49 protein-coding genes and 1 pseudogene (2 of these 50 running past the window's edge) are annotated in these 57,671 nt (G+C 69.2%); 37 read left to right on the top strand and 13 right to left on the bottom strand.

The annotated features are described in order from the left end of the window. Both FVE25_RS40455 and FVE25_RS40450 read left to right on the top strand, forming a co-directional pair. Positions 1 to 38, top strand: partial view of a phage baseplate protein gene (locus tag FVE25_RS40455; protein ID WP_157252783.1) — the 3' end only. 1,177 nt of this gene lie to the left of the window's left edge; 38 of the gene's 1,215 nt are visible here — the last part of the coding sequence; its start codon lies off the left edge, out of view; it ends in the stop codon at positions 36 to 38. Positions 39 to 43: 5 nt separating this feature from the next. Then, complete coding sequence (locus tag FVE25_RS40450) at positions 44 to 472, top strand: hypothetical protein (RefSeq protein WP_157252782.1); 429 nt, start codon at positions 44 to 46, stop codon at positions 470 to 472. A gap of 325 nt (positions 473 to 797) precedes the next feature. Here the strand turns inward: FVE25_RS40450 and FVE25_RS40445 are convergent, their stop codons facing one another. Continuing rightward, positions 798 to 1,709, bottom strand: a complete 912-nt coding sequence (locus FVE25_RS40445) for a GlxA family transcriptional regulator (protein WP_157252781.1) — start codon at positions 1,707 to 1,709, stop codon at positions 798 to 800. Positions 1,710 to 2,392: 683 nt separating this feature from the next. Here FVE25_RS40445 and FVE25_RS40440 point away from each other — a divergent pair. After that, positions 2,393 to 2,548: a hypothetical protein gene (locus FVE25_RS40440; protein WP_157252780.1), complete on the top strand. Its 156-nt coding sequence runs from the start codon at positions 2,393 to 2,395 to the stop codon at positions 2,546 to 2,548. A gap of 248 nt (positions 2,549 to 2,796) precedes the next feature. Beyond that, positions 2,797 to 3,108 carry a transposase gene (locus tag FVE25_RS40435; RefSeq protein WP_219825860.1) on the top strand — a complete coding sequence of 104 codons (312 nt, stop codon included), beginning with the start codon at positions 2,797 to 2,799 and terminating at the stop codon, positions 3,106 to 3,108. A gap of 287 nt (positions 3,109 to 3,395) precedes the next feature. On the opposite strand, the gene FVE25_RS40430 is transcribed toward FVE25_RS40435, so the two are convergent. After that, positions 3,396 to 4,373 carry a hypothetical protein gene (locus tag FVE25_RS40430; RefSeq protein WP_157252779.1) on the bottom strand — a complete coding sequence of 326 codons (978 nt, stop codon included), beginning with the start codon at positions 4,371 to 4,373 and terminating at the stop codon, positions 3,396 to 3,398. Between the two features lie 560 nt (positions 4,374 to 4,933). Here FVE25_RS40430 and FVE25_RS40420 point away from each other — a divergent pair. Then, on the top strand, positions 4,934 to 5,983 hold the full coding sequence (locus FVE25_RS40420) for a GntR family transcriptional regulator (RefSeq protein ID WP_157252778.1): 1,050 nt from the start codon (positions 4,934 to 4,936) through the stop codon (positions 5,981 to 5,983). A 49-nt stretch (positions 5,984 to 6,032) separates the two neighbouring features. Beyond that, complete coding sequence (locus FVE25_RS40415) at positions 6,033 to 6,947, top strand: IS982 family transposase (protein WP_157252777.1); 915 nt, start codon at positions 6,033 to 6,035, stop codon at positions 6,945 to 6,947. A gap of 572 nt (positions 6,948 to 7,519) precedes the next feature. Here the strand turns inward: FVE25_RS40415 and FVE25_RS40410 are convergent. Together FVE25_RS40410 and FVE25_RS40405 are read right to left on the bottom strand one after the other, a co-directional pair. Next, on the bottom strand, positions 7,520 to 10,333 hold the full coding sequence (locus tag FVE25_RS40410) for a tetratricopeptide repeat protein (protein WP_219825859.1): 2,814 nt from the start codon (positions 10,331 to 10,333) through the stop codon (positions 7,520 to 7,522). A gap of 336 nt (positions 10,334 to 10,669) precedes the next feature. Then, on the bottom strand, positions 10,670 to 14,416 hold the full coding sequence (locus FVE25_RS40405) for an AAA family ATPase (protein WP_157252776.1): 3,747 nt from the start codon (positions 14,414 to 14,416) through the stop codon (positions 10,670 to 10,672). Between the two features lie 464 nt (positions 14,417 to 14,880). Here FVE25_RS40405 and FVE25_RS40400 point away from each other — a divergent pair, with 464 nt between their 5' ends. From FVE25_RS40400 to FVE25_RS54595, 4 genes are all read left to right on the top strand, one after another. Beyond that, positions 14,881 to 15,387, top strand: coding sequence for an RICIN domain-containing protein (locus FVE25_RS40400; protein ID WP_157252775.1), 507 nt, complete (start codon positions 14,881 to 14,883; stop codon positions 15,385 to 15,387). A 114-nt stretch (positions 15,388 to 15,501) separates the two neighbouring features. Continuing rightward, on the top strand, positions 15,502 to 15,933 hold the full coding sequence (locus FVE25_RS40395; protein WP_157252774.1) for a hypothetical protein: 432 nt from the start codon (positions 15,502 to 15,504) through the stop codon (positions 15,931 to 15,933). A 395-nt stretch (positions 15,934 to 16,328) separates the two neighbouring features. Then, complete coding sequence (locus FVE25_RS40390) at positions 16,329 to 16,745, top strand: hypothetical protein (protein ID WP_157252773.1); 417 nt, start codon at positions 16,329 to 16,331, stop codon at positions 16,743 to 16,745. A gap of 135 nt (positions 16,746 to 16,880) precedes the next feature. After that, complete coding sequence (locus FVE25_RS54595) at positions 16,881 to 17,018, top strand: hypothetical protein (RefSeq protein WP_219825858.1); 138 nt, start codon at positions 16,881 to 16,883, stop codon at positions 17,016 to 17,018. A gap of 470 nt (positions 17,019 to 17,488) precedes the next feature. Here the strand turns inward: FVE25_RS54595 and FVE25_RS54590 are convergent, their stop codons facing one another. Both FVE25_RS54590 and FVE25_RS54585 read right to left on the bottom strand, forming a co-directional pair. Further along, on the bottom strand, positions 17,489 to 17,686 hold the full coding sequence (locus FVE25_RS54590) for a hypothetical protein (protein WP_219825857.1): 198 nt from the start codon (positions 17,684 to 17,686) through the stop codon (positions 17,489 to 17,491). Positions 17,687 to 17,689: 3 nt separating this feature from the next. Further along, on the bottom strand, positions 17,690 to 17,932 hold the full coding sequence (locus tag FVE25_RS54585; protein WP_219825856.1) for a hypothetical protein: 243 nt from the start codon (positions 17,930 to 17,932) through the stop codon (positions 17,690 to 17,692). Positions 17,933 to 18,600: 668 nt separating this feature from the next. Between FVE25_RS54585 and FVE25_RS40375 the strand changes: the two genes are divergently transcribed. The 3 genes from FVE25_RS40375 to FVE25_RS40365 all read left to right on the top strand — a co-directional run bounded on the left by FVE25_RS40375 (position 18,601) and on the right by FVE25_RS40365 (position 20,497). Beyond that, positions 18,601 to 19,089 carry a hypothetical protein gene (locus FVE25_RS40375; RefSeq protein ID WP_157252772.1) on the top strand — a complete coding sequence of 163 codons (489 nt, stop codon included), beginning with the start codon at positions 18,601 to 18,603 and terminating at the stop codon, positions 19,087 to 19,089. Positions 19,090 to 19,906: 817 nt separating this feature from the next. Then, positions 19,907 to 20,254, top strand: coding sequence for a hypothetical protein (locus tag FVE25_RS40370; RefSeq protein ID WP_157252771.1), 348 nt, complete (start codon positions 19,907 to 19,909; stop codon positions 20,252 to 20,254). 93 nt (positions 20,255 to 20,347) lie between these two features. Next, positions 20,348 to 20,497, top strand: a complete 150-nt coding sequence (locus FVE25_RS40365) for a hypothetical protein (RefSeq protein WP_157252770.1) — start codon at positions 20,348 to 20,350, stop codon at positions 20,495 to 20,497. Positions 20,498 to 20,735: 238 nt separating this feature from the next. Here the strand turns inward: FVE25_RS40365 and FVE25_RS40360 are convergent, their stop codons facing one another. Further along, positions 20,736 to 20,924, bottom strand: coding sequence for a hypothetical protein (locus FVE25_RS40360; RefSeq protein WP_157252769.1), 189 nt, complete (start codon positions 20,922 to 20,924; stop codon positions 20,736 to 20,738). Between the two features lie 151 nt (positions 20,925 to 21,075). Between FVE25_RS40360 and FVE25_RS40355 the strand changes: the two genes are divergently transcribed. Both FVE25_RS40355 and FVE25_RS40350 read left to right on the top strand, forming a co-directional pair. Continuing rightward, on the top strand, positions 21,076 to 21,492 hold the full coding sequence (locus tag FVE25_RS40355) for a hypothetical protein (RefSeq protein ID WP_157252768.1): 417 nt from the start codon (positions 21,076 to 21,078) through the stop codon (positions 21,490 to 21,492). A gap of 848 nt (positions 21,493 to 22,340) precedes the next feature. Further along, on the top strand, positions 22,341 to 23,447 hold the full coding sequence (locus FVE25_RS40350) for a hypothetical protein (RefSeq protein WP_157252767.1): 1,107 nt from the start codon (positions 22,341 to 22,343) through the stop codon (positions 23,445 to 23,447). A 155-nt stretch (positions 23,448 to 23,602) separates the two neighbouring features. Here FVE25_RS40350 and FVE25_RS57135 read toward each other — a convergent pair whose 3' ends face one another. Beyond that, the gene (locus FVE25_RS57135) at positions 23,603 to 23,770 is read right to left on the bottom strand and encodes a lamin tail domain-containing protein (protein ID WP_425489523.1); all 168 of its coding nucleotides are present in this window, start codon (positions 23,768 to 23,770) and stop codon (positions 23,603 to 23,605) included. A 375-nt stretch (positions 23,771 to 24,145) separates the two neighbouring features. Between FVE25_RS57135 and FVE25_RS40340 the strand changes: the two genes are divergently transcribed. The 10 genes from FVE25_RS40340 (at position 24,146) to FVE25_RS54575 (ending at position 37,515) form a co-directional block, all read left to right on the top strand. After that, positions 24,146 to 24,442: a hypothetical protein gene (locus FVE25_RS40340; protein ID WP_157252766.1), complete on the top strand. Its 297-nt coding sequence runs from the start codon at positions 24,146 to 24,148 to the stop codon at positions 24,440 to 24,442. Positions 24,443 to 28,035: 3,593 nt separating this feature from the next. Continuing rightward, positions 28,036 to 28,176, top strand: a complete 141-nt coding sequence (locus FVE25_RS40335) for a hypothetical protein (protein WP_157252765.1) — start codon at positions 28,036 to 28,038, stop codon at positions 28,174 to 28,176. Positions 28,177 to 28,805: 629 nt separating this feature from the next. Next, on the top strand, positions 28,806 to 30,083 hold the full coding sequence (locus tag FVE25_RS40330; RefSeq protein WP_219825855.1) for a YcaO-like family protein: 1,278 nt from the start codon (positions 28,806 to 28,808) through the stop codon (positions 30,081 to 30,083). Then, positions 30,062 to 30,661 carry a TOMM precursor leader peptide-binding protein gene (locus tag FVE25_RS40325; protein WP_157252764.1) on the top strand — a complete coding sequence of 200 codons (600 nt, stop codon included), beginning with the start codon at positions 30,062 to 30,064 and terminating at the stop codon, positions 30,659 to 30,661. Before FVE25_RS40330 ends, FVE25_RS40325 begins: the two co-directional genes overlap by 22 nt. After that, complete coding sequence (locus FVE25_RS40320) at positions 30,654 to 32,213, top strand: hypothetical protein (RefSeq protein WP_157252763.1); 1,560 nt, start codon at positions 30,654 to 30,656, stop codon at positions 32,211 to 32,213. Before FVE25_RS40325 ends, FVE25_RS40320 begins: the two co-directional genes overlap by 8 nt. Beyond that, a complete protein-coding gene (locus tag FVE25_RS54060) occupies positions 32,204 to 32,779 on the top strand; it encodes a hypothetical protein (protein ID WP_181019878.1) in 576 nt (191 codons plus the stop codon). Before FVE25_RS40320 ends, FVE25_RS54060 begins: the two co-directional genes overlap by 10 nt. Continuing rightward, positions 32,779 to 34,488 carry an ABC transporter ATP-binding protein gene (locus FVE25_RS40315; RefSeq protein WP_181019877.1) on the top strand — a complete coding sequence of 570 codons (1,710 nt, stop codon included), beginning with the start codon at positions 32,779 to 32,781 and terminating at the stop codon, positions 34,486 to 34,488. The genes FVE25_RS54060 and FVE25_RS40315 overlap by 1 nt, the downstream gene beginning before the upstream one ends. Further along, on the top strand, positions 34,467 to 35,273 hold the full coding sequence (locus FVE25_RS40310; protein WP_157252761.1) for an MbnB/TglH/ChrH family RiPP precursor modification enzyme: 807 nt from the start codon (positions 34,467 to 34,469) through the stop codon (positions 35,271 to 35,273). The genes FVE25_RS40315 and FVE25_RS40310 overlap by 22 nt, the downstream gene beginning before the upstream one ends. Beyond that, positions 35,270 to 35,941 carry a hypothetical protein gene (locus FVE25_RS40305; protein WP_157252760.1) on the top strand — a complete coding sequence of 224 codons (672 nt, stop codon included), beginning with the start codon at positions 35,270 to 35,272 and terminating at the stop codon, positions 35,939 to 35,941. The genes FVE25_RS40310 and FVE25_RS40305 overlap by 4 nt, the downstream gene beginning before the upstream one ends. After that, positions 35,920 to 37,515, top strand: coding sequence for an FAD/NAD(P)-binding protein (locus tag FVE25_RS54575; protein WP_157252759.1), 1,596 nt, complete (start codon positions 35,920 to 35,922; stop codon positions 37,513 to 37,515). The genes FVE25_RS40305 and FVE25_RS54575 overlap by 22 nt, the downstream gene beginning before the upstream one ends. 15 nt (positions 37,516 to 37,530) lie before the next feature. On the opposite strand, the pseudogene FVE25_RS55660 reads toward FVE25_RS54575, so the two are convergent. Then, a pseudogene (locus FVE25_RS55660) lies at positions 37,531 to 38,154 on the bottom strand (AfsR/SARP family transcriptional regulator); the annotation flags it as partial. A gap of 226 nt (positions 38,155 to 38,380) precedes the next feature. Between FVE25_RS55660 and FVE25_RS40290 the strand changes: the two are divergent. The 8 genes from FVE25_RS40290 to FVE25_RS40260 all read left to right on the top strand — a co-directional run bounded on the left by FVE25_RS40290 (position 38,381) and on the right by FVE25_RS40260 (position 48,731). Then, a complete protein-coding gene (locus FVE25_RS40290; protein ID WP_219825854.1) occupies positions 38,381 to 41,122 on the top strand; it encodes an AfsR/SARP family transcriptional regulator in 2,742 nt (913 codons plus the stop codon). Between the two features lie 375 nt (positions 41,123 to 41,497). After that, on the top strand, positions 41,498 to 43,870 hold the full coding sequence (locus tag FVE25_RS40285; RefSeq protein WP_157252757.1) for an ATP-binding protein: 2,373 nt from the start codon (positions 41,498 to 41,500) through the stop codon (positions 43,868 to 43,870). Positions 43,871 to 44,002: 132 nt separating this feature from the next. After that, positions 44,003 to 44,500: a hypothetical protein gene (locus FVE25_RS40280; RefSeq protein ID WP_157252756.1), complete on the top strand. Its 498-nt coding sequence runs from the start codon at positions 44,003 to 44,005 to the stop codon at positions 44,498 to 44,500. A 124-nt stretch (positions 44,501 to 44,624) separates the two neighbouring features. Next, positions 44,625 to 46,118, top strand: a complete 1,494-nt coding sequence (locus FVE25_RS40275; protein ID WP_246268189.1) for a serine hydrolase domain-containing protein — start codon at positions 44,625 to 44,627, stop codon at positions 46,116 to 46,118. Between the two features lie 45 nt (positions 46,119 to 46,163). Further along, complete coding sequence (locus tag FVE25_RS54570; RefSeq protein ID WP_219825853.1) at positions 46,164 to 46,595, top strand: serine hydrolase; 432 nt, start codon at positions 46,164 to 46,166, stop codon at positions 46,593 to 46,595. Continuing rightward, positions 46,561 to 46,794, top strand: coding sequence for a serine hydrolase (locus tag FVE25_RS56540; RefSeq protein ID WP_219825852.1), 234 nt, complete (start codon positions 46,561 to 46,563; stop codon positions 46,792 to 46,794). The genes FVE25_RS54570 and FVE25_RS56540 overlap by 35 nt, the downstream gene beginning before the upstream one ends. A gap of 239 nt (positions 46,795 to 47,033) precedes the next feature. Beyond that, positions 47,034 to 48,335 (top strand): FAD-binding oxidoreductase, encoded by a 1,302-nt coding sequence (locus tag FVE25_RS40265; protein ID WP_157252755.1) that lies wholly within the window; start codon positions 47,034 to 47,036, stop codon positions 48,333 to 48,335. 15 nt (positions 48,336 to 48,350) lie between these two features. After that, positions 48,351 to 48,731 carry a VOC family protein gene (locus FVE25_RS40260; RefSeq protein ID WP_157252754.1) on the top strand — a complete coding sequence of 127 codons (381 nt, stop codon included), beginning with the start codon at positions 48,351 to 48,353 and terminating at the stop codon, positions 48,729 to 48,731. A 66-nt stretch (positions 48,732 to 48,797) separates the two neighbouring features. Here the strand turns inward: FVE25_RS40260 and FVE25_RS40255 are convergent, their stop codons facing one another. After that, complete coding sequence (locus FVE25_RS40255) at positions 48,798 to 51,470, bottom strand: AfsR/SARP family transcriptional regulator (RefSeq protein WP_157252753.1); 2,673 nt, start codon at positions 51,468 to 51,470, stop codon at positions 48,798 to 48,800. A 241-nt stretch (positions 51,471 to 51,711) separates the two neighbouring features. On the opposite strand from FVE25_RS40255, the gene FVE25_RS40250 reads away from it, so the two are divergent. Then, positions 51,712 to 51,942 (top strand): hypothetical protein, encoded by a 231-nt coding sequence (locus FVE25_RS40250; RefSeq protein WP_157252752.1) that lies wholly within the window; start codon positions 51,712 to 51,714, stop codon positions 51,940 to 51,942. Between the two features lie 101 nt (positions 51,943 to 52,043). On the opposite strand, the gene FVE25_RS40245 is transcribed toward FVE25_RS40250, so the two are convergent. After that, entirely contained in the window at positions 52,044 to 52,541 is a 498-nt protein-coding gene (locus tag FVE25_RS40245) for an SRPBCC family protein (protein WP_219825851.1), read from the bottom strand. A gap of 260 nt (positions 52,542 to 52,801) precedes the next feature. Next, entirely contained in the window at positions 52,802 to 53,962 is a 1,161-nt protein-coding gene (locus FVE25_RS40240; protein WP_157252750.1) for an acyl-CoA dehydrogenase family protein, read from the bottom strand. 103 nt (positions 53,963 to 54,065) lie between these two features. On the opposite strand from FVE25_RS40240, the gene FVE25_RS40235 reads away from it, so the two are divergent. The 3 genes from FVE25_RS40235 to FVE25_RS40225 are packed head-to-tail and all read left to right on the top strand — an operon-like array spanning position 54,066 to position 57,141. After that, the gene (locus tag FVE25_RS40235; RefSeq protein WP_157252749.1) at positions 54,066 to 55,268 is read left to right on the top strand and encodes a CaiB/BaiF CoA transferase family protein; all 1,203 of its coding nucleotides are present in this window, start codon (positions 54,066 to 54,068) and stop codon (positions 55,266 to 55,268) included. After that, a complete protein-coding gene (locus FVE25_RS40230) occupies positions 55,265 to 56,122 on the top strand; it encodes an HpcH/HpaI aldolase/citrate lyase family protein (protein ID WP_157252748.1) in 858 nt (285 codons plus the stop codon). The genes FVE25_RS40235 and FVE25_RS40230 overlap by 4 nt, the downstream gene beginning before the upstream one ends. After that, on the top strand, positions 56,119 to 57,141 hold the full coding sequence (locus tag FVE25_RS40225) for a MaoC family dehydratase (protein ID WP_157252747.1): 1,023 nt from the start codon (positions 56,119 to 56,121) through the stop codon (positions 57,139 to 57,141). Before FVE25_RS40230 ends, FVE25_RS40225 begins: the two co-directional genes overlap by 4 nt. On the opposite strand, the gene FVE25_RS54560 is transcribed toward FVE25_RS40225, so the two are convergent. After that, positions 57,132 to 57,671 carry the 3' portion of an Lrp/AsnC family transcriptional regulator gene (locus tag FVE25_RS54560; protein ID WP_219825850.1) on the bottom strand. Its footprint extends 495 nt past the window's final position, so the window shows 540 of its 1,035 coding nt (coding positions 496–1,035); the start codon falls outside the window, past its right edge; its stop codon occupies positions 57,132 to 57,134. The genes FVE25_RS40225 and FVE25_RS54560 overlap by 10 nt on opposite strands.

Genomic DNA, 57,671 nt, shown 5'->3' with positions numbered 1-57,671 from the left:
GGATCGACCTCGACAGCTTCACCGCCGCCTGGAAGTGACCCTCATGCGATCTCCCACCCGCCGCACTCTGCTCACCGCGGCCGCCGCCCTTCCCGCCGTCGCCCTCGCTCCTGGGGTCTCTGACGCCGAGGTCGTGTCCGCGTGGAAACCCATCACGCTCACCGGCGCCGCCAATGCCTTCGCCGACGCCCCGCCCCAGGCGCGGGTGGTACGCGTCGCTGGCACCGACTTCCTGCAGCTACGCGGCGGCGCCCACGTCTCCTACACCGCCGACAGCCCGCTGGGCACGCTGCCCAGCGGGCTGCGCGTGCCCAAACTGACCCGCGGACTGTGCCCGCGCAACAACCACAACGGGCTGAGCGTGTGCCGCGTAGAGGCCGACGTCAGGGGCGTCCTCATCGTGCTCGGCGGCACCACAGCCAGCAAGATCACCTGGGTCCGGCTCGACGGCTTCTCCTCCGTCCTGTCCTGATCATCGGCACTGGGCGGATACGGCCGAAGTCCCGCCAGGGCTATCAAGGGCATCGTGCGGAGATCCGCACCGGCGCCGATCGAGGCCCTCCGCTCGGATGCCGCGAGCCCTGAAGCAGGGCGTTGCAGCAGGCAACGGCGGGCGCCGGCTACACACCGGGATCGGGTGGTTGCGGCGGACCCGGCCGGACATCGCCTGGCTGCCATCCACGACATGGCCGCGCTGGACTGCGACCTCACATGGCGCGGCGAGGCGGAACCGACATGATCCGGGCCTTCGCCAGGCCGTCCGCCATCTCTGACGAACGACCTGGGCGCCTCCCGATTCAGGGATGATCCGGAGCCCCGGCCCGCGCCCGCAGCCTGCGCAGCATCCTGGCATCCGCGAAGCCGGCCTCCCGGGCGGCGACCTCGGCGGTGGCGCCCCGGCGCAGGAGGTGTTCGGCACGTTCCAGGCGCAGCGCGCTCTGGTAGGCCAAGGGGGTGAGCCCGGTCGCCCGGCGAAACAGCCGGGTCACGGTCCGTTCACTGCAGCCTGCCGCCTTGGCCAGCAGGCTCAGCGGGAGCCGCTCGGTGAAGCGGGACTCGATCAGGTCCTGGATGCGGTGCACCGTCTCGTCCATATGGGAGCGCAGGCGCAGCATCGGGCTGATCTGCGGCGCCGTACCGTCACGGCGGGTGTGGACGAGCATGGTGCGGGCCACCTGGCCCGCCGCGTACGGCCCGTGCCGCATGCTCAGCAGGTGCAGGGCCAGGTCAATGCCGCTGGCCTTGCCTGCCGACGTGATGACCCTGTCGTCCTCGACGTACAGCGAGTCCTTGACCACCTCCGACTTGGGGTAAAGGCGCGCGAACTCGTCCTGGACGCAGTGGTGGACCGCGCAGCGGCGGCCGTCCAGCAGCCCGGCACGGCCGAGCGCGTCGGCGCCCGCGCACACGCCGGCGACCGTGCCGCCCGCGGCGTGGTGGTCACGCAGGCGGCGCAGGGTCTGCTCGCCCGGCGGGCGGGTCGGGCCGCGCCAGCCCGGTACGATGACCAGGTCGTCCGGCGCCAGCCGCGGCCAGGCGGTGGCTGCCGGCAGCGTCAGACCCTGCACGGTGGCGACCTGGCTGGTCTCGGCGACATAGGCGATGGTGTACGCGTACCCGAGGTCGTTCGCGGTGGAGAAGACCTGGGCGGGACCGGCCACCTCGAGAAGGTGCACCTGCGGGATCAGCAGGAAGAGGACGTGGGACATGGCCGGGTTCTGCTCCTGATTCGGGGTGAGCTGGTTCGGCCGCGAGGGCCGTTCATGGCTTCCACCATCGCCGGCGGCCCTGATCCCGGGCGGTTGCCGTGCTGACACGGCCGCTGACACGACACAGCATCAGCTTTGATCCCCGTGGTCGTTTGGCGCGTTCGGCAACGCCCGTCGTCGGATACCTTGCCATTTCTGGCCGATCCGGTCAGACCCGCGCCCGCAACGGCTCGTGTCGCACACCACTGCAGTGGCCCGCCGCACGTCCGCTGGACGGGCGTTGTCGGCTCCAGACAAGGCCCATTGCGGTCCGCCGCCAGCTGAGAGGGCGTTCGTTCTTTCATGGCTGGAGTTCCGGCACGTGATCGACATCCCGCTCTGGCCGGCGACTCCTCGCGGCCCAGCCACCGGTGAACCGCCCGGCCTGACGCTGTACGCGGCGGACATCGCGGCCACGGGTGCGGTGGTGGTGTGCCCCGGCGGCGGTTACGCCCGCTTGGCCGAGCATGAGAGTACGGACGTGGCCCGCTGGCTGGTCACGCTGGGCCTCGACGCCTACGTGCTCCGCTACCGAGTGGCCGAAGGCGAACCGAGACGCGAGCCGCTGCACCCGGCCCCCTTGAACGACCTGCGCCAGGCGGTGCGCGTCGTCCGGGAACGCGGCGCTCACGCGGATCGCCGTCATGGGGTTCTCCGCCGGCGGCCATCGCGCCGCCACCCTCGCCACCTCCAAAGACGGCATCGACCACGAGGAGCGCCCGTATGCCGTGGTGCTCGGCTACCCGGTCATCGACCTCACCGAGGAGCAGGCGACAGCCCTGAGGAGATCCGCGATCTGATCGTCTGGTTGGCACGGGAGAATCCACGATGGGGGCATCGGCGCATCCGGGGCGAGCTACGTGGTCTTGGGTTGTGGGTGGGAGAGGGGACGGTTCGCCGGGTGCTGGCGGCGGGGCTCGGGCCCGGGCCGCGTCGGGTTTCACCGATCTGGCGCCAGTTCCTGCTCTGTCAAGCCTCCGGCATGCCGGCGTGTGACTTTCTCCACGTCGATACGGTGTTCCTCAAGCGCCTGTAGGTGTTGTTTGTCATGGAGATCGAAACGCGTCGTGTGCACATTTTCGGTGTCACGGCTGATCCGACCGGTGTCTGGACGGCGCAGCAGGCGCGCAATCTGCTGATGGACCTGGGCGAGCGAGCCGACGGGTTCAAGTTCCTGATCCGCGCCAGGGACGGCAAATGCGGCGGAGGATGTGACGGTGTGCTCGCCGGGGCGGACGTGCGCATGCTCAAGATTCCGCGCTCGCCACGGGCTGACGCGTTCGCCGAGCGGTTCGTCGGCACGCTCCGGCGCGAATGCCTCGATCACCTTCTGGTCCATGGCGAGCGGCACCTGCGATAGGTCCTGGCTGAGTATGAGCGCCACTACAACCAGCACCGGCCGCATCAGGCGTTGTCGCTACGGCCATCCATGCATGATCCGGCCGAGGTTGTCGATCTCACGGCTCGAATACAGCGACGGCCGGCCGTCAGCGGTCTGATCAACGAGTACCGCAGAGCCGCATAGTCGAGCGAAGCTACAGGCCAGGCGTGTGATGCCGGCATTGGCACCGCACAAGCGTCAAAGCGTCCTGTGGCCGAGGCGGATTCCCCCGGTGGTGCGGCCCGCCCGCACCTTCTCGCGGCAGGTCAGCGCCGCCGGCTTCCGGCCCGGCCGCTTGGCTTTCTTCCCGTCCTGGCCAAGATGGTGAGTCGTTCCCGGCGGGCGCTGGTGATGCGCCGGAGTCCGTGCCAGCCGAGGGCTACCGTCGTGATCGCGGCAAACGTCAGGGAGAGCAGCTGGTGGGTGCCGGGTGTGAAGATCTTGCGGGGGTCTCCGCTGTCCAGCGCGTCGACCTGGTCGCCGGCTTGCAGGTGCTCGGCGTCGGTGCCGTAGAGCCAGGCCTCGCTTTTGCTCACCGCCCCGTCGTGTGAGCGGAAGGTGCCGTCCCAGCGACAGGTGGTGCCGTAACAGGTGAGTTCAGCCGCGGTGAACGTCCCGGACAGGCCGATGCCCTGAGCGGCGCGGATCTCCGGCGGCAGCGCCAGGGTGAGGAACACCGTGCTCGTCACCGTCGTTGCGATGATCAGCCAGCCGACCACGTCGTCGAAGGTTCCGCCCAGCCAGAGCAGACGGCTCCTGACCGGCCGGCGGGCCAGGGCCGCCGCATTCCGCCTGCCGGCCGCGTGGCTCTGGTGACGGGCGACCCAGTCCTGCAGATGCTGCTGAGCCTGCAGGTGGTGCGCCTGGGTGCGGCTGAGGGCGGTCACGATGGTGACGAAGGCGATGACCGGCGTCGTGCGCGGCCGGCCGCTTGCATCCAGCCGCAGCAGACGGCCCTCGAGCAGGTCGCCGACGTCGGCCACATCCTCGATCGTGATGGTGCGGTTGCGCAGCCATCCCCGCACCGTGACGGTCGCGGGCGTGCAGATGATCGCCATCCGGTAGCCGCGCACGGCCAGGCACAGCGCGGCCAGCGCGGCCATGGCGATCAGCGCGAGGGCGAGCGGATCGGGGACGATCAGATCGTCGGCGAAGACTGTGGTGGCCCCCAGGACGATGTAGGGCGCGCAGAGACCGGCGAAGGCATTCCCGCAGCGGATGATCAGATCAGGGCGTAAGTGCATGGAGGCTTCCTATCCGATCGTGAGCGCGGAAGAGTGTTGACGACGTGGTCCCAGCTTGAACGCTTACTGCACACGCTAGAAGAAGCGGCTTGCGTCGCGCTGCCGTGGACCTGTCCTCCCTGCACGTCGCCATCCCCGATCCATGGGCTCCTTCTTCCACTGCCGAAACCCGATGGCCAGGACGGGGATGCTTGTCGGCCGATTGGGGGTCACCGGCGCCCAGGGTGCGGTGTTCGACGCGACCCGCTGCTCGAGCTAGCCGGCGGGTTTGAGGCCGACATCGTGCCGGTCGAGAGGCGTGCGCGAGCACCTGCTCCTGGTCCGTCATCGTTTCGTGCGCGACGAGGTGATGTGCGGCGAAGGTGCCATTCGGCGACCAGCAGGCATGCCATCCAGCCAGTCGGGCCGGTGGCCGCGCTGGCGGCCTTCGTCAGCGCGTCGAGGCTACCTGCGAATGTGGTGTCGAGCTCGGGTAGGAGCGCGAGGACCCATGCGAGCCCGATGACGCGCGTTACGAGGATCGACATCGTGAGCGCGAAGCCGCGGACCATCCATTCGCGGTGCTCGCTGTAGCGCCGTTGCCGTGCACGCCGATAGCCGATGAACCTGGCGATGACGACGGCGCAGCCATGCCGCCATCAGCCACTCGCGCCGACCCGCTCTACCTTCAGATCGCTGCGCAGATCCGCGCCCGTATCGTGGACGGTGAACTACGGCCCGGCGATCAGGTACCCACGACCCGGCGCATCATGGCGGACTGGAAGGTCGCCATGGCCACCGCGACCAAGGTGCTGACCCGCCTTCGCGAGGATGGCTGGGTGCACGTCGTACCAGGCAAAGGCACAGTGGTCAGCCCCCACACGACGGCACCCGTCAAACCCGCCGGCCCGAGAGCCGCGGCGATCACCCGCCATACGCCGGCGCCCGTCAAGCCCGCCGGCCCCATAGGCCGCGGTGACACCGCCGACGAGGTGCTCACCCCATCCCGGATCGTGGTCACAGCAGTACGCATCGCCGACGGCGAAGGACTGGCCGCGGTGACGATGCGTCGCGTAGCGACCGAACTGGGCACCGCAGCAATGTCCATCTATCGGCATGTGCCGAACAAAGCCGATCTTGTACGTCAGATGGTCGATGCGGTCTTCTCCGAATGCGTACTGCCCGAACCCGGCCCGGCCGCTTGGTACGAGCGCCTCGAGATCGTCGCCCGGGCATATTGGCAGATCTACAAGCGCCACCCCTGGGCGACCGCACCCGCCATCTCCTCGCCCACCCAGCCCCGCCTGATCCCCAGCGCCATGGACCATCTCGAGTGGGAGCTACGCGGCATGGCCCACCTGGGATTGGACCACGTGACACTGCTGAGAGCCGTGATCTGCCTGCACTGCTACGTCGGCGGCATCGCCCTGGGCGGCGCACTCGCCAAAGAGTCCGAGCTCGATACCGGCATCAGCCCCGAACAGCAGCAACAGTCAGACGTCACGGCGACCACCGGCCTGTTCACTTCGACGCGATTCCCCATCATCGCAGAGCTCCACTTGCCCGATGGCAGCCTGACGGACCTGGACGCGCTGTTCGAGTTCGGCCTCCAACGGCACCTAGATGGTTGAGTCCAAGGCGTAGCTGCGCAGTTAGGGCGAGGGTGTCGATGATCGATGTGTGACGAAAGACCTCAACACCCTCGCAACCGCACTGTATGTGAAAGTCGATGATCTGCTGAAGGCCTCGCCCGGGCTGGCTCCGTGGCGGCCGAAGGCGGGTATCGCGCCCACGCTCAGTGATGCCGAACTGGTGACCTTGGCGGTCATGGCGGTGCTGCTGGGGTTTGTGTCCGAACGGCGCCGGCTGCGTTATGCCCACGCCGAGCTGGGCGGCATGTTTCCCTATCTGCCCGGGCAGTCGGGGTATGGCAAACGGCTGCGGAAGGCCTCGGGGCTGGTCCTTCATGTGATCAGGGTGCTTGCCGTCGATACCTCGTTGTGGAGTGATGAGGTGTGGGTGGCCGATTCCACGCCGGTGGAGTGCGGTCGTTCGCGGGAGACCGCCCGGCGCAGTGACCTGGCCGGGTGGGCCGAGTACGGCTACTGCGCCTCCCACTCCCGGTACTTCTGGGGGCTACGGCTGCATCTGGTGTGCACGCTCGGCGGGTTGCCGGTGCTGTTCGCGCTGACCGGGGCCAAGGCCGATGAACGCGGCACGCTGGTCGCCATGCTGGATGCCGCGCCCGAGGTGGTGGCCGCTCATCCGGGCCAGTCGATCATCGCCGACCGGCAGTACTACGGCCGCGCCTTCGAGCGCGATCTCACGATGCGCGGGCTGAGTCTGCTGCGGCCGGCCCGCCGGGGCGAACCCGAGCGGGCCGGAGCACGCTTGTTCAAACCCCTCCGGCAGACCATCGAATCGATCAATCAGACCTTCAAGAGCCAGCTCGATCTGGAACGCCACGGGGCCCGGACCCCGGCAGGCGTCATCATCCGGGTGCTGTCACGGGTCCTGGCGTTGACCGCGGTGATCTGGCACAACGACGCGATCGGCCAGGCGATCAAGCGATCCTTGATCGCCTACGATCACTGACTGCAACCAGAACCCTTGGACTCATTCATCTAGGCGGACTCGTGTCCTATCTCACCAACACCACGAACCGGGATTGATGCGTGTTGACGGGTTGCGGGTGTGTTTCATGAGAGGTCGCATGATGAACAGCCGCCGACGCTGTGCCCGAGCTGCAGGTTCGGTGTTTCGTCGCGTGGTCGTGGTTCAGCGTGGGTCGGCGGGGAGGTGGGCAGGCGCTGGCCGGGGCAGTCGGCGTAGATCTGGGTCAGCTTCTGCTGCTCTGGCGGGTCGATCTTGAGCGGGAACTTCTGTTTGATGGCGACCCACTGGGCGGTGTAGTCGCAGATCTTGGCCGGTTGGACGGCAGCCAGGTGGCGGGGTGCTGGTCGCCCTTTTAGTATTGATCGCTGGGAGGGTGATCACGGACCGCCGCAGTGACATCCCTGTCGCGGTCGCCGCTTTCGCCACACGCCGCGGCAAGTTTGCCTGCAGCCGTCGTTGCGGGGGATCACCGTCTTGCGCCTCTTGCGAGCGCGACGACCAGCCCGGGCACTGGCCGCGCGTGGCACGCCGATCTCCAACTGCCGCGCTCGCTACGTTTCCGCCTGCCCCTGCTCTTCGGCGGCTTCGAGGTAGAAGCCTCGTACCGTCTCGGTGGTCGGGTGATCGCTGCCGAGCACGCGCTCGAAGCCGGCCAGAGCCTGCTCGTACAGGGGCATGGCGCGTTGCAGGTCCCCGGCCCTTCGGTAGCCGGCGGCGAGGTTGAAGCGGGCGGTCAGGGTGGTGGTGTGGTCGGGGCCGAGCACACGCTCGCAGTCGCTCAGGGCTTGTTCGTGCAGCGGGATGGCGCGCTTCAGGTCCCCGGCCGTGCGGTAGGCGGCGGCGAGGTTGTTGCGCGAGGAGAAGGTGTCGGGGTGGTCGGGGCCGAGGACGCGTTCGCGATCGGCCAGGGTCTGCTCGTCCAGGCGGATGGCCCGGTCCAGGTCGCCGGCTGCCCGGTAGGCGGCGGCGAGGTTGTTGCGGGAGGCCAGCGTGTGAGGGTGGTCGGCTCCGAGCACGCGTTCGCGATCGGCCAGCGTCTGCTCGTAGAGGAGGGTGGCGCGGCTCAGATCGCCGGCCTGCTTGTGGGCGTAGGCGAGGTTGTTGCGGCTGGTCAGCGTGTGTGGGTGGTCGGCTCCGAGGATGCGTTCGCGATCGGCCAGTGTCAGTTCATGCAGGGGGATGGCACGGCGCGGGTCGCCGGCCGACTCGTAGGCACAGGCGAGGTTGTCGCGAGTGGTCAGCGTGTGGGGGTGGTCAACACCGAGCACGCCCTCCAGTTCGGCCACGGCCTGTTCGTACAGCGGGATGGCTCTGCCCAGGTCGCCCGCCGCTTCGTAAGCGCTGGCGAGGCTCTCGCGAGAGGTCAGCGTGTGAGGGTGGTCGGCTCCGAGCACGCGTTCGCGATCGGCCAGCGTCTGCTCGAACAGGGCGGTGGCCCGGCTCAGATCGCCGGCTTCCAGGTGGGCGCGGGCGAGGTTGTTGCGGCTGGACAGCGTGTCGGGGTGGTCCACGCCCAGGACTCGTTCGCGATCGGCCAGGGTCCGCCCGTGCAGCGGGATGGCCCGGTCCAGGTCGCCGGTCACGCGGAAGGCGTGTGCGAGGTTGTTGCGGCTGGTCAGCGTGTCGGGGTGATCGGTGCCCAGTGTGCGCTGGTAGGCGGTCGCAGCCCGTTGGTAGTACTCGATCGCGCGCGGCAGGTTGCCCTGGTCCTCTACGAACAGGCCGGTTTCGTTGAGCAGGTAGGCCGTGCCGGGGGTGTCGGTGCCGGCGGGTGCGTGGTCGGCCAGGGCGGAGATGTGCGGCAGCAGGGCACGCCGGGCGGGCCATCCGGCCGGATCGCCATAGTCTGTGCCGGACTGGGCGTCGGAGAGCAGACGGGTAGCCCGGTCGCGGGCGGTGTGGATATCGGCTTCCTGACGGTGAGGATCGCCGGGGTCGGGGGTGCGGGCGACGGCTTGGACGAGGCGGTGCACGGTGATGCCCTCCTCGTCGAGGGTGATCATGTTGTAGGCGGCCAGCCGTCCCAGTGCCTGCTGCACGACGGGCGCTTCGGCCAGGTCGTCCAGCAGGGTGCGGGGGATCTGTGCCGGGGCGTACCAGGCCAGGATGCGCAGGAGTTGCCCGGCGAGGGGAGTGTCGGAGAGCCGGTCGAGGGTCAGGCGCCAGATACGGCCGATGGTGCGCCCGGCGTCGCCGCCTTCTGCGGCCTGGTCGTACATCACCGCTGGACGCGCGGTCAGCAACTCCAGGTAAGCGGACGCCGATAGGTGGTTTTGCCGCAGGTAGGCGCCCGCCTGCTCCACGGCCAGCGGCAGGCAGCCCAGCTCCCGCACAAGCTCGGCAGCGCCCTCCACCCCGGCGCCGGTGGCGATGCGGGTCAGCAGGTCGACTGCTTCGGCCTCCTGCAGCACGTCCAGGCGCAGGACCGAGGCCCCGAGGTGGTGCCAGCCGGTGGCGAGCCTGCTGGTCGCCAGCACCCGCCCGGCCGGGGTCCGGGCCAGCAGGCCGGTGACGTGACCGGGATGGGGGAGGTTGTCCAGGACCAGCAGCCAGCCCCGATGGCAGGCCAGCCAGCCGAGCGCACGCTCGGCCAGCACCGGCGCCGGCAGCCCGGCCAGCTCCGGCTGCAGCGCGGCCGCCAGCCCGCTCAGCCCGGCCTCGATCGAGGCCGGACTGTCGGCGGTGATCCACCACACCGGATTGACGGCCCGTTCGCGTGCTTGGCCGAGCGCGTACTGGGCGGCCAGCGTGGATTTGCCGATGCCGCCCAGCCCATGCACCGCGGCCACCACCACCGGCCCCGGCGCCTCCAGCGCCCGCTCCACTTCGGCCAGCTCCGGAGCGCGTCCGACGAACACCCCCGCATGCACGGGCACGTTCACCACAGCAGACGGCGCATCAACCTGCTCAACCGGTCGTAGCGCCTCCGCCGGCAGGACCGTCTCGTTGACCGTCAGGTCGCCTCCGGCCTGATAAACCCGACTCTGCCCCGAAGCACGGGCGCTCATCTGGATGTTGCTCGCACCGCTGCCGGTCGAGATGATCCCGCTGTTGTCGCTGCCGATGACCACCGACCCTTCCCCCGCCGCCGAGATGGTGGGTTGCGCGCCCTGCCCGCGTCCGCGGGCAGGGCGCGCGGTTTGAGGATCCGGCTCGGCCGCGGAGGCTCGGGTCAGTCGGAAGGCGGCCAGCGCAGCGATACCCGCCACCGCCAGGGTGATGCCCGTCCACGCCCAGCTCCACCCGTCGCCGGTGAGGACCTGATGGCCGGCCATCGCGGCCCCCGCCCCCAGCGGCAGCGACAGCAGGAGCAGGACCCGCCTGCCCCGCGCGCTCTTGGCCCATACTTGTGCACGTCCGCGCATACCGGCATCTTCGGCCATCGACAAGATCGCGTGGCGCGAATGCGTGATCACATGCTGCACCCAGCGGAGCGAACCGGAGAAGCGGGGGCAATACCCCCTGAAGGCCATTCTGAGGGCACCGTGCGGGCCTCTCGGCCTTCAATAGACGATCCGATGATGAAGCCCCTGGCGGGAAGCCACCACCTCGGCGAACGGCCGTCAAGAACCCGCTTCAGCTACCTGGCGTCGTCCATAGTTCCTGTGACCGTTCGCTGAGGGCATGCGTGGTGGCTGGCGCTGTCGGGGGCGAGCTGTGTCGTGTTGCCCGGCTGCTTCGACGGTGGGGGAAGGTGGTCGTTACGCGGTGGGGCGGTCGCGTGCGGGGTCGCAGGTGGGCTGGTAGCGGTAGCCGGGGAAGTAGTCCGTCCAGGCGTCAGGGGCCAGTCCTTGGCCGACGCGCCGGCAGATGGTCGCCGCGGCGGTGGCCGGGGTGAGGTCGTAGGGCTGCCAGGGGATGTGCTCGCCTGCCACGTACAGGGTGTCACCGTGGAGCGCCAGGGCGCGGACCGCACCGGCTGGGGTGGTGATCGGGGATCCCGTCGGCTGCCGGGTGGTGGTGTCCCAGAGCTGAATCGTGCCGCTCGCCGTACCGACTGCAAGTGTGCTCGCGTCGGCGGAGAACGCGAGCGCGGTGACGGCGTCGCCTGCTGAGGAAGCAGGTGTGAGAGTGCCGAGATGACGTCGCGCGTTCTCGCCCCACAAGGCGGTTTGACCGACGCCGTTGCCGGCCGCGAGGCGGCTGCCGTCAGGGCTGAAGGCTAGCGCGGTGGCGACGCCGATCCTTTCCCGGCGCGGGACCGGCACACCGGTGGAAAGGTCGGCGACGTGGCCTTGGGAGGTGACCAGGAATCGTTCGGAGGGGTCGACCACCATGGTGTTGCCGCTGATTCCAGGTGTGGTCGCGGTGACGTCGCCCGTGCGCAGGTCCCACATGGTGAGCGTGCTCACAGGACTGGCATCCTTGCCGAGGACCGACTTGCCGCTGCTCAGCAATGTGCCGCCCTTCCCGGTGAAGGCGAGACCCTGCACCGGATGCGGGGCGGGGGAGATGCCGCTGAGGCGCAGTCCGTCGAGGTCCCACAGGTTCGCTCTGAACGGCTTGCGGAAGGAGTCACCGTAGGCGAGGACGCGGCCGTCGGGCCGGAAGGCGACTTTCAGAGCGCACACCGGGCCCGCCAGGGGGTCGGGTGGGCAAGTCAGCGGGGGCGGTCCCGGCAGGAGTCGTCCGGTCGTGGTCTCATGCAGCTCGACCCGGTTCATGTAGGCGACGGCTAGCTTCCGGCCGTCCGGGCTGAACGTGGCCGAGCCGGTGGTCTCGTCGCGCCAGCCGGTGTTCAGGACGGCGTTCAGCCGGAGCGTACGGATGGTCGACGGTGAGCCTCCGTCGAGGATGCGTGCCGCGGCGATGTACCGGATCTGGTCGCGAGCGGGGTCAACGCGGAGGTCGAGGGCGAGCTCGCCGCCGAGGGGGTGGCGGAAGAGCGGGTCGCTGAGACGGCTCATCCGCCACATGAGAAGCCCGGTGGCACCGGCGGTGGCCATGAAGGTGCCGTCTTGGCTGAATCCGATCTCGTACACACCCGGCGCTGGGAGGGCGGCGGTCTCCTTCCCGGACGGCAACTGCCACTGGCGGACGTCGCCGTCTGTGGGCAACAGCAGGCGTTGCCCGTCGGGGGTGAGAAACAAGCGCTGGTTGCGGCAGTCGTGCGGGGTCAGCGTCGGGGCCCATCCCGTGGGGAGCTTGTGCCCGCGATCCAGATCCCACACCTGTAAAGGCGCTCCTGGCACGCACAGGGCCATCGTCTTGTCGTTCGCGCTGATGGTGGCATCGGGACTGCCGGCTTCGACGCTCAGGCGCGCTCCAGCGCGCACCAGCGCCTGCATCTCCAGCCCCGTCGCCGGGCTTCGGCCGGCTGCCTTTCTGGGTACGCTCACCTGCAGGATCAGCCGCCGGGCGGCGGTGTCCCACACGCGGACGCGATAGCTGGAGCCTGCGGCTCGGTAGGAGATGAGACGGCGGCCGCTTTCGGACAGCTCGACGCCCTGGTTGGCGGTGTCCAAAGGCGTCAGGTCGTGTCGCCCGGTGGTCGCATCCCACAACGTCACCGCCGAAGCCTCAGAGGATAGCCCCAGAACGGGGAGCCAGCGGGCATCACTCCCGCCAAGGCCGACACCTGCCACCCGAGCCGCAGGCCCTGGCCCTGACGCGGTGGAGACGCTGTTGTGGGTGTCCAGGTCCCAGCGGGTGATGCGGGCCGCGCCGAGACTGATCAGTGAGCGGCCGTCGGTGCTGAGCCGGCGCAGGCTGTCCGGGTTGGTGTCGGGGTCGGTGAAGGTGTCCTGTTGCGGTTGGCGGCTTGCCGTCAGCAGGGCGGCGCGGGTCTCCGGGAGGTCGGCCAGGTGCCAGGCTGCGAGGCTGAGCCGCATCGCCAGGCGCGGGTCGGACTGACGCAGGCTCTCGGCGGAGCCAATGATGCGGCGGGCGTGAGCTTCGCGCTCGTGTCGGCTGCTTGCCGCGCTCTGTTGCCAGGCCAGCGACGCCGCGACCAGCGCGAGCGTGACTACGACCGAGATGAAGGCGGTGCGTAGTCTGCTGCGGCGGCGCGTGTTGCGGTGGGCGGCCGTGCTGGCCTCCAGGAAGGCTTGTTCCTCTGGGGTGAGCGCCTCGATCTGCTCGGCGAGGTGTTCGCGGGCGGTGGCCAGGCGCAGCCCGCGGTAGAGGCCGCCGGTATCGCGGGCGTGTTCCTGCCAGGAACTCGCCGCTTCGGTGAGGCGGCGGTGCACGCGTAGCCGTTCTCGGTCTTCCTCCACCCAGGAGCGCAGCCGCGGCCAGGCGGTCAGCAGCGCCTCGTGCGCCAGCTCGGCGGTGTCGTCGTTCAGGGTGATCAGCCGTGCGGCGGCCAGCCGTTCCAGCAGATCGGGGCCGGAGTCAGCGCCTTCGCCGGTGAGCAGCTCCGCGTGTGCCACCGGCCGGCGCGTGTCCTGGTTGCCCGCCTCGCCCGGGGTGAGCATGCGCAACAGGAGGTGGCGCAGCCGCTCCTGCTGGGCGGGCGTGAGCTCGGCGTACACCTGCTCGGCGGTGTGGGCGACGGCGCCGTCGATGCCACCGGCGGCCTCGTAGGCCGCCGTGGTCAGCGCCTTGCCGGTGTGACGGCGCCAGGTCTCCAGCAGCGCGTGCGACATCAGCGGCAGTCCGCCGGGCTGGCCGCTGACCTCCTCGATGATCCGGGCGGTCAGTTCCCGTTGAACGATCAGCCCGACCGCGGCAGCCGGTTTGGTGACGGCCTCCCGTAGTTCGGCCGCCGTCATCGCCCCCACCAGGACCGTGGAGTCGCGCACGGCCTCGGCGAGCTCTCCGTGCTGAGCGCACCGGTCGAGAAAGTCCGCACGTACGGCCAGCACCATCCGTGTCCCGCTGCCATCACGCCCGAGGGCCACCAGCGCGTCGATGAAGGACCGCCGCTCGGCAGTGTCCTCACACAGCGTGAAGACCTCCTCGAACTGATCGACCACGACCACCTCACCGGCCTGGACTCCCTCGAGGTGTGGGTGCGCGCCCGGCGTCAGAACTCGCACACGGCGTCCCTGAAGCCGAGGAGCCAGACCGGCACGCAGCACCGAGGACTTGCCGCACCCCGACGGGCCCACCACCAGTACGAACCGGTGGACCTCCACCACAACGGCCAGATGCTCGGTCAGCTTGGTCCGACCGAAGAAGAACGCCTGATCGGCCGCCTCGAACCGGGCCAGCCCCCGATACGGCGCCTGGGCGGCTTCGCCGCCCGTGGCGGCGGGATGGCGGCTGGCGGCCAAGGTCTGTTCCCAGCGGCCCCGCCACAGCTCACGATCGCCGCCGCAGGCATCCACATAGGCCAGGGTGACCGGCAGCGTCGGCAGCTTGGCGCCTGCGGCGGCCTGCGCCAGCGTGGCCGCCGAGCACGGCACCCGCGCGGCCATCACCCGGTAGGAGGGACCGCCCGCGTCCTCCCGCAGCTTGCGCAACGCCACGGCGAAGGCCGCCACCGGGCCGTCGACCGGATCCACCGGCCGCTCACGACGCCCCACTCGTGTCCCCCACATCCCCCGAATGCGACAAACGCGCACACCGTACAAGGCTCACTCGGCGACGATCAAGTTTTGTCTGGGTGGCGAATCGGGGTTCCAGACAATCAACCAGCCGCCAAAACTGGTGTCCGTCACCCGCTGACCTGCACGGAAGCGTGAGTCTCAGGCCCCCTTTGATCGCGCTCTGCGCAGGCACGGGAAAGAAGAACTGACGGTGAAAGCAGAGATCAGAATCCGCCTTGCGGCCCTAGGGAGACAGGAGCGCCGGCGCCCGGTGCCGTGTGGCCTGTGCTCTCACCCCAGGCAGGACCAGCACGAGGAGGCGCCCGCTTCGCCGAACCACAGTACGAGGAGCCGCCGACAAGGTCATTGCCACGAGGTCCCGGCATGGCCGTCGGCTCACCCCCATCCAGTTATTCCACACAGAAAGGCAGATCGGCACCATGAAGAGCAAACTCGCGGTCCTTACACTTGCCGCTACGACAATCGCGGGAGCCGTCGCCCTTGCACCGCCTGTGCAAGCCTCGTCCTCGTCCTCGTCTCTCGCGCAGATCGCCAATTTCATCAACAAGGCGTACGACAGGTGCCTCGACTCCAACGCCAACGGAGCTGTCTATATTCAGGCGTGCAACGGGGGGCTCTACCAGAAGTGGGAGTGGGTTCACGGCGGCGCTCACTCCGGCAAGATGCTCAAGAACAGGGCGACAAGGCGATGCTTGGCCTTCGCCGATTCGGGCGGCGTGAGCACCAAGCCCTGCTCCAGCAATAACTTCTACCAGAGCTGGTACTACCACTCGGGGACCTTCCGCCTTCTCGCCGGCGGGTACACCGATCCCGTCAATTCGCTGAAGCTCCAGGCGACGTCAACCGTCGGCGTGCGGGTGATCCCCGACACCCCGCCCGCAGCACCCGACAGCACCAAGTGGGATGTCCTGGCAACCGGAAGCTGACCGCTGAGCCCGGGATCACTGCCTGAACAACGCTGAGAACCGGACACCAAGGTACCGGCTGACGGGCATATGCCTTGCCCTCTTGGAAGCGGAGCAGGGTATTGCATCACGTCGATGCAGTGCTCTGCGCCCTTGGTACTCCTGGGTCGTTCACGCAGCCGCACCCCCAGCTCACCCCTGGTCTGGGCCAACAGCGGTGCCGCCAACTGGGGCTATGCCCTGCTGGCCTGCTGCTACGCGGCCAACACCCGGCGGGGTCCGGCGCCGGCGATCGGCATCGCGGTCGTCGCCGGCAGCCTGGCCCTTGCCAACGTCGTGCCCGCCGTACTGTCGCTGTCGGGGATAGGCGACGTCGCGCGGCCGGCTGCTTCGTGGACGGTCACGTTCGAGAGGCGGGCACAGCGCTCGTGCGGTTGGCCGGGGGCGCCACGTTCTGTCCAACTACGCCGAAGGCAAACGATGACCACGATGAAGTCCATGGCGCTGGTGCCGGGTACGTTTGCCGCGACCATGACCGTCGGCGCCACGACCGCCTCCGCCGCGTGAGGCCGTCCCAGGCTAAAAGCCCGAATGGCCTGACCGCCTTCGGCAACGGGAGACGGTCCGCATACGGCAAGGGTCCAACCTCCCTTGCTTGTGAGACGGCCGATGGGGATGCGACTGGGCGCGTGCCCGGCCTCGTGCGCTTCCGCCGCTCCCACGCGTGAACTGCCCCGATGGTCTACGCGCAGCTCACATGGGCGGAGCAATCTGCTCATCCCGTTGCTACATAACCTGCCAGGGTTTCGGCTCCTCGCAGTCCGCCGCTCCTGGCGGTGAGGAAGCGCAGATGAACCGCCCGGTCCTGGACACGTCGCTGGGCCAGGAAACACGGACACGGAGTTGTCTCCGGCAGAACATCGCGGCGACCGCATGACCCAATCGCCTCTACCAGTCCTCCGATGGGAGCCATCGCCATGAAGAACAGCGCAATCGCATCGACCATAGCCGCGGCCGCTCTGGCAACGTTCATCGCGCTGCCGAGCCCAGCCGCTCACGCTGCAACGAAAACATGTGAAATTCCCGCCTTTGGGACAACGTGCAATACAGGAGTCTTGCGCGCCATCGGCAATGTCATCTGGACCGAGGTCCGTAACTGCTACGTCACCGGGATAGGTTCATCGGTGGACTGGAAGCTTGTCGACGACAACGGTGTCGCAGTGGCCTACGGCACGGTGCCGTGGGGCAGGCAGTTCCAGAAGACGACCACGGGACTCTACAGCTACTACCGGCTCGAACTCCGTCATGGTAATCCGGGCGCGCGCGGTCGGATGCTCAACACCAACCCCAGCTGGGGCGGAGGGTGGAGTGACTGCTGAGAGGGCTTCCTCCGCCACAGGGCAACAGCCTGCCGCTTCCACGACAGGTCCGTCCCCGCGGCGGCTCCCACGCCGGTCGCGGGACGAATGTCGCGATAGCCACGTAGCAGCAGGGCGGCGACCATCGAGATGGCCGTGCACCTGCTGACCCGCAGCAAGGGCACGATCGGCGAGCTCGCCGCCTTACTGACCAAGGCGGCCATGGCTGCGAGAAAGAACAGGCTGAGTCCTGCCAAACGCTCGAGCGCTTCGACCGCAACCGGCAAACCCTGATCGACATCGGCTTCAACCCGGCCGCATCGCCCGCCGTTCCGGCCGCCACGCCCTGCTGCCCCCATCAGTGACGCTGCGTCGTCTACCTGAGGGCCGCGAAGTCGGCATGCGCCTGCTCCACCGCCTCGGGGTAGGCGCTCTTCTTCTCGGAATCGGCCAAGGCCCGGCAGACGCCGGCCAGAAAGTTCTGACCTTTGTTCTAGCCGGTCGGGAGGTAGAGGTCCTTGCGGATGTCCTCCAGCCTTGCGGCGCAGCGCGGAGTGCAGCGTGTGCCGCTCGGATATTGAGTTACGCGCCCTGAGCTGTGGTTATGCGACGTGGGTGGTATTCGCTGATCGTGCTTGCGACGACGGGTTCTCGGCGGATGGAGCGCAGGTCGAGGAGATCGTTCATGGCCTGGGCTGGCTGCGTTGCGGTGTTCGGGGGACGTTGGTGCCGGGACTGGTGCGGCCGGTGTCCGTTGTCGTGGATCAGATACTCCTGAACCAGCCGGGCCAGGTGGCGTTCATCCGAGGAGCCCGCGGCAGTGTGGTGATGACCTGCAGCTCCTCGGCTGTGAAGACCGCGCTGAAGGCCGTGGTGAAGAAGGGATTCCGATCGTGGATCAAGAGCCGCAGCCCAGCGATGCGATTGCGCAGGTTCATGACCAGGTTGCGGGCCTGCTGCATCGTCTATGCCCCGGTCGGGTGCGCGGTCACTGCGGCCAGGTGCAGTCGCCGGGTGCCGTGCTCGATGAAGACCAGCACGTACAGCCGTTTGAGCGTTATCGTCTCGACCACCAGGAAGTCGCAGGCGATGATCGCGTGGGCCTGGGCGGTCAGGAACTGCCGCCAGGCCGGCCCGGCGCGGTGCGGGATCGATACCCGAGGCGTGCAGGATTTCCCGCACCGTTGAGGCCGCGATCGGGTAGCCAAGCCGGGCTAGTTCGCCTTGAATTCTGCGATGGCCCCATGTCGGGTTCTCCCTTGTCATCCGAATAGTCAGTGTCTTGACTGGCCGGCGGGTGCATGGCCGTCCCGGGTGCCGCCGGTGGGTGAAGGTCCACTTGCGCGCCACGGAGTGACGATGCCAGCGCAGGATTGTCGCCGGGGTGATCGGGAATACCTCCGCCCACCGTCGGCGGCAAGCCGGAGTCGGTCGCCATGATCCCGGCGTGGCCGACCATCGAGCTGGCGGTGGAGGACCTGGTTCTCGTGACGGAGCACCAGCAGCTCGACGTCCTTGGGCGGATCAGCGCGGACCAGCACCGTCAGCAGGCCGGACAAGTCCCTCACCAACCGGTAGACAAGCGACAACACCACCTCGCGATGGTCGCAGCCGCCGCTCTCATCGCGCAGCAAACCCCAGTTCACAGCACGAAACCGTGTTTTCGAGCTGGACACGATGCCCTCGGCGGCCAGGAGTTCCGTCCAGGACCGCCACAGCCGTACCGGGCAGGTCAGTTGATGGCTGCCGTAGGGGAGGGAGATCAGGGGGCTTATGGCGGACGGGTGTAGTTCGCCCTCAGTGATGGTGTTGATCGGGTTGTGAGTGACCTTAATCCCGTTGCATGGGATGACAGCAACCTGACAGCCTCGGCCTGATGGACGAACGAATCAGCGAAGAACTACGGGTCAAACTGCACGAACTTGCCCGCGTTCAGGAGGCCTACCCTGGTGACCTCAATGATGAGCATGAGCGCTGGGCCCTATACCTGGTCGCGATCCGCCAAGGACTAGGTATTCCCCAGCTTTTCGACTTGCTCCCGCTGGAGCCGGAGCTCGACATGGCTTCGTCTGCGGTGGTGAACCTGGTGGAACGCGTGGCTCCCGAGGAGCGTCGAGCCTGGTTGTCTCGAATCCCGCAAGAAGCCCGTGAGTACCCCGAAGGGCGCGTTGCCGAACTCGAGACAGTGGACGCCATCCTCTCTGGCGATCTTCCGGCCAGCCACGTGGCCGGCAATCTCGACTCCTGGTCCAACTGGCTCCAGCTCCGTATCACCGACTACGTCGAGGACCCGACGGTGTTGGAGATCTTGGCCGAGCACGGCAGAACCAAAAGGATCCGCAGGCAAGCAGCAGCAGGCTTGTGAACACCAGGCGGGGCATGCCGAGGAAACGGACGAGCGGCATACATCGAAGCACGCGTTCTGCGCCCGGCCGATGACGGTCTCAAAGGGTCAGTGCATCACCGCTGGTCAGAAGCTCTGAATAGAGCTTGGCTGGTGACCGGTAGCCCAGGATGCGTCGTGGCCGGTCGTTGAGTTCGGCGAAGGCCCTAACCCCCGCATGCCAGGGCCGTCCGCGACCCCCGGAGGCGGCACCCCTAGAGGGTGGGCCGCCGCCCTCCTCACCTCCACCCCTGGCCACGTCACCGTTCCCGCCCATCGCCCAGCCGGCGCCGCGCGCAGGCCCATACGCATGAGGTGCACGGGGCGAGCTACCGGAAAAGGGGCACGTCTCCCGGCGAGCGCACCAGGGTGCCCGGGCCCCATGGAAGGTCACCGCCGGGCGCCCCAGACATCCGATCCGCCGACGTCGCTGGCAACGATTTTTACGTCGCGCGTGCGACATAGCTGCTACTCGGGGTCTTCCGGCAGCCAGTCCGGTCCGGGCAGCGGAAGGAGGTCGGTGTCGCGTGAGCGAACACCGGGCGCTCTCAACGAACGGGCTGCAGTGTCAATAAGCGTAACCGCAGGTAAACTGATCATCATCGGGGCCGACGAGGCCTCAATGACTGCTATGGCGTTGTTCGCAGCCGCAGGTCAGAGCCAAAGTCTTGCCTGATTCGCGTACGGCAGCACTATTGACACTGCAGCGGCCCCGGCCGAACAGCTGGGCCGTACGGCAGCACGCCGACGGGCCAACACCCCGGCGGGCAGGCCGCGCCGGGGCGTAGCGTTCACGGTCGTGACCACCGTGTATCGCCCCGGCAGCGCCGGGACCGGGATCGACGCGGATGCCGATACCGCGGTCGGCGATCTGCTGGTCGAGCGCGCCTACGATGTCAGCACCCGCTGCGCCGCCAAGCTGCGGCGGCTGGCCGCACAGCTCGGCGAGGCCGACCTGGTCGACGGCGAACGCCGCCGGCTGGCCGTCGCGGCCGCCGACCTGCAGGAGGCGCTGGCCATCTTTTCCGACCACCGTCGTCGGCGACGGCGCACGCGACGGGGTGCTGGGGCTGGCGGCCGCCGACGACGTCGAGCACCTGCACGCCGGGAGGCTGGCCGCGCCGGCCGCCGCCCGGCTGGGCGATGACGCGCTGAGCGACGTGGTGCTGCTGGCCGCGCTGGGCCGGTCCGGCAACCGGGAATTCGGCGCCGCCGCCCGTGCGGGCGCGAGCTGGCCGCCATGTTGGAAGCCGCCGACATGGCGCCGGTCGAGGTGCGCCAGCGCTGGGCGATATGGGCCCGGCGCCGCGTGCGCGAGGGTCTCCTGGACGAAGGCGAGCGAACCCGGCTCGCTGCGCATCTGGAGGCAGAACTGGCGGCGATGGTCTGACTGTAAGTTCCAGCGATCAACGGCCGAGAATGCCCTGGAGCTATCTGGCCGGGACAGCGGTCGCCTTGATCAGCGCGAGGTGTCAGGCTGGAGTCCAGGAGCCTGGCGGCCAGGTGTCAAGAAGCGCGCCCGTGGGCTCTATCTAGACGCTATTTGCCGGTGATCTCGGGTGTGGTGTTGGGGTACAACCGTGCTGGACAGCGTGATGATCAGGTCCGGGTGATGGACGCAACTCCTGTCACTCCTCAGGCGAATGCGGCGGTTGCTTCATCCAGTCGGGCACGTCCTGGCCGGTGCGCGTGCGGTACTCCGCGCTCACCCCGCCGGAGTCCGCGGCATGGGCCTGGCGCAGCAGATCGACGATCGCGCCGAGGATGTCCTGCGCGTAGTCGGGTAGCTCCTGGCCGGCGAGAAATGCCTCGACCAAGGGGGCGATCGCCTCACGGAAGCGAGCATCCTGGATCAGGACGTTGCGGGTGCCGAATATTCATCCGTGCAGGTCAAAGGCATGGTGGACGATTCGTCCTTTCGGGTGAGTACCTCGAGCGCCGCGCCAGATATCGGCATGATGATCGGTCGTGTTGCTGCGCTTGGCCTATCTCATGGTGACGACCGCCTTCTCGCTCCCGCGGCTGCTGTCCGCAAGCGATCACGACAAGGACATCGAGATCTTGGTGCGCCGGCATCAGCTGAGCGTGCTGCAACGGCCTGCGTTCACTCGGGACGATCGGTTCCTCCTCGCGGGGCTGCTGCATCGTCTGCCGATGGACACGCTGCGGCGCCTCACGTTGCTGATCCGCCCTGACACGATTCTGCGTTGGCATCGTGATCTGCTGCGGCGTCGGCACGCCGCTGTCAGTGCTCATCGGCGGCGGGGACGTCCGCGCACTATCGCTTCGGCCGCTCTCCGATCCCGGCATCGACTCGGCCTCGATCGCCGTGTTCGACGTGATCGACTTGGAGGCATCCTGAAGGAATACCGGCATGTGGCTTGACCTGGCCGGATGATTAATCGGCCCCCGCAACCGCAGCTGGGGACACTTCTGCCCCAGGGCCTTGTCATCGGCTCCGGTGCAGGAGCACCGCTTGTACGTGGTGCCGTCAGCCATCACCTTTCTTCCCTCATCCTGCAATGCCTTCTCCCGCCCATCGCACGAATCACGCACAGCACAACCACGGGTACGGTCGGGCGAGCACGGGCCTGGCCAACGCCGCGGCTGCGGCATGGCCGTGTCGGGCGGGGATGTATCGACGCCCACCTGCATCGGCATCTGTCAAGCCCAATCCGACCGCCGTTCCGCAATTCCACGACCACCACTCCCTGACCCGGACCGGCACACCGTTGCCAGCTTCCGACGATCAGTGGCAGAACACCCTGTCACCAGTCCAAATACCGGCCGCCAGACCCGAAATCGGACAGCCCTGCAGGGCAAGGTTTGGTCAATTCCCCGAAATCCGCGGTCGAAGGTCACCCACAGGATCCACAGCACCAGCTTGGCTACAGCCACGATGGTGGGATCCAGCGGTGCTTCTTCGGCCCGTCGTCGCGTTGTCGTCCGGCACGTTCGCTCTCCTGTCTCACCGGACCGTATGGTGCGCAGTCCTGACGGACCGGGACGCGCGGCGCCGACGATGCCGCCCGCCCACGATCGTCCACGGCACCCGAGCACGCAATGACCCTGACCACTGTGCGGGAGTAGATCTCTACCTCTCAGCGGCGAAGAATCAGCCCGCCGGAAGACGATCCTTCATAGCGAAGACTCAGCGGGAAGCAGTTGCCTCTTCTTCTCCTGGCTGGGAAAGGAGGGGCAACTTCGCGTTGCGCGGCCATGGAGCCTGGTCAATGGTGAGTGGTTTCTCAGCCGTGCTGAACCTGCACGTCGATCACGGCGTCTCACGTGTCAGAGTCCGGAAGGAGAATGACATGTACGGCAGGCTCGCCCTCACGATAATCGTGGCCTTAGCCATGATCGCGGCCCCGGGACAGGCGACGGCAAGTTCAGCGGCAAGCTCATGGGTCAAGCTCGCCGGCACGAGCGCCAAGCTCAACGACGTGCGGGGACCGGTCCGCCTGGCCTCATATGTGCTGGTTTACGACGCAGGCAACGCCAACGTCGCCTACCTGCGAACAGGGAAGACATTCGTCAAGACGCGTTACCGCCAGGTGCAGGTCTCCAAAGGGGGCCGGTGGGCCGCCGGGGTGCCGGGCTATGGGCGATACGTGCCCGCAACCTCTGTCGTGCTGATCGATCGGGAACGCGGTAAGGAATACGTCATCAAAACCCCGGCCGGTGTCACCTCGGCACAGTGGTCGCCGGACGGCCGTACGGTGCTCTTGACCGCGTACCGCACGCGGGGCAGGGGCTACCAGGCCATCGGCTTCATCACCATCGACGTGAGTGACCGTAGGCCACGCCTGGTCAAGGCCGGATCTCCGTGGACCGTCTTCGACTGGGACGTCGGTGACCGGGAGCGGTTCTTCTGGAACGCCGACGGCACCGGCGTGATGGCGACCCTGACGCAGGATAAAGGCATCGCGGCCTACGATCTGAACGGCCGGAGGGCCCGCGTCTATGCGGGGGTGGGCTGGCTCCAAGGCCAGGTGACGTCGCTCTTCCCGGTCTCCGGCCGATACTTCGTCAGCGTCGAACGGCATGAGGGCAGCCACGAGCAGACGACTCTGATCATCGAAGCCGATAGCGGCGAGGTCGCCCACAGGATCTCCGGTGGCAGCTTCCGGGGCTGGTACGACGACAACCATGTGATCATGGCATTCCAGACGGAGGCGAAGCCCCCGACCGGCCCGAACCGGAAGGGCCCCCGGTCGACGTACCGGCTCGTCGGCGTCGACGGCAAGGCTGGTATGACCTTGATCAAGGAGCAGATCTACATCAACGAATCGGTTTCGGGCTACAAGCCGAGCATCGCCTGGCTGGACTTCCCCCGATAGTTGAGGTGCTGTCCTCATCCGATCACGCTGAAGTCCCGTCCTCCCAGAGGACGGGACTCGCGATGTCAGCAGGCCGCGTACACTCGGCTGCTCCGCCCCCACGAACAGGTGTCGATCTTCTTCAGGTCCGAGGCGCGATAGATGCCCGTGGTGTCTCAGGTGTTGTTCCACACGTACCAGGAGCGGCCCCAGGAGAGCGTGGTGCTCGTATCGGAGCCCTGACCCGACCGGACGGTAACTGACTTACCTGCGCCGAGTGTGAAGCGCGGGAACCGGTTCTTGAAGCCGTTCTTGTCGCGCAGGACCCATTTCTCCAGGTGGATCGCCGACCGGGTGGTGTTCTTCAGGACGACATACTCGCCGTTGAGCGGCGTGTTCCCGCCGCGGTCGGAGCTACACCTTCGTGAACTGCACGGCCGGCGCGGCGGCGTAGGCGGGCAGGCTGGCCGCGAGCGTGGCCGCGGCCGGGGGAGAAGTCACACCGTCGCATCCTCTGCGTCTCGAGGGACAGGGAACGTTCCATGAGACGAGCCAGGGCCGGGATCGATTGTCGATGAATGGCGTTCTGTTGGGGTCCCAATGGGCGACATTGACCAGGGTGGCTCCCGGCCTTTACAAGGCCGAGGGGCGCCCTTCATCCTGTCGCACACTCGTTCGGTCTATGATCCTCCCGAACGGCGCTCGAAATGGGGGAGATCATGGCTGACCTGGACATTCCCGCCGACTTGCTCGCACTCAAACGCGACTACTACGCCGCCGACGCCCGCTGCTACGAGATCGCTGCCGGCTTGCCGTCCAGCGTCGATGTGGTCGCCCTCGAGGCGAATCCGGATCCCGAGCGGCAAGCAGATCTGGCCGAGGCGCGTTCGGAGCGGCTGATGCTCGTCGAGGAGATCAACCGGCACCCGTGGCTGGCCAACGCCGAGAACCGGTACGCCCGGTGGGTAGCGCTGAGCAAGGCAGCCGGAGAGGGCGTGGCGGCGACGGCCGAGTGAGACGTACGGTTGCCGCCCCTGGCCAGTGCCTGTGACGGGGGACGATCACCGGGGGCGGAACAGGATTCACTTCCGAACGCAGTCTGTTCCGCTGACGAGGAGTGGGACCCGGGCGAGGCCGGAGCCCGTGCAATTCCAGCCGTCGCCGATCAAGCCGTGGATTGCATAGGGCGGGGGGATCTCTCCAGAGGTAGGAGCGCCCAAGGACGCGTTGCAGTTACGGAAAGCCCGGACAACGGAGCCAACGGCGTAAGCGGTTTCGCAGAGGTAACCCGAGACGGCGGCGTGTGCGCTGGCAGGAGTGGGGACAATCAGCGTCGTCGTGGCGAGCAAGGCGACCGTAGCCGCGGTGCGCAGGCGACGGTGTCACCGGTGTCACCGGCGTCGGCGGCCTGGCGGAGGTAGCGTTCGGCTTCGTGGTCCTGACCTCGCCTCCGTGCCTGTACCGCTTCAATGACCTGCAGGCCGAGGCGAAGCAGCTCGCCATACGGCCGCCTTATGGCGGAGCACCATGATCTCGACATCCTTGGACGCCTGATCACCCCCCAGCAGCACCAGCCGACCGAACACCCGAATCAAGGTCAGATACAGCAGACGAACCGATACAGACCGCGATCTTGCCCGCACGGCATCTGGGTATCAAAGCCGCAGATCAAGCACTACGCAATGAGTTATGAAGCGGTACAGTCGGATGGTATCCCTTGACGGTGCTTGTCGCGCCGATGGGTGAGTATCCGACACGCTGGTGGGGTAGCGGTTTCTTTGCGGCACGGCAGGGCCGATATCCGTAGTGAGATAAATTCTTTGCATTCATTCAACGAAGGAGCATGGCTCTTATCCGTGAGTCGGTATCGGCTTATCTCGCGAGAAGAGCGCGGTCTCAAGAAGCGTCCCACCACCAAATCCGGTGGGCTGAGGGGTCGCACCAGTGCGCGAGGGCCGGCCCCGTGCTATCCCATGTGCAAATATCCAAGGTCATCTTGGCGGGCGGAGGCGAGGAAGTTCCGTCAAGCAAGACGCTGCAGAACGAGTAGTTCGCCGGCCCTTCGGGGGTGCGGTAGGCGGTACATGGCTCCCAGCCCACTACCTCGCCCTTGTTGTTGAATAAGTTGACGGTGGCGATCGTGCCCCATTGATGGTCGCCCACCTGCGAGTCGCGGACACCGATCAAGCCATGCAACCGCCACCTTCCATAATTGTCGACTTCGAGGTCGTCGTAGGCAGAGAAATAGGCGGTTGCCCAGCTCGTGCTGCTGTCCAGGTACGCTGTTTCAGCCGCCCGCGCGGCTGGGCCGACTAGCGGTACCACAAGTGTGATAACAGCCGCTACGGCCACCGCTTTTATTCTGGTGTGCATATCCTGTCCGATCTGTTTGTTGTGCTGGAGCGTTAGGGTGACCTTGTAGCACTTGACAGACGCTGCAGAGCGCGCGTCGGCGCGGGAGACGGCGGCCCGTAAGCCAGACCCAGGAGTCCCGGCCATGGCGTTGGGCCTTGGTCAACGACTGTCCTACCGGATGCCCTCAGTCGTCTCAGTCGAAGAAACCTGGATAGACAGTCCGCTGGGCCGCAGGATCGCACCAGTGGGCTAGTCGTCCCGGCTGTGTGGTGTCCCAGGTACAGATGTCTATCGTGAACTTGTAGGGGTCCCTCACAATTGACCCCTCAAATTTAACGGGGCAGTTTTGGGGACCTGATCGATAGGCTGTGCAGCGGTCCCAAGTCACCCATTCGCCTTGGCGATTGAAGACGTTGACGGCGACAAGAGTGCCCCATTGATGGAAACCCTGCTGTGAGTCATTCGCCATGATCGTCCCTGGGACTGTCCAGTTTCAATCGTCCCACGCGATGGGATTACTCTCGAAAGAGCCGCACCCCCAGCCCTGGTAAGGGCAGCTGAACAAGTACACCCCAGATGCCGCCTGAGCGGCTGGGCTCAAAGGTAGGAGCATAAGAGCTGCAGCCGTCACGATGGCTGCCTTGATTCTGGCCCGCACTGTCTTGATCCTCCTGTAAGGCCACGGGTTAGGCGCTATCTTTTTCGATCCTCGCGGCTAACCCTGCGTTGCTGTTATTTTGATTGTCCTATCGGGCCCCGGCCTGGCTCCGGGTTCCATGGCCTGATCCGAAACGTCGTCCCCGGTACCCCGCCTGACCAGTGACTGAGCCCGAAGCGATACAGCTCACCAGTTTGAGGACATCTTGTTAGCGGCCTTAAGCGTCCTGTCACCAGCCGTCGCCATGCTGAAGGGGAGAGGACTCGGTTGCGGCCTTCGAAGTAGCGTTCCTCACCACAACCAGTAGGGCGGACAAAGCGGCTGGGGCCGATGCCGTACTCCGTCAGCGCACGGTCGTCATAGTGATCTCCTGAATAGTCGTTCACGCGCCCCACTCAGGAGTGGTGAGGCGTGCTCGTCTGCTCATCCTTCGCCAGCTACACGTCCTAGGCCATCATTCGGTGTCAGCCGAATCGGCGGAATGTGCTTCACGCCAGGACTCCGACGCGACGGCCAAGGCCCGGTGCTCGGTGAGTCCAGAGCATGGCCGACCTCGACCGCGGTGATCCGTCCCTGACTGAGTCCCGCGTCAAAAACTCAATCGTGACGGCTCTGAGCTGTGGTTTGACGCTGGAACACCCGGATCGAACTCGGCAACGCGATCTTCGAATGCCTGGAGATCTGGCACAACCGGCAACGACGACATAGCAGCTATTGAAGCGCCAGGTCGCCCGGCCGAAGCCGGACTGGGCCGATCGGGTGCTCTTGGCGGCGTTGGCCCGCTACCTGCCGACAGTGCTGGGAGCTCATCGGCTGGTCACCCTGGGCGCCTTGCTGGCCTGGCACCGTCGTTTGATCAACCGGTCATGGACTTACCCACACCGCGCCGGCCGTCCTGCGATGAGAAAGGAGGTTCGGGAGTTGGTTCTTCGCCTGGTGCGCGAGAACCCGAGGCGGGGGTATCGGCGGGTCCACGGCGAACCGGCTCGGGCTTGCATGTCCGTGAAGCGACCGTGAGACGGATCCTGCGTTCGCGTCGGCACGGTCCGGCTCCTCGAAGCTTCGACACCTCCTGGCTGACGTGCGCGGCCCACAGGGTGGGGCTTTCATGGCGTTGGTGCGTAGGCCGCGGATGGCACCGTGGAGGGCGTGGGCGGAGTGCTCGATGCGGGGCCTGCTGGTTGCCTGCTCGGTGAGCTGAGCGTAGACATCCTCGACGATGCGGGCGGCGGCGGCGTCGATCGACCACGGGTGCCGATCACTTGCGGATAGCCGGCCAGGAAGAAGGCACCAGTAGTGTGCATGGCTTGATCGGCCAAGCGCTGGTTGCCGCTGAAAGTGTCGCGGGCCGAAGGCAAACCAGTTGCGCGCCGGTCAGACGCAGGCCCGTCACTGCCGGCCGCCGCGGTGGTGGTCGGGTGGCGCCGAGGGCGCGGATGGTAGGGGTGCAGGAGGAGACGACTCGATCCACTGTTCGTGGCGCCTGTGCTTTGCCGGAGGGGCCTGGGCCGGATGCGGTGGCTGCGGATATGACGGCGCCTGGGGGTGGGAGGAGAGGGGTAGCCAGGCGAGCGCCTCGCCCACCTCCCGCTGCCCGTGCTCAAGCATGACCGATCGGACGGGCTGGTCGGCATCGCTGGTGAGGATCCGCGCATGTCCCCGGCCGCCGTGGACGCTTACCAGCACGATCAGGCCAGGCTCGGCGTGATGGCGCAGCTGCCGTATCGGCGGCGGTAGCAGGAACCCGGCCAGGTCCGGGTGACGGGCGCGGATTCGCCCCATCATGGCTTCCCATTGCCGGGCCAGGTCCGGGCGCTGGGCGGCGAGCTCCCGGGCGGTCTCCCACCCAACCTGTCTCGGGCCGAGCCGGCTCGGCGGGGCCGGGCTACCAACCGGGTCCAACCCGGCGCGATCGGCAATGTCTATCGCCTCGCGGGACGAGGGAGGAGGGCGCGGCGCACGCGCACGCGTGCGCCTGCGTCGCTGAAGTCATGGCCGAGACGGTAGATCATCTCGCCGACCAACCAGCCTGCCTGCCTGCCGGGCGGCGCGGTCAGATCACCGACAGATCCGTGACAGATGGCGAATATAGCGTCTCGATCATCCGATCCGAAGCGGTCCGGAATCGACCGGATCAACGAGAGGAAGGGTTGTTATGCAGGAATTCGACGTGCTCGACCTGTCCGGCGAAGACCTCGACTACGACGAGGCAAGCACCATGGACATCCCTTGTGCAAGCGGCAGCATGCCGTGTTGCACCAGCTGCGTCCGCTGCTCCGGATCCACGAGGTGCAGCTAGTTCACCACCTGTCGCGGTGCTTCCACGCCCGCGGCAGGGCCCCTCTCCCTTCAAGGACAGGCCGCACATGATCGACCTCACCTCGCTGGACAGGCTGGTCTCCCCGTACGGCGTCGTCTCCATGGACTGGGACTCCACCCACGAACCCGTCCAGAGCGAGGTCGCCACCATCCTGACATCCATCGGCAGCGGTCAGCCCGGAGTGGGCGCGCCGATCGGCAAACACATCACCTGCGCGGGAATCGTGCGAGGGTCCACGGACCTGGCGCGTTTCGTCGGCATCGCGGAGGGCGCCGAGCGCTACTCCGCCGCCGACATCCTCGGCGAGGAGCGCATCTGGGCCACGGCCAGGGAACTGGCCGGTGAGTGCCTGGAGCCGGAGCGCTATCCGCGCTGCTCCGAGCGCGAATACGCGGCCCCTGACTGCCCGATCGGCCCCTTCGACGTCGACGCGTCTGTCAGGTGGGTTCGCGGGCTCGACCTGCACTCCCGGAAACCCACCTGGGTGCCGGCCGCGATGGCGACCTACAACCTGCACAGGGTCGAGGCGGAGCGATTCGTCTATCCGATCTCGACCGGCTACGCCGTACACACCGACCCGGTGGAAGCGGTCGTCCGCGGCATCTGCGAGGTCGTCGAGCGGGACATCATCTCCGTGCTCTGGCTGCAGAAGCTGGCGCTACCCACGCTGGGCCCCGAGCCCATCTCGGATGTGCTCGCCGAGTCGATCGAATGGAGCAGGCGCCATTTCGTGCGCACCCATCTCTTCGACGCCACCACGGATATCGGCGTCCCGACGGTCTACTGCCTGCTCGCCTGCGAATACGACGACAAGGCAAGCAGGATGGTCGGCGCGGGAACGGGGAGGACGCTGGGCGAAGCCGCGGAGAAGGCATTCTTCGAGGCGATTCACGTGCCGCACGTCATCCACCGCTCCGTCAAGCCGCCGCCGTCCGAGCTCGCCGGGTTCGACCACATCGCCGACGGCAGCCGGTACATGGGCCTGGCCGAGCGGGCGCCGGCTTTCGACTTCCTGCTCAAGGACGAGCGTCACACCACCGCGAACCCTCGTATGCCCGACGATCCGGACGAGGCCCTCGCCTGGTTGTCGCGCGCACTGGAGAGAGCGGACATGCGGGCCGTGGTCGTCGACCGTACGCCGCGCGAGCTCGCCGAGGTGGGCCTGCACGCGGTCAACGTGGTGATCCCCGACCTGCAGCCGATGAGCCTGGTTCCCGACATCCAGTTCAAGGGCCATCCGCGCCTGTACGAGGCGCCGGCCCGGATGGGCTATCCCGTCCTGCCCGAGGAGGAGTTGAACCCGTGGCCACAGCCGTTCGCGTGACAGGCCCCGCGCTCGTGGGGGTCGGCGACTTCGGGGCCAGAGTCGTTCAGATGATGAACGGCCGCGCGATCGACGAGCTCGATCGGGCCTTCAAGGACGGTCATGAGGCCGTCGTGGCGGCGTTCTGGCGCCCGCATCCCCGCGAATGCGAACGCGCCGACGAGCTCTCCCACGCCACCGGCGTCCCCTGGCTGCCTGTGATCATGGATTCCGGCACGATCACCGTCGGCCCGTTCGTGCGGCCGGGGGAGGGCCCGTGCTTTCGCTGCTACGCCGAGAGGCGTGTCCAGCACGACAAGAAATGGATCAGCACGCGGGCGCTGAACGCCGCCTACGACGCCGATCCCGCCGGCGGTCCGGCCGGTTACCTGCCGCATCACGCCAGGATGGCGGCGGCTGTGGCGACGACCGTGCTCGAGCGCGCGACGGTCGGGTCCGTGGTCGCCATCGTGCTCAGGCAGCTCTCGGTCTCCAGCGACCGGGTCATCGGCCGCCACGGCTGTGACCGCTGCGACCTGGCCAGACCGGCCCGCGACCTCATCGACCTGCTACGACTTCCGGAGGCCGGCCATGGGTGAGGAACGGCTCTGCGACGGCCTGATGATCACCGCGGCGGACGGCGCGCTGATCGTCGAGGGCGCTCCCCGCCGGCACGTCTTCCACGGCAAGGCCGCCACCGAGGTGCTGCCGAAGCTGATGAACCTGCTGGACGGCTCACGCACCCCCGAGGAGCTCGCCGACGCGTCCGGGCTGTCGTCTCGGCAACTGGACCAGGCGCTCAACGTGCTCAGGGACCGCGGTCTGCTCGAAGAAGGCGCGCCGGCCCCGGGGAATCACGTCACCACCTACCTGTCGCGCAACCTGCCGGACACCGGTGGCTACCTCGGCACGGCCGATCTCATGCGGGACTTCGCAGACTCCGCTGTCCACGTGGTGGCCGACGACCTCACCACGGCCGACCTCATCTCGGCCGACCTGCGGGAGAGCGGGATCGGCTGGTGCGTCAGCGGAGCCGTACCCCCCGCTGAAGATCAGGCGGCGGCGCTGGAGAACGCCAGGCGGGCCTTGGTGATCGTCGTGGCGGATCCGCGCGAGCCCGCCAGGATGGACGAAGCCGTGGCCTGGTGCGCGCCCCGCGGCATCCCCGTCCTGCGGGTCGCGGCCACCGCCGAGCACGTCGAGCTCGGCCCCTGGTTCCTCACCGGCTACACCGCCTGCCCCTCGTGCCTGCGCAGAAGCCGCGCCGAGGCCGGATGGGAGCCGGAGAGCGAGACGCACAACCCGCTCATGGCCGGTACGGCTGTCGCCGAGGCGCTGGCCATCCTCGGCGGGATCCCGGTCATCGCCCCGGGAGGCACGATGGCCAGAGCCAGGATCGTGGCCAGGATCGCGCTCGCAGAACCGGCCCTGGACCGGCACCTGGTCACCCCCTACCCCGACTGCGGCACATGCGCGTGGAGCGACCCCAGCCCGATGGCCGCCTACGAGTGGGCGCAGGAGGGTGACGCGCCTCCCGGCCTGACCGTCAGCACCAGCGCCACCCCCTTCGAGATCAAACCCTGGGAGGGGCTGAAGACGCTCAGGACGCCGTCGCTACCCGCCCACCCGAGACGGCCGCTGGGTGACGATCCGCTCCTCGCCGAACTCCTGCGCAAGACGGCCGGTTATCGCAGGACGCCGGAGGCGCCGCTCCAGCGCTGGGTGCCCAGCGGCGGCAACCTCGCCTCCGCCGAGCTGTACCTGATCGGCGAGGTTCCCGGCCTGCCCGGCACGGTCTTCCGGTACGACGACGTGAACGACACCCTCATCGCGATGAGCCCCGACCGCGTGCCGCTCGCCGAGGCCCTGGCGGGAACCGATCTCCGCGCCGAGGGGCTGTCGGCCGTGTTCGTGCTGGTGGCGGGGCGCAGGCGGCTGGAGTACAAGTACGCGGACTTCTCCCACCACCTGGCCCATCTCGACGCCGGATGCGCAGCCACTCAGCTCGCCCTCCTCGCCGCCGAGCGCGGGGCCCGCGTGGAGTACGCGGCGACCTGGGACGAGCGCCCGGCAGGGCTGTTGTCCCTCATCCCCGACCAGCAGATCGTCACGGCCATCGCCGGATTGCACCGAGGTATCCCATGCCCCTGATCCTTCCCGAGGCCCCCGGCGAGCACGTCGCGGCCATGACCAGGACCCGCCGCGCGCTGCCCGGCGCCGACCTGCCCTGGGACTCCGTGCTGGCGGGGCGCCGATCGGTGCGGGAGTTCTCAGCCGTACGGCCCGCCCGTGAAGACCTGGTCAGAGCGCTGGAAAGGGCACACGAATCGCAACGCGGCCAGTGGCCGGTCGAGCGCCACGGGCAGGCCGGGCTGGAGGTGCTGCTGGCTGTCTACCGCGTGACCGGGATGAAACCCGGCCTGTACGCCGGTCCCGACGTCATGCTGGGGTCGCCGCCATGGCTGTCAGAACTGCCGGGGCGCTATGCGGACGCACCGGTTCTGGCCCTGGTCTGCGGGCGCTTCGCCGGGATCGACGGCGAGGCGTACGGCGGGCTGCTGGTGCGGGCCGGTGCTCTCGGGTACGCTCTCTGGCTGGCCGCGCGGCGGATCGGTCTGGAAGGCTCGGCCTTCGGCAGGACCAGCGGCGAGGTCACAAAGGCCGCCGCACCCGGTTCGCGGCACCTGTTCACGATCGCGATGGGCTACGCGCCCTGATGGCCGAGGTCACCACGGCGACGGTTCTGCGCAGGATGGGCGGGCGCTTCCGCCCCTACCGGTGGCAGGTCGCCGGGTCGATCCTGATGAGTTTCACCAGGATCGGCCTGGGCGTGGCCGCGCCGCTCCTCCTGCAACGCGTGATCGACGACGCACTCCCGGCCCGCGACGTGGCGCCGCTCACGGTGTTGTGCGCGCTGATGGCCGGGGCCGGGCTGCTCAACAGCGGGCTTGCGGCGGGGCAGGTCGCCCTGAACAACTGGGTCGGCCAGCGGATCACCACCGCCCTGCGGGTCGAGGTCTACGACCACGCCCGATCGCAGCCGCTGCGTTTCTACAGCGAGCAGGGCCAGAGCGAGATCCAGACCCGGGTGCTCAACGACGTCGACGGCGCCGACAGGTTCGTCACCGTCGTGGCTCAGGACGCGATCGCGCAGACGGCCAGTCTGGTCGCCGCGGCGGTCGCGATGCTCATGCTGAGCTGGCCGCTCGCGCTGGCCTCCTTCGCGCTCGCCGCCCTGCTCAGCCTGCTGAACCAGCGTTTCGCCCGCCGCCGCAGGGCGCTGGCCGCCGACCGGCAGCGCCAGGTGAGCGGCGTCCTGCGCTTCGTCGCCGAGAACCTGTCGCCCACCGGCGTCGTCGTCGCCCGCACGCTCTGCCGTACGGCACAGCAGCGTGAACGGTTCGTGGAGCTGAGCACCAGGCTGCGCGAGGTCACCTTCCGCCAGCGGGTCATCGGCGCCTACGCCTACTCCGTCATCGGGGCCTCGCTCGCCTGCGTGCCGCCGATGATCTACCTGCTGTCGGGGACGCTCGTGACAGGCGTGTCGGTGGGCGCCGTCGTCGTCCTGGCGATCCTGCAAATGCGGCTGTCCGACCCGATCGAGCGGCTGCTGCAGCTCAGCGCGAGCCTGCAGACCTCTGTCGCGATGTTCGAGCGCGTCTTCCTGTACCTCGACCTGCCCGAGGTCGAGGGCGACACGGTCGCTTCCGCCGGTGAGCCGCCCGACCTGTCGGTACGCGGCCTCTCCTACGGTTACGACGAGGATCTGGTGCTGGATGACGTCTCGCTCGACTTCCCCGCCGGGTCGGTCACCGTGATCGCGGGCAGCACCGGTTCCGGCAAGAGCACCCTGGGGTTGATCCTGGCGGGCCTGCTCCCGCCGCCGGCCGGGCAGGTACGGCCAGGCACTGCCGAACTGCGGCGCATCGTGGCGCTGACACCGCAGCACACCGCCCTGTTCCAGGCATCTCTCAGGGAGAACCTGCTGTTCGCCAACCCGGAGGCGGGGCCGGCCGAGCTGGCCGAGGCGGCGGAGGTCGCATGCCTGCCCGCATCGGACGGCTGGGAGTCCGCCATCGGCCAGGACGGTCACCAGTTGTCGGGCGGCGAACGCCAGCGGCTGGGCATCGCCAGGACCCTGCTGACTCCGGCGCGGGTGCTGATCTTCGACGAGGCCACCAGCGCCCTCGACGCCCTGACAGCGGACCGGGTCCACGAGGCGCTGCGCGCCCACTGCCGCGGCCGCACACTGATCATCATCGCGCACCGCATTCCCCGTCTCGAACCCGGCGACCGCGTCGTGGTGATGGAGCGCGGCAGGGTCGTCGAGGCCGGCACCCACGGCGAGCTGAGCACCTACGGCGGCGCCTACGCGGCGCTGCTCGACACCCAGAGAGGGCAGGCATGGACCTCGGATTCGGGCTGACCTACAGCATGGGCCTGTACGAGCAGGTCATGGACAACCGGGACGACATCGACTGGCTGGAGATCATCACCGACCAGTTCATCGGCCGCCCCCAGTCGCTCGACCTGCTCGCGCACCTGGGCGAGCACTTCCCCCTGATCCCGCACGGGGTGGGGATGTCGATCGGGTCCGACGGCCCGCTCGACCCGGCCTACGTCGACGAGGTGGCGCGTGTGGCCGACGCCGTGGACGCGCCCTGGGCCAGCGACCACCTGTGCTTCACCCGCGAGGGCGACCTGGACCTCGGCACGTTCACCCCGGTCTGGCGCACCAGGGACAAGGCCCGGCAGGTCGCCGCCAAGGTACGGCAGGTCCAGGAGCGCATCAACCGGCCCTTCCTGCTGGAGAACATCGTCTACCACCTCGACCTCACCGCGGAGCTGACCGAGGCGGAGCTGATCACCGAGATCCTCGAGCACTGCGACGGCGGGCTGCTGCTCGACCTCAACAACGTCGCCGTCAACGCGCGCAACCTCGGTTTCGACCCCTACGCCTTCCTCGACGCCATCCCGCTGGAGCGGGTCGTCCAGGTGCATCTGGCGGGCAACGTCGTGCGCGACGAGCTGGGCGGGGTGGTGCTGGACTCCCACGACGCGCCGGTGGGCGAGGAGGTGTTCGAGCTGCTGACCTACCTCGCGAGCAGGCAGCCGATCCGGGCGGTCGCGATCGAGCGAGACGACAACATGCCTGCGGACTTCGCCGAGTTCAAGACCGATCTGGATCGGGCCAGGCGGGCCGTCGCGTGAGCGTGCAGGCGTTGCTGGCCGAGCTGATCAACGATCCCGGCCTGCTGGACAGGCTGCGCGCCGACCCCGGGGGTTTCGGGGTGAGCCGGGCGGACGCGCTGACGTTGTGCGCGATGGACCGGCGCCAGTTCGAGATCACCACGCTGGTGCACGTCGAACGGCGGCGTTCCTGGGTGCGGGCCAAGTTCCCCGGATCGGCGTTGCTGATGGCCGAGCAGGGGACGCCCGAGCTGATCGCCCGCTGCGTCGACCAGGTGCGGATCCGCTCTACGACGCCCGCCGACTTCGTCGCGATCGGCACCCACCTGCGGTCCCTGGCCGGGAACCACCGGCTGCGGGAGATGATCAGGTTCGAGACGACGTGGTTCGAGCTGATGCTCCGGCCCGCGCCGCTCGCTCCCATGCTCGCGCCCGGCGTGGCCGTCCTGTCCTTCTCCTTCCCGGTGGCCGACCTGCGGCAGCGGCTGATCCTGGGCGATGACATCGCCACGGTCACCGACCGGCCCGCGCACTACATCCTGCAGGCCAGCTCGGGCAGGCAGATCCGCACCTACCCCATCGGGCAGGAGCTGGCCGGCCTGCTGCTCGCAGGGGAGGGCCTCGGCGAGCGTGAACTGACCCGCCTGAGCCGTCTGGGACTGGTGACGTGGAACCCGCCTCGATCGTGATCGTCGGCGCGGGGCCGACAGGGACCTGCGTGGCGGAACGGCTCTGCGCGAACGCGCGGCACCGGCTGGACCTGCACGTCGTCGATCCGTACGAGCCAGGAGCCGGGCGGGTCTGGCGTTCCGGGCAGCCGGAGCTGCTGCGCACCAACACCCCTGCGGACACCGTCACCCTGTACACCGACGCCTCCGTGCGCTGTCGCGGGCCGATCAGGCCCGGACCCACGCTGGGCGAATGGCTGGGCGGCGAGGGCGGCTTCGTGCCCCGGGCGGTGCAGGGTGAATACCTGGCACACGCGTTTCGTCATGTCGTCCGTACGGCGGGGCCTGCCGTACAAGTCCATCACCACCGAGCCCAGGCCATCGACCTGCGGGACGGCCCGGGCGGGCGGCAGCACGTGGAGCTGTCCGGCGGCCGGAGGCTGGAAGCGGACGCGGTGCTCCTGACCCAGGGCCACACGCCGGTCGTGCCCGAGGACGACGCGCCGCACCATCTGCAGGCGGGGTACGCCGACGACCTGCCGCTCGACCTGATAGAGCCAGGGGAACCGGTGATCGTCCGAGGGCTGGGGCTGACCTTCTTCGACGTGGTGACGCTGCTGACCTCCGGTCGCGGCGGGCGGTTCGACGCCGGTCCGGACGGGCGGCTGGTCTACCTGCCGAGCGGTCACGAGCCGGCACTGTTCGCCGGGTCGCGGCGTGGAGTTCCGCATCACGCGCAGTTCGGCTACTCCTGGGAGGGGGTGCGGGTGCCGCCACCGCCGCACTCCTCCGCGGTCAAGGACCTGGCGCTGGCTTACTATCACGGCCTCTTCGACTCGGGGCGCCTGCGCATGGCGTGGGAGCTCTTCGAATCCCGGGTCGTGGAGCTGGCCTGGGGCAGTCGCGAGATGGCCGCGCTGATCGAGGACGCGGTCCCCTCTCCAGCCGACCGCCTCGACGTCGACCGGCTGATCGCCCCGCTCGCCGGGGTCGGCGGGTGGCACCCGGGGGAGTTGCGAACCTGGATGATCAGCAGGCTCAGGTCGGACCTCGCCCGCCGCGCCGACGCCGCCCACCGGGCTGACATGGTGCTGGCCTACGGTCTGACGGCCGTGGCGCACGCGCGCCCCCACCTGCGCGGGCTGCTGGCGGCCTTCGCCAACGGGCCGCCGCCCGCGCGGATCGAGGAGCTGTGCGCGCTGGCGGAAGCGGGTGTGGTCACCTTCATGGGCGCGGGGCTCACGGTGACGGGCGGCGATCCCTGGCTGGCGAGTTCCGGGACGCTACGCCACCCGGTCGAGGCGAGGGTGCTGATCGAGGCCAGACAACCCAGGGCGTGTCTCAGCAGGACCGCCGACCCGCTGCTGCGCCGGTTGCTGGCCCGGGGAGAGTGCGCGGAAGAAGGCGGTCTGCTGAGCGTCCGGCTACCCGACCGGCGGCTGCATGACAGGACGCTCGCCGTACATCCGGCGAGGTTCGCCTTCGGGCCGGGGGTCGTCGGTGGCGCCGCGACCGGGCGGCTGGCCAGGCCCCGGGTCGACTCTCCGCTGCTGCGCCAGGCGGACGCCCTGGCCAGGACTCTGCTTCGCATCTGAGGAGAGGATGTCCTCGTGCAGCTCCTTCACGGCGGGGCCAGGTTCGCTGCCCAGCTCCTCGACCAGGCGGCGGCGCAGGGCGGCGTAGCAGGTCAGCGCGCCCGCCTGGCCGCCCGCGCGATACCGGGCGACCATGAGCAGGCCGGCGATCCGCTCGTCCAGCGGATGCGCGGCCGACAGAGCCTCCAGCGAAGGCAGGAGCTCGAGGTGCCGTCCCAGCCGCAGACCCACCTCGGCGGCGGCGACCTGCGCGCTCAGCCGGTGCCTGTTGAGCGTCTCGCGGGTGCGCCCGGCCCAGTCGGAGCGCACATCTGCCAGCGGCGTCTCGGTGCAGAGGCTGATGGCCTTCTCGAACAGCCGGTCGGCCGCGTGGTCCTGACCGGCTCTGGCGGCGGCGTGCGCCCTGCTCACATCCCGCCGGAACCTGGATAGGTCTACCGTGTGCGGATCGGCTTCCAGAATGTATCCGCCTCGGGAGCGGGCCACGCGCCCGCTGTAGGAGGCGGCGCTCAGCGTTCTGCGCAGTCGTAGGGCACAGGTGTACAACGAGTCGACGGGGTGGGCGGGAGGCGAGTCGCCCCAGATTCCGTCGACCAGCGCGTCATCGGGTACCAGCTCGTTCGATCTGCAGGCCAGCATGGCTAGCAGGCAGCGTACGCGCTCGTGGGAGGGGCGCACGGTCCGCTCGCCGCTGCGCAGGTGCACGGTGCTCAGCAGCATGATCTGTGTCACGACGACCATTGTGCGCGGGGGCTCCGACACATCCCCGATAGCCGCGCGATACATGATCGATATGCCGTAATGTGACCGTATGGTGCGTTTCGAGGTCCTTGGGCAAGTCGCTGTCTCGGACGGAGACCGATGGTTGCCCGAGCTCGCGCCGCGCCACCGCGCCGTGCTCGCCTACCTGCTCCTGCACGCTCGCCACGTGGTGAGCACCGAGCAGCTCATCGAGGCGATGTGGGGCCCGACCCCACCGGGGACGGCTCGCAGCCAGATCCACGGCGCGGTCACGGGCATCCGCCGGGCGTTGCGCGCGGCCGGCCTGCCGGACGCGTTACGCACGAAGGCGGCCGGATACGTGCTCGTGCCCGAGCCGGGGCAGCTGGACCTGGAGGAGTTCACCACCCAGGTCGCCCACGCTCACGAACGTGCCGCCACCGAGCCGGATGCGGCGGCGGCGCAGCTCCGCGCCGCCCTGGCATTGTGGGTGGGGCAGCCGCTGACCGGCGTGAACGCCGATTACGCGCCCGACGCGCGGTCGCGGCTCGAGGAGCGGCGGCTGGCGGCCTTCGAACGCCTGGCCGACCTCGAACTGTCCCTCGGCCGCCACGACGACCTCATCGCCGAACTCATCGCCGTGCAGGCGACCCACCCGCTGCGGGAGCGGCTGACCTGCCAGCTCATGCTCGCTCTGCATCGCGCGGGACGGCAGGCGGACGCCCTGGCCGTGGCCCGCACCTTCCGCGCCACCCTCATCGAGAGCCAGGGGCTGGATCCCAGCAGGCTCTTCGTCATGCTGGAGCAGTCCATCCTGCGTGACGAGCCCGGTCTGGCCGCGTCCTTCCCGCCCGTGGCAGGGGTGAGCGCGCCTGTCCCGCCTGTGGCAGGGGTGAGCAGCCTGCCGTACGACATTCCCGACTTCGCCGGACGCGCCGCCGAGCTCGACCTTCTCGCCTGTCCAGGAGTGCCGATCATCGCGATCGACGGTATGGGCGGGATCGGCAAGACCGCCCTGGCCATCCACGCCGCCCATCGGCTCGCCTGCCGCTACCCCGACGGGCAGCTCTTCATCGACCTGCACGCGCACACGGCAGGGCACCCGCCCGTCGAGCCCGAGGCGGCACTGGAATCACTGCTGCGCCAGCTACGCGTACCCGCGGACCGCATCGCCGCGGCCACCGGCGACCGGGCGGCATTGTGGCGCTCGGAGCTGGCAGGACGCCGGGTGCTCGTCGTGCTCGACAACGCCGCGGGCGTCGCGCAGATCCTGCCCCTTCTTCCCGGTACGGCCGACAGTATGGTCATCATCACCAGCCGCCACCGCCTGGCCTACCCGGACGGCGCGCGCACCCTGTCCCTCGACACGCTCGCCGAGGCCGACGCGGTGGAGCTGTTCACGGCGATCGTGGGGGAGCGGGCGATCAACGATCCCGCCGCCGTGCTGCGGGTGCTGCGACTGTGCGGGTTCCTCCCGCTGGCCGTACGGATCGCCGCGACCCGCCTGCATCGCCGGCCGCTCTGGGACGTCGACTACCTCGCCCGGCGCCTGGCCGCCCAGAGCGGCAGGCTGGACGAGCTCACCGCGGCCGATCGCGGGGTGAAGGCCGCCTTCACCCTGTCGTACCAGCACCTGGATCCCGACCAGCAGCGCCTGTTCCGGCTGCTGGGCCTGCACCCCGGCGGCGACATCGACGTCAACGCCGCCGCCGCGCTGGCCGCGCTCCCGGTCTCCAGGACGGAAACGCTGCTGGAGGGATTGCTCGACGCGCACGTCCTGATCCAGCAGCGGTTCGGCCGCTACGCCTTCCACGACCTGCTGCGCGAGCACGCCCGTTGCACCGCGGACGCAGAGGAGACGGCCGACAGGCAGCGCGAGGCGCTGATCAGGCTGTTCGACCACTATCTCGGATCGTTGTCGCTTCCCGCGGCCGAGCTGGAGACGGAACGCGCCAACCTCGTGGCCGTCGCGGCATACGCCGCTGAACACGACCTGCCCGCCTACGTCACCGGACTGGCCCAGGGGTTGCATCGCTACCTCGACGAGCACGCCCACTACGCCGACGCCTTCATGCTCCACCGCCTGGCGCTGAAGGTCAGCAGGCGGCGCGGCGACCGGGCTGGGGAGAGCAGAGCGCTCGTCGACCTGGGCGTGGTCTACCTGCGCCAGGGGAGCTACGTGCAGGCGCGCGAGCACTACCTGCACGCGCTGCGGTTGTACCGGGAGCTCGGCGACCCGCGCGGCGAGGGGCGGGCGTTGAACCACCTCGGCGACGTGTGCCTGCGGTTGCGCGACCACGCCGAGGCGCACAAGTGTTTCTGGCAGGTACTGGAGCTCTGCAGGGCGATCGGCGAGCGGGTCGGGGAGGCGGCCGCGCTGGGGAACCTCGGGCTGGTGCACGAGCTGCAGGGGGCCTATCCGCTGGCGCACGAGTACCTGCGGCTGGCTCTGGACCTGTATCGCGAGCTGGGGCTGGGGGTGGAGGAAGCGCGGATACTGAGCAGCATCGGGACGGTGTATCGGCGACAGGGGTTGCTGTCGGACGCGCACGCCAACCTGTACCGGTCTGTTCGGTTGTGCCGGCGGCTGGGATACCGCAGCGACGAGGCGACCGGGCTCAACGGGCTGGGTGAGGTCGCCCGCGCGATGGGCCGGCCGTCACGCGCGGTGGCCGACCACGAGGCGGCGCTCGCGCTGGCCGGGGAGATAGGTGTGCTGCCGGAGCAGGCCAGGGCGCATCGCGGACTGGCGGGCGCCTACCTTGATCTCCACCGGGTCGATCTCGTTCGAGACCATGCCAAGCGGGCGCTCGACCTCTACACCCACCTGGGTACGCCGGAGGCCGCCGAGGTCCGTGCCATGCTCGCCCACCTGGATGATGCCTGATGCCTGATGCCTGATGCCGGGTGTCGGGTCGCGGGGCACGCCAGATCGCGCTAACCCGCTGACGGTTTCCGCGAGTACTACCGGCGACCAGTCGCCGCGCGTCAACCGGCTCCCCGCGGCTGGGCTGTCGGCGGGCCTGGCGCGCCCGCTTGATCGCTCCCCGGAAAGTGCCCCAGACCGTCGGGGGAGTAGAGCTTGGTCAGGAGGTCATGTCGATGGGCTGGGCAGAGCAGCGGGCGGCCCGGGTGCCGGAACTCTTGCGGACAGGACCTGCCTCACACCACGGATGGGCTCCGCCGTAGAGAATTGGACCAGTTATTACGGTATGTGTAATTTTGTCCCTCTGTGGAGTACTTCTGAAGAGGGTCGGAACCGGTGAGCGAGGAGCTGGCAGAGCGTCTGCGGCAGGTGCGGGAAGCGTCCGGACGCAGCCTGCGTGAGCTGGAACGCACCATTCACATCAGCAGTTCGTCGCTGTCCCGGTATCTGTCGGGCCAGTCGATACCGCCCTGGTCGGTGGTGGTCGCGTTGTGCCAGGTGGCGGGGGTCGATCCCCGGCCGTTGCGGCCCGTGTGGGAGAGCGGCAAGCGGGCGCCCGCCAAGCCCCGGCAGCCGGCCCAGCCCTCGGCCCCGGTGGTTTCCGCGGGGCGGAACGACCTGCCGTACGACGTCAGCGGGTTCACCGGCCGCAGGGATGAGCTGGCGGCGCTGCTGGAGGCCGCCCGCACGCATCGGATGGTGGCGATCGACGGCATGGCGGGCGTGGGCAAGACCGCCCTGGCCGTGCGGGCCGCGCACCGGCTGGCCGCCGACTATCCCGACGGGCAGCATTATGTGGACCTGCACGGGTTCACTCCGGGCCGGGAGCCGGTGGAACCCGATGAGGCGTTGCGGGTGCTGTTGTCCGCGCTCGGCGTGGCCTCGGCCGGCATTCCCGCGACCGGGCCCGAGCGGGCCGCGCTCTGGCGGGCCGAGCTGGCGCGGCGCCGGGCCGTGATCGTGCTCGACAACGCCGCGGACGCCGACCAGGTCCGGCCGCTGCTTCCCGGCGCCGGGGCGAGTCTCGCGGTGGTGACGAGCCGCCGGAGGATGGTCGAGCTGGACGCCGTCCGTCCGATCTCGCTCGACGTCCTTCCGGCGGCGGACGCGGCCGAGCTGTTCGTCAGCGCCTCGGGTGGCGCGCGGCCGTCGGGCGAGCCCGAGGCCGCGGCGGAGGTGCTCCGGCTGTGCGGTTACCTGCCGCTGGCCATCCGGGTCGCCGCGGCCCGGCTGCGGCATCGGCCTTCGTGGACGGTCGCCACTCTCGCCGAACGGTTGCGCAGCGGCGAACTGGACGTCTCGAACGTGCTCGCGATGTCCCTCAGACAGCTCGATCCGGCGCAACGGCGTATGTTCCGGCTTCTGGGGCTGGTGCCCGGCGAAGGCGTCGACGCCTGGGCCGCGGCGGCGCTGGCCGACATCCCGCTGGGCAACGCGCGGTCCCTGCTGGAGGATCTGGTGGACGCGCACCTGCTGCAGGAGTCCGCGGCCGGCCGCTACCGGATGCACGACCTGCTGCGGCAGGTGGCCGTGGCGGAGACCTCGCCGGACCGGAGGCCGGCGATCGCGCGGCTGCTCGACTACTACCTGAGCACCATGCTCGCCGCGGACGCCGCGATGTCCCACGAGACGGCCGGAGCGCCGATCATCGTCTCGCATCCGCCCGCGGCGCTCCCGGCCTTCCGCGGCCACGACGAGGCGCTGGCCTGGGTGGACGCGGAGACGCCCGACATCGTCGCCGCGTTCGAGCTGGCCGTGGAGCTCGGCCTCGACGCGGCGACGGCCGGGCTCGCCCAGGCTATGGCCGTCTATTTCGGCAGACGCGGCGGAATGGAGCGCTGGAGCGCGCTGCTGGACGCCGCGCTCCCGGCCGCCGACCGGCTGGGCGACCGGCGGGCCGCCGCCTGGCTGACCTACCGGCGCGGCGTCACCCACCAGTTCTCTGGCCGTGCGGCCGAGGCGACGACCGACTACCGGGCGGCCCGGGAGCTCATGGCCGACGTCGGCGACGGGGAAGGGGAGGTGATGGCGCTGCAGCGGCTGGCCGAACGGCACATGGACGACGGCTGCTTCCAGGACGCCATCGATCTGCTACAGCAGGCCGCCGATCTCCTGCCGGCCGGCACCTCCACGCAGAGTCACGTGGTGACGCACGCGCGCATCGGGCACGCGCTGGTCCAGCTCGGCCGGTTCACGCCGGCGCACGAGGCCGCCACCGAGGCGGTCAGGGTGGCCCGGGACATCGACGACCTGCACCTGGAGACGATGGGCGTGCGGGTGCTCGGCGCCGCGGCGCTCGGCTTGGGCGACGCCTCGGGTGCCCTGGCGCATTTCCGTACGGCGCTGGCCCAAAGCAGAGCGACCGGCCACCGGATCGCGGAGGCGCTGAGCCTGACCGACCTGGCGATCGCCGCCCGCGCGCTGGGCCGGATCGTGGAAGCGCTGGATCACCACGCGGAAGCCCTGAACATCATCAACGAGACCGGTGAACGGCTGCGCGCCGCCCCGATTCTCATCCCCTACGGCGAGACCTGCCTGGCGGCCGGGGATCGCGGCGCGGCCGAGCGGCACCTGCGGCAGGCTTTCGAGCTGGCCAGGACCCTCGGTCTGCGCCATCTGGAGGCCGAGGCCGGCCGGGCGCTCGCCACGCTGGACCCGGCCGCCGTCCCGCCCGGGACACATACGGGACAGCCGGCCATCACCACATAACCCCAGGTCATCGGGGTATTCGCGGGACGCTTGTCCCATCGGGACGCCGTCGCCGGCTCGAAGACGGCGGCGTTGGTGCCAATCTCGGCGACGTGACCGGCACCCGCTCCTCTCCCCGGAAAGGCGATCCCGATGACCTTCCTGCTCCCCGCGCTGACCGCGCTTCCCCCTCGATGGGAGGTGGCCGGCACGGTCGCCGCGCCGGCCGGCGCGGTCGCCGATCTGCTGCTGGCTATCAAGCCCGGCCGGGTGGGCGACGACAACCTGCTCGTCCTGGCCGGCATGTCCGCCGCGCGACGCGGCGCGATGACCGTGGCCGCCGGTGACCGCACGGGATCGTACCGGGCCATGGTCGCCGGGACGGGCGGCCAGATCGACATCGAGGTCGACCTGAACCTTCAGGCCGTCGCCGTGCAGAGCTGGTACGGCGGCGTGCACACGATCACCTCTGCCGGGGACGGCGCCAGCCGGGTCTCCCACCGCGTGCACACCGTGCTGCCCGGCCACCAGACGCCCGGCGACATGGAGTCGCGGCTGTGGAGCGGGCTCGAGCGGGTGCTGTGCGTCGTCGGCGACCGCCTCAGCCGTCCCACGGGTGACCCGGTGATCGTCCGGGCCACGTCCGGCTGAGCCGGCCGTACCCCTGGTGTCAGCGGCCGTATCAGCACGGCGGCGGCCCCGCGTCAGGCACGCCCGCGAAGGTTGAGCTCACAAGCCTCCCCGAACCGCAGCAAACCTCTTAGGAGTCACCAGCATGTCCCTCACCCTCACCACCCAGGACCAGGCCATTCTGCGCACCGCCGCCTACGGCGCCGTGAGCCTGCTGGCCGCCGACGCCGCCGGCTCGCCGCACAAGACGGCCACCGCCGGCTCGCTGGCCCTGTGGTCGGCGACCGGCCCCATCGGGCACGTGCTCGCCGCCAAGACCAAAGTCGTGAACCTCGACGGCAAGTCGGCGGCGGCGATCGCCGACCACGTGCTGCCCGCCCTGACCGAGGCGATGACCCTGCTCACCCGGCAGGAGCCCGCCGAGGCGCGCAACTTCCGCGACACCGTCCTGGTCGCCGTCGACGCGGCCGCCCAGGCGGGCAAGGGCGCGCCCGGCCCCGTCATGACCGAGATGATCCGCAAGATCACCGCGGCCCTCGACGCCGCTCCGGCCGCGCAGGATCGGCCGGAGGTGCAGGAGGCGATCCAGGCGTTCGTCGACGCCGGGTTCGCCGGCGTGCAGGTGCGCGTCAACGACGAGCGGGGCGAGTGGACCGGCAGCGCCGGGGTGCGCAAGCTCGGCGAGGCCGCCAAGCCGTCGACGGAGGGCCACTTCCGGATCGGCAGCGCGACCAAGACGTTCACCGCGACGCTGGTGCTGCAGCTGGTGGCCGACGGCACGATCGGGCTGGACGCTCCGGTGGACGACTACCTGCCCGGGTACGGCCTGGACCGGCGGATCACGGTCCGGATGCTGCTGCAGCACACCAGCGGGGTCTTCAACTTCACCGGCGAGTACTACGAGGACGGGACGTTCGCGCCCGGCATCCCCGGACTGGGCAAGGAATGGGTGGAGGAGAACGAGTCCCGCACCTACCGGCCGGAGGAGCTGGTACGGCTGGCGCTGTCCAAGCCGGCCCGGTTCGAGCCGGGCACGGGCTGGAGCTACGCCAACACCAACTACGTGCTGGCCAGGCTGCTGATCGAGAAGGTCACCGGCCGCTCCTACGGCGAGCAGCTGCGGCTGCGGATCGCCGGCCCGCTGGGGCTGTCGGGCACCGTGGTGCCGGAGGACTCGCCGGAGATCCCCGAGCCGCACGCCCACGGCTACTACCGCTACCAGGACGGCGAGGAGTGGAAGACCGCCGACACCACGCGTTTCAACCCGACCTGGATCTCGGCGGCCGGTGACATGATCTCCACCACCCGGGATCTGCAGGCGTTCATGTCGGCGCTGCTGGGCGGCAAGCTGCTGCCGGCCGACCTGCTGGCCGAGATGCGGAAGCCCGACCTCACGATCGGCTACGGCCTGGGCGTGTTCGTGGAGGACATCGGCGACGGCGTCACCCTGATCCACCACAACGGCAACTTCTGGGGCTGGGCCGCGCTGATGTACGGCACGCCCGACGGCAGCAAGACCCTCATCGCCTCGGTGACCACCGGCGAAGCCGAGTTCGACCTCCCCGCCCTGGGCGCGGCGTTCGAGCAGGCCAAGCAGAAGCTCGTGCAGACGGTGTTCGGCGAGAAGCCGGCGAACTGACCTGCCCTCCCCACCCATCAACCCCCGAATCACCACGAAGGAATCATGAAGAACACCAAGGTTGTGAAGCTCGCGGCGCTGCCCGCGCTGGCGGCCGCATTGCTGGCGGCTACGGCCACCCCCGCGCTCGCCGCCACCGCCAGGCGGGATCGGCCGGAACTACGAAAGAGCGTCCAGGCGTTTGTCGATGCCGGTTTCCTCGGCGTGCAGGTGCGTGTCAGCGATGAGCGGGGTGAGTGGGCCGGTAGTGCTGGGGTGCGCAAGCTGGGCTCGGCGGCCAGGCCGCCGGTCGACGGGCGGTTCTGGACGGGTAGTGTCGTCAAGCCGTTCACCGCCACTGTGGTGCTGCAGCTGGTGGCGGAGGGCAAGGTCAGGCTGGATCACCGCCAGCGGCGACGGCTGGGTGAGCCGGCGTTTTCGCAGCTACGCGCCGGAGGAGCTGGTGCGGCTGGCGTTGTCGAAGAAGCCGCGTTTTGAGCCGGGTACCGGTCAGAAGTACACCAACACCACCTACACGCTGGCGCTGTTGCTGATCGAGAAGGTCACCGGTCGTTCCTACGCCGAGGAGATGAAGCGGCGCATCCTGCGCCCGCTCGGTCTGACCGGGACCCTGGTGCCCGGCGACAGGACGAACCTGCCCGGGCCGCTGTGGCGTCGTCTACCAGCACAACGGTAGCCCGCCGCACGGCTACGGGACGCTGATGTACGGCTCGCCCGACGGTAGCAAGACCTTGACGGCGTCGGTGACCTGGGTGGACTCGGCCACGCGTGGCCCGGCCAAGGACTTCCAGAAGCTGACCGACGCCCTCGTCAAGCAGGTGTTCTGCGACAAGTAGCGCGCCCCCGCCATGGAACGTGCCAAGCGCCTTCCGAAGAGACCGAAGTGGCACTCCCCACCGACATGAGAAGGACGGCATGACCCAACACATCGACAACAGCGGACTCGTGCTGGTCGAGCCCGGTGATCCGGACTACGACACGCTGCGGCGCGGTTTCGTCTACACCGGTACTCCCGCCTGCATCGCCCGATGCCGGAACGCGGCCGGTGTGGCCGCCGCCCTGGCCTACGCCCAAAGCCATGGCCTGCCGGTGGCGGTGCGCAGCGGCGGCCACAGCGGCGCCGCCCTGAGCACCGTCGACGGCGGCATGGTGATCGACCTGTCACCGATCAACCACGTGGACGTGCTCGGCGGTCCGGACAACCTCGTCCGGCTCGGCACCGGCGCCACCTGGGGCCAGGTCGCCGAGGCTCTGGCCGGTCACGGCCTGGCCATCTCCTCGGGTGACACCACGTCCGTCGGCGTGGGCGGCCTCATGCTCGGCGGCGGCATCGGCTGGATGGTCCGCAAGTACGGCCTGGCCCTCGACAGCCTCGTCGCGGCCGAAGTGGTCACCGCCGACGGCCAGATCCTGCGCGTCAGCGCCGACGATCACCCCGACCTGTTCTGGGCGGTGCGCGGCGGGACGGGCAACGCCGCCGTGGTCACCACGTTCGAGGTCGCGGCCCAGCGCGAGTCGCTGGTGACCTTCGCCCGCATCGTCTACCCGGCCGACGACCTCGCGAGCCTGCTGACCGGCTGGCGTGACGCGCTGCGGGCGGCGCCCGACGAACTGACCACGTTCCTGCAGATCATGCCCGGCTTCGGTGAGGAAGCGCCGCCCTCGGTGGTGGTGCTCGCCTGTTACGCGGGCGACGACCCTGCGGCGCTCACGCCTCTGACCCGGCTCGGCACGCCGGTGAGCGTGGACGTCGACGCCATGCCGTACCCCAAGGTGCTCGACGACGCCTTCCTGCCGGACGGCTGGCGGCCGATGGTCCGCAACCGCTTCGTGCGCTCACTCGACGACGACCTCATCGGCGAGCTCGCCGGCCGTGCCGCCTCGATCCCGATGATGGTGATCGAGCTACGCGGCTTGGGCGGCGCGATGAATCGGGTGCCCGCCGAGGCGACCGCCTTCGCGCACCGCGACACGGAGGCGATGCTCCAGATCGTCGTGCTGGGCACACCGCAAGACCATCAGCCGATCATGCAGGACTACACCGACCTGTGGAACACGCTCGCCCCCTACACCTCGGGCGCGTACGCGAACTTCCTCACCGAGATCTCCGCAGACGACGTGGACGCCGTCTATCCGGAGGCGACCAGAGCACGGCTGGCCGCGGTCAAGCACGCCTACGACCCGGACAACCTCTTCCACCGCACCATCAACGTTTAGAGACTGGAGAACATCATGACACTCTTCGTGAACATGCACGTCAAGGACCTTCCCGCGTCCGTGACCTTCTTCCGTGAGCTCGGCTTCTCGCTCGACGAGAAGTTCACCAGCGACGAGACCGGCGTCGTCATCCTCGGCGAGGGAGCCTCGCTGCTGCTCGTCGCCGAGCCACTCTTCAAGACCATCACCGGCCGGGACATCCCCGACGTCACGGCGGGAAACGAAGCGGTGCTGGCCGTCGAAGTGGACAGCCGGGCCAAGGTCGACGAGGTCGTCACCGCCGCACTCGCCAACGGCGGCACCGATGCCGGGCAGCCGGAGGACAACGAGTACATGTACAGCCGCGGCTTCCGCGACCTTGACGGCCACTTCTGGAACATCCTGCACATGGCCTGACCCACCCGTTGCGCGGCCAGCCGCCCCGGGTCGTCCTGTGGATCTCGGGAAGCTTCGATCGGGCCGTCAAGCTGGGGCCGGGTCTTCAGCCCGGTCAAGGCCGAGGAACCGGCGAGCCCGCCCGGCTCCGCCGGATGTGCCCGGCGGGGGCTGCTGGAGCTGGTAGGGCCGCAGGACGGCGGCGGCTTCGCTACGGCAGCGTCGCGCCTGCGGGCTGTCGCCGAGGGTCTCCCAAGCTTGGCCCAGCCGGGTCAGCAGCAGCCCGGCCAGCAGGGGGTCGTGCATCGCCTCGGCCATGGGGACCGCCTCCTCGCCGACGGCCACCGCCTCCTGCGGCCGTCCGGCGGCCAGGTGGACGAGCATCAAGCGGTTGGCCGGCCAGGCCGCCCGAAGCGGCATGCCGCCCTGACGGTAGGTTTCCGCGCTGGCCAGCAGCTGCTCGGCGGCCTGGCCCAGCTCGCCGGCGCGCATGTGGACGACACCCTGCGCCATCTGGTTGACCCCGATGCTGTGCGGGTCGCCCGCCAGCCTGCCGAGCTCCAGACCCTGCTCGACGTGGCGCCGGGCGTCCGGGATCGAGCCGTCATCGGCCAGCGCCATGGCCAGCATCGCGTGGATCATCGCGCTGAGCTTGGGATGAGTGCGGGCGTCGACCGGCGCGAGCGCCTCGGACAACAGGTTGACCGCCTCGTCCGTCGCCGCCATGCGCTGCGCGCCCAAGCCCATCGCGAGCAGGACGGCGGGCAGGAAGATGGCGTCCTCGACGTCGGCGAACCCGGTCACCTGAGCGAGCAGGGGCACCTCGCCCAGGAGGCCCTCGCGGCCGGACCCCGCGATCGTGGCGGCCACGTTGGCCTGCTCGGTACGCATCCAGGCGCGGGCCGCCGGCGCCCCGGAAAAGCTCAGCTCAGGGCGTTCTGCCCCGGCCGGGTGCACGAAGCCCGGCAGCGCGACGCGGCACACGCCGCGAATGCCGCACATGTAGTGCTCGAAGAGCCGCTGCGAGGCCGTAGCCCGCTCCTCCTCGCCGGCCAGGCCCCTGCCGTACAGCCGCAGCAGGTCGTGATAGCGGTAGCGGCCCGGCGCGGTGGTCTCCAGCAGGCTCGCATCGACCAGGGCCTCGCACATGTCCTCGGCATCGGTACGGCTGACGCCGAGCATCGCCGCCGCCGCCTCGACCGGCAGGTCCGGCCCCTCGGCCAGCGCCAGCAGCCTGAACGCCCTGGCCTGCTCCGCAGGCAGCTGCTCGTAGCCGAGCGCGAAACAGGCGGCCACCGTCTCCTGCCCCGCCTTGAGCTCGTTGATGCGGTGCCGCGCGTCGGCCAGCCGTACCGCCAGGGCCTCCAGCCGCATGCCGGGCCGCGCGGCCAGCCTGGCCGCCACGATCCGCACCGCCAACGGCAGCCGCCCGCACGCCTGGACCAGGTCGGCGGCGGCCTCCGGCTCGGCCAGCACCCGCGCCTGCCCGGCCACACGCCCGAGCAGCTCCAGCCCCTCGGCGTCCGACAGCAGATCAAGGACCCTCAGCCGGGCGCCGACCATGCCCGCCAGCCTGACGCGGCTGGTGACGATCACGGCACACGTCGCCGAGCCCGGCAGCAGCGGCTCGACCTGGGCCGGGTCGGCGACGTCGTCGAGCACGACCAGCACCCGCCGGCCGTCGAGCATGGACCGCAGCAACGCCGCTCGCTCCGGCGGGAAGGCCGGAATCTGACGGTCCGTGCAGCCCAGCGCCCTCAGGAAACCGGCCAGCACCTCCTGCGGGGCGCGGTCCCCGCTGCGGAGGTTGGCATACAACTGCCCGTCGGGGAAATTCCCGCGAACGGCATGCGCCACGTGTACCGCCAGCGTGCTCTTCCCGATCCCGCCGGGGCCGGACAAGCCCACGACGGGCATCGCGCGCGTGCCCGCCGTCAGCTGTTCGACCAGGTCCCGCACGACATCACGCCGGCCGGTGAAATCGGGTGTGCCCGCCGGCAGTTGCGCCGGCTGAAGCCCGCCGACCCCCAGCCCCTGCGGCGCCGGTCTGGGCTGGGACTGCACGGCGATGACCTGCTGGTAGACGGCCGCCAGCTCGGCCGACGGGTCCACACCGTACTCCTCGGCCAACAGCAGGCGCGTGTCGGTGTAGACGCCGATGGCCTCGGCCTGCCGTCCGGCCCGCTTGAGCGCCAGCATGAGCTGGCCCGACAATCGCTCGCGCGTCGGATGGTCGGAGTGCAGCGCGGCCAGCTCGCCGACCACCCCGGCATGCCGGCCCAGTGCCAGATCGGCCTCGAACCTGGACTCCAGCGCGACCAGCCGCGCCTCGGCCAGCCGTACGCGCTGCGCCTGCGCCCAGGCGCCGGGCAGCCCGGCCAGCGGCTCGCCCCGCCATTGCTCCAGCGCCCGCTCCAGCAACGTGCGCGCCTCCGCAGCCGGAGCCTGCGCGGCCTCGCTCAGCAGTCGGCGGAAATCCGCCTCATCGGTGGCCGCGGCGCACCTGTATCCGCCCGTCACCGACTGGATCATCTCGGCGCCCACTACGAGACGCAGCCGGGACAGATACTGCCGCACGACGTTGGCCGCGCTCTTGGGCGGCGCATCGGCCCACAGGATGTCAATCAGCCGTTCCAGGCCGACCACACGGCCCTCGGCCAGAAGGAGGGCGGCGAGGGTCAGCCGCTGCTGCGGGGAGCCAAGGTCGAGTTCCTCCTCGCCCCGCAGGCAACGTACCGGTCCCAGCAACTCAAAACGCACTTTGGCGATGATAGCCACGCGCTGGGCAAGCCCCGCCCATGGGACTTCGTGCGCCCGCCTCCGCTCGGCTGTCACACTTGCTCTTCCACAACGGTCAGGCTGTTGTCCTTGGGCTGGGCTCCACCGGCGGTGCGGATATGGGCGGATCTTCTTGATCGAATGTGGGGATTAGACGCGAAGGATGGCCATTGGCCGGTTCTCTGCAGGATTCGGGCGACGCAGTGTGGGCAGAGGGCTCGCCATGAACGAGCAGGACGACCTCCCGCCAGCGGTGGGCCAGGTCAACGGCGAAAGCGACATGCGCGTGGAAAGGGCCGGTGTCGAGACCCGGGACACGCCACGCCCCATCCCCGCCGAGCCGGTAGAGCCGCCACCGGATCCAGAGGCCAAGGTGGCTGAGGAACAGCGAGAAGCGGAGCAGCAGGCTGACGGCGAGGAGAAACCGCCTCCTGACACTGAGCCAACTGACTGAGTCGTCGTCCGGGCCATGCTGCTTGCCATCGCTGCGGAGCCTGACCGGGTCGAAGATACGTTGATTCGCCCGGGACCCGTACGCTGCGCCAATCCGAGCGGTCACTTGGGGTCGTTGAGCGCCATTCGGGCGGCGCGCATCTGCGCGTACATTTCCCATGGTCCTTGCGTCAGGACGCGCCCGGTTTCCAGGAAGGTCTTGAGGTTGGCCAGTACGCAGGGCCATCCGGCGGAGACCGAGACGTATTCGTCGTGGTCGGTCAGGTTCTCGTGGGTGACGGTGAGCCGGACGATGTCGCCGTGCGGTTCGAGGTCGAAGGTGACCCGGCCGGGGCCGCTGGGCCGTTCCTCGTTCGGGCCGGTGCGGGTGATCACCAGCCGCTTGGGCGGTACGGCCTGCAGCACGGTGCCGACGAGGTCGGCGATCCCGGAACCATCGGTGCGCCGGTGCTCCCAGGTCGAGCCGACCTGCCAGTCGGAGACGTTGCAGTGCTCCGCCCAGTATTCGGCGCTCACGTCGGCGTCGGTCAGCGCGTGCCAGACTCGCTCCGGCGTGGCTTGGATGAAGGTGACGTACACATAATCCGGCCTGTCAGCCATGTCGTGCTCCTCTATGCGTCGTTTCAGGTCGCTCAGCACACCAAGACACCGGCGCTCGGACATCTCCCGGAGCAGCAGCGGTCCACCGGCACGCTCCCTTTTACCTTGAGATATCAAGGTACGCTAGGCACAGTTACCTTGGTCTGTCAAGGTAGGAGGCCGGCGCGCGCGGTCCCGAAACGCCCGAGCGCCGCCCGGCCGGAGGTTCCCCCCATCTGGGGGTGTTCGTCGCTATCGTGCTCGGGTGGACGGCAGGGCTGTCAGTATGAGCGCGGCAGGCCGAGTACGCGGTGGCCGAGGTAGGACAGGACGAGGTTGTTGCTGACAGGGACGATCTCCAGCAGCTTGGCCTCGCGGAACTTGCGTTCCACGTCGAACTCGACGGCGAAGCCGTTGCCGCCGAAAGCGGTCATGGCCGCGTTGGCCGCGGCCCAGGACGCTTGGGAGGCGAGAAGCTTCGCGGTGTTGGCCTCGGCCCCGCACGGCCGCCCTCGGTCGAACAGGTCGGCGGCGTGGAACCGCATGAGCGAGGCGGCCGCCAACTGGGCGTGGGCTTGGGCGAGGGGGAACTGGACACCCTGGTTGGCGCCGATCGGGCGGCCGAAGACCTCGCGCTTCGAGGCGTAGGCCACGGCACGCTCGACCAGGAAGCGGCCGTCGCCGAGGGCCTCTGACGCTACCAGGACACGTTCGGCGTTCATGCCGTCGAGGATGCAGGAGAAGCCGCGCCCCTCCCCGCCGATCAGGTTCTCCGCGGGCACGCGCAGGTCGTCGATGAACACCTGGTAGGTGTGATGGGCGGACATCACGGGAATCCGCTGCCACGTCACGCTCGAGCCGGCCTCCCGCAGGTCCACCAGGAATACCGACAGGCCGTCGGTCTTCCGCGTCACCTCGCTCGCGGGGCTCGTGCGGGCCAGCAGCAGCATCAGGTCCGAGTGCGCGATCCTGGACGTGAAGATCTTCTGCCCGTTGATGATGTAGTGGCCGCCGTCGCGCACCGCTTTGGTCGCGATCTTGGTGGTGTCGGAGCCCGCGTCGGGCTCGGTCACCCCGAACGCCTGCAGGCGCAGCCGACCTGCGGCGATCTCCGGCAGGTAGCGCTTCTTCTGCTCGTCGGTGCCGTGCCGCAACAGGGTGCCCATGATGTACATCTGCGCGTGGCAGGCGCCCGCGTGCCCGCCCGACTGGTGGATCTCCTCGAGGATGATCCCGGCCTCGGTGATGCCCCGCCCGCCGCCGCCGTACTCCTCGGGGATGAGCGTGGCCAGCCAGCCGAGCTCGGTCATGACGCGGACGAACTCCGCCGGGTACTCGCCGTCCGCCTCCAGATCGCGCCAGTACTGCCCGGGGAAGCGGGCGCAGACGTCGCGCACGGCGAGCCGGATTGCTTGGTGATCATCGGTGAGCTGAAAGTCCATAGCCGGAGACCGTACAACCTTCTGACGATTATGTGTAGTCTGCGTGCCAGACGATACTTAAAACAGTCGCTTGAAGACCATCACTCAACTATTTGGAGGGATGATGCGCACCAACTTGCTCAGCGGAGTGCGGGTGCTCGCGGTCGAGCAGTACGGCGCGGCGCCGTTCGGCACGCAACTCCTCGGGCACCTCGGCGCCGAGGTCGTCAAGATCGAGCAGCCGGGAGACGGCGACGTGTCCCGGTCGGTCGGGCCGCTGTTCCGCGACGACTTGCCGGAAACCGCGCGGAGCGTGTTCTTTCAGGGACTCAACGGCGGCAAGAAGAGCATCACGCTGAGCCTGGCGCACGACAGGGGCAGGCAGATTCTGTTCGAACTGGCCGCGAGCGCCGACGCGGTGGTCAGCAATCTCCGGGGCGACGTGCCTGAGCGGCTGGGCCTCACCTTCGACCGGCTGCGCGCGGCCAACCCCCGGATCGTGTGCGGGCACCTCACCGGCTACGGCCGCGCGGGGGAGCGGGCGGCGCGGCCGGGTTACGACTACCTGATGCAGGCGGAGCTGGGCTACTTCGACCTGACCGGTGAGCCGGAAGGCCCGCCGTCCCGGATGGGCATCTCCATGATCGACCTGACCGGCGGCGTGGTGCTCGCCCTCGCCACGGTCAGCGGCATCCTGCGGGCGCGGGCCACGGGCCAGGGGGGCGACGTGGACGTCAGCCTGTTCGACGTGGCGCTGTTCAGCCTCAACTACCCGGCGCACTGGTACCTGAACGGCGGGTTGCGCACCTCCCGGCTGCCCCGCTCGGCGCATCCGTCCCTCACCCCGTGCCAGAGCTATCGCACCGCGGATGGCTGGATCTACCTGATGTGCAACAAGGAGAAGTTCTGGCCGCTGCTGTGCGAGCGGATCGGGCGTCCCGAGTGGGGCCACGACCCGAGGTTCCGCACGTTCGCCGACCGGCTCGCGGCCAGGGACGAGTTGACCGGTCTGCTCGACGAGGAGCTGTCCAGGCGCACCACCGCCGAATGGCTGGCGGTGTTCGGTGACGCGGTGCCCGCCGCGCCCATCCTGACTCTGCCCGAGGCCATGAACAGCCCCATGGTCCAGGACGGCGACCGGGTCGAGCGGATCGACGTGGGTACGGGAACCGTGCTGCGGATGCTCGCCAGCCCGATCAGGGCGGACGGCCCCGCACGGCCGCCCACCTCCGCGCCCGCTCTCGGCGAACAGACCGACGAGGTGCTCACCGCACTGGGCAGAACGGCCGCTGAACTGGGCGAACTGCGCGCGCTGGGCGTGATATGAGCGGCGAAGGGAAGCGTGACAGGAGCATCGACGCGGCCCGGGTGATCCTGTTCGTGCCCGGCGACCGGCCCGACCGGATCGGGCGCGCGCTGGCCGCGGGGGCGGACGCGGTGGTGATCGACCTGGAGGACTCGGTCGCCCCCGCGAACAAGCAGGCCGCCCGCGAAGCCGCCATCCACGCGCTTGGGGCCGCCCGGGCCCTGCCGGTGGGGGTACGCGTCAATGCTCTCACCACGCCCGAGGGAATCCGTGACCTGGCGGCCCTGCTCGACAGCTCGGCCGCGCTGCCGGACTTCGTCGTCCTGCCGAAGGTCGAGTCGGCGGCTGAAGCCCGGCTGTGCGCTCAGGCGCTCGGCGGCCGGAACTGGCACGGCGAGCTGGTGTGCAGCATCGAGTCCGGCGCGGGGCTTGAGCATGCTGCGGAGATCGCCGCCGCCGACCCACACGTGGTCGCCCTCGGATTCGGCGGCGCCGACCTGGCCGTGGCGCTGGAGGCCGAGCTGGCGTGGGAGCCGATGCTGCCCGCGCGGGCTCGCCTGGTGTGGGCTGCGGCGGCGGCCGGAATCCGCGCACTCGACATGCCCTGCCTCGACCTCGACTCCGCCGCCGTGCTCGCCGAGGAGTGCCGCCGCGCCCGCATGACGGGCTTCACCGGCAAGTTCGCGATCCACCCCAAGCAAGTGGAGGACGTACGGCAGGCGTTCACACCGACGGCGCGGCAAGTCGCGGACGCGCACGCGGTGCTGAAGGCGGCCGGGGACGGCGGGGCGGTCCGCTTCCGCGGATCGATGATCGACGCCGCCGTGGTGCACCGCGCCCGGCTCGTCATCGAACGCGCGGGGGGTGGCGCATGACGTTCTCCGCGTACTACCTGCTCGGTCCCGGGAGGTACGCCGAGCGGTTCGGGATCGACTTCGAGGACTTCGTCGTGGGACAGCGGTTCCGGCACCGGCCGGGAGTCACGCTATCGCAGCAGGACAACACCGAGCACGCGCTGGACACGATGAACTCCGCGATGCTGCACTTCGACGCCGCCTACGCCGGGCACACCGCCTGGGGCAGGCCGCTGATGGTCAGCACGCTCACCGCGCAGCGGGTGATCGGCCTGTGCGCCAAGACGTTCGCCCGGCGGCGCAGGCTGGCGAGGTTCGACGAGATCGGCCTGCGGGCGCCGGTGTTCGGCGGCGACACGCTGTACGCCGAGTCGGAGATCCTCGAGGTGGACCCCGGTGGCGATCCGGATGTCGGCGTCGTGCGGGTGCGCACTCGCGGGCTGAACGCGTCCGGCGCCGAGGTGATCGACCTGAGCTATCGCGCGGAGATCTATCGCCGGGGGCGTGGCCCGGACGCCGACCCCGGCGGACCGCCGGTGGACGAGCCGAGGTTCGCAGCCTACGACCTGGTGGACGGCGACCTGCGGGAACGGTACGGCCTGTTCTTCGAGGACTGCCGGCCGGGCGAGCGGTTCACGCACCACCCCGGATACACCTTCCTGCGCGAGGAGACGATCGGGCAGGCCCGCAGGTCGATGGAGTTCGCGCCCGGCTACCACGACGGGCCGCCTCTGGTCAGCGAGATGTTCGTGCTCGCCACCGCCACGACCGCGTCGACGCGCACCTTCGGGCGAGTGGTGGCGAACCTCGGGTGGTACGACATCGAACTGCCGACCCCGGTGCGTGCGGGTGACATCGTACGGGCCGACTCGGAGATCCTCGACGCCCGCCCGTCGAGGTCGCGTCCCGCCGAGGGAATCCTGTCGGTCGCCACGCGAGCGGTGAACCAGCGCGGCGAAACGGTGCTGTCCTTTCGGCGCTCCCTGCTGGTGCACCGCAGGGGCGCCGACGGCCCCTACGGCCCCGCCGGCTACGGGTAGATCCGTGTCATCCCCGGCGGCCACGGATACCTGACCTTGAAGATGGACAGGAAGATCAGGATCTCGACGCCGCGCACGCCGGGCACCGTGCGGATGCGGTCGGCCACCAGCCGATGCAGATGCTCCGTGTCCAGGTGGCTGACCTCCGCCATCAGGTCGAAGCTTCCCGCAGTGGCCATCAGCCACTCGACCTCGTCGACCTGGGTGATCGCCGCGGCGATCACGTCCAGGTCGCCCTCGCAGCGCAAGCCGATGGCGGCGCGGTGCAGGAATCCCACCTTCCTCGGATTGACGATGGCCGCGATCTTGATGACGCCCGTGTCGATCAGGCGCGCCACCCGCTGCCTGGTCGGCGCGAGGCTGAGCCCGACCGCCTCGGCGATCCGCCCGTAGGTCCGCCTGCCGTCCTCCTGCAATTCGGCGACGATCCGCCGGTCGATCGCGTCCAGCGTCACCTTCTCGCCGCTGTCGGTAAGCGCGGGCTCGACAGGGGGACATCGACGGGCTCCGGCAGGCTTGTCCGGCACCCG

The sequence above is a fragment of the Nonomuraea typhae genome, from assembly GCF_009760925.1.
Lineage (GTDB): Bacteria > Actinomycetota > Actinomycetes > Streptosporangiales > Streptosporangiaceae > Nonomuraea > Nonomuraea typhae.
Note: the sequence above shows the minus strand (reverse complement) of the source record. Positions and strands in the feature narration are given on the sequence as shown.

Bases quoted from the DNA above. Each gene is read 5' to 3' on its own strand.
- FVE25_RS40430 (WP_157252779.1), bottom strand. From the start codon at position 4,373: ATGCACTTACGCCCTGATCTGATCATCCGCTGCGGGAATGCCTTCGCC.
- FVE25_RS40250 (WP_157252752.1), top strand. From the start codon at position 51,712: ATGAACGAGCAGGACGACCTCCCGCCAGCGGTGGGCCAGGTCAACGGC.
- FVE25_RS40280 (WP_157252756.1), top strand. From the start codon at position 44,003: ATGACCTTCCTGCTCCCCGCGCTGACCGCGCTTCCCCCTCGATGGGAG.
- FVE25_RS40225 (WP_157252747.1), top strand. From the start codon at position 56,119: ATGACGTTCTCCGCGTACTACCTGCTCGGTCCCGGGAGGTACGCCGAG.
- FVE25_RS40375 (WP_157252772.1), top strand. From the start codon at position 18,601: ATGGACGAACGAATCAGCGAAGAACTACGGGTCAAACTGCACGAACTT.
- FVE25_RS40310 (WP_157252761.1), top strand. From the start codon at position 34,467: ATGGACCTCGGATTCGGGCTGACCTACAGCATGGGCCTGTACGAGCAG.
- FVE25_RS54060 (WP_181019878.1), top strand. From the start codon at position 32,204: ATGCCCCTGATCCTTCCCGAGGCCCCCGGCGAGCACGTCGCGGCCATG.
- FVE25_RS54570 (WP_219825853.1), top strand. From the start codon at position 46,164: ATGAAGAACACCAAGGTTGTGAAGCTCGCGGCGCTGCCCGCGCTGGCG.
- FVE25_RS40235 (WP_157252749.1), top strand. From the start codon at position 54,066: ATGCGCACCAACTTGCTCAGCGGAGTGCGGGTGCTCGCGGTCGAGCAG.
- FVE25_RS40440 (WP_157252780.1), top strand. From the start codon at position 2,393: ATGGGGTTCTCCGCCGGCGGCCATCGCGCCGCCACCCTCGCCACCTCC.
- FVE25_RS40435 (WP_219825860.1), top strand. From the start codon at position 2,797: ATGGAGATCGAAACGCGTCGTGTGCACATTTTCGGTGTCACGGCTGAT.
- FVE25_RS40410 (WP_219825859.1), bottom strand. From the start codon at position 10,333: ATGCGCGGACGTGCACAAGTATGGGCCAAGAGCGCGCGGGGCAGGCGG.
- FVE25_RS40330 (WP_219825855.1), top strand. From the start codon at position 28,806: ATGATCGACCTCACCTCGCTGGACAGGCTGGTCTCCCCGTACGGCGTC.
- FVE25_RS40365 (WP_157252770.1), top strand. From the start codon at position 20,348: ATGTTGGAAGCCGCCGACATGGCGCCGGTCGAGGTGCGCCAGCGCTGG.
- FVE25_RS40265 (WP_157252755.1), top strand. From the start codon at position 47,034: ATGACCCAACACATCGACAACAGCGGACTCGTGCTGGTCGAGCCCGGT.
- FVE25_RS40350 (WP_157252767.1), top strand. From the start codon at position 22,341: ATGGTGAGTGGTTTCTCAGCCGTGCTGAACCTGCACGTCGATCACGGC.
- FVE25_RS40395 (WP_157252774.1), top strand. From the start codon at position 15,502: ATGCAGTGCTCTGCGCCCTTGGTACTCCTGGGTCGTTCACGCAGCCGC.
- FVE25_RS40400 (WP_157252775.1), top strand. From the start codon at position 14,881: ATGAAGAGCAAACTCGCGGTCCTTACACTTGCCGCTACGACAATCGCG.
- FVE25_RS40245 (WP_219825851.1), bottom strand. From the start codon at position 52,541: ATGGCTGACAGGCCGGATTATGTGTACGTCACCTTCATCCAAGCCACG.
- FVE25_RS54590 (WP_219825857.1), bottom strand. From the start codon at position 17,686: ATGCAGCAGGCCCGCAACCTGGTCATGAACCTGCGCAATCGCATCGCT.
- FVE25_RS40320 (WP_157252763.1), top strand. From the start codon at position 30,654: ATGGGTGAGGAACGGCTCTGCGACGGCCTGATGATCACCGCGGCGGAC.
- FVE25_RS40450 (WP_157252782.1), top strand. From the start codon at position 44: ATGCGATCTCCCACCCGCCGCACTCTGCTCACCGCGGCCGCCGCCCTT.
- FVE25_RS40275 (WP_246268189.1), top strand. From the start codon at position 44,625: ATGTCCCTCACCCTCACCACCCAGGACCAGGCCATTCTGCGCACCGCC.
- FVE25_RS40240 (WP_157252750.1), bottom strand. From the start codon at position 53,962: ATGGACTTTCAGCTCACCGATGATCACCAAGCAATCCGGCTCGCCGTG.
- FVE25_RS40230 (WP_157252748.1), top strand. From the start codon at position 55,265: ATGAGCGGCGAAGGGAAGCGTGACAGGAGCATCGACGCGGCCCGGGTG.
- FVE25_RS40260 (WP_157252754.1), top strand. From the start codon at position 48,351: ATGACACTCTTCGTGAACATGCACGTCAAGGACCTTCCCGCGTCCGTG.
- FVE25_RS40340 (WP_157252766.1), top strand. From the start codon at position 24,146: ATGGCTGACCTGGACATTCCCGCCGACTTGCTCGCACTCAAACGCGAC.
- FVE25_RS40315 (WP_181019877.1), top strand. From the start codon at position 32,779: ATGGCCGAGGTCACCACGGCGACGGTTCTGCGCAGGATGGGCGGGCGC.
- FVE25_RS40390 (WP_157252773.1), top strand. From the start codon at position 16,329: ATGGGAGCCATCGCCATGAAGAACAGCGCAATCGCATCGACCATAGCC.
- FVE25_RS40445 (WP_157252781.1), bottom strand. From the start codon at position 1,709: ATGTCCCACGTCCTCTTCCTGCTGATCCCGCAGGTGCACCTTCTCGAG.